The 57,671-nt window shown below is 58.9% G+C and carries 43 protein-coding genes and 1 pseudogene (1 of these 44 running past the window's edge); 31 read left to right on the plus strand and 13 right to left on the minus strand.

From position 1 onward, the window contains the following. Positions 1 to 739: 739 nt before the first annotated feature. Together ligB and RGM3321_RS04420 are read left to right on the plus strand one after the other, a co-directional pair. Positions 740 to 2,425, plus strand: coding sequence for an NAD-dependent DNA ligase LigB (ligB, locus tag RGM3321_RS04415; protein WP_244391757.1), 1,686 nt, complete (start codon positions 740 to 742; stop codon positions 2,423 to 2,425). A 40-nt stretch (positions 2,426 to 2,465) separates the two neighbouring features. Then, positions 2,466 to 2,876 (plus strand): DUF1090 domain-containing protein, encoded by a 411-nt coding sequence (locus RGM3321_RS04420; RefSeq protein WP_244391758.1) that lies wholly within the window; start codon positions 2,466 to 2,468, stop codon positions 2,874 to 2,876. Between the two features lie 47 nt (positions 2,877 to 2,923). On the opposite strand, the gene RGM3321_RS04425 is transcribed toward RGM3321_RS04420, so the two are convergent. The 3 genes from RGM3321_RS04425 to RGM3321_RS04435 form a co-directional block, all read right to left on the minus strand. Continuing rightward, positions 2,924 to 3,325, minus strand: coding sequence for an MAPEG family protein (locus tag RGM3321_RS04425; RefSeq protein ID WP_244391759.1), 402 nt, complete (start codon positions 3,323 to 3,325; stop codon positions 2,924 to 2,926). 114 nt (positions 3,326 to 3,439) lie between these two features. Then, complete coding sequence (locus RGM3321_RS04430; RefSeq protein WP_244391760.1) at positions 3,440 to 4,831, minus strand: heavy metal sensor histidine kinase; 1,392 nt, start codon at positions 4,829 to 4,831, stop codon at positions 3,440 to 3,442. Further along, entirely contained in the window at positions 4,828 to 5,502 is a 675-nt protein-coding gene (locus tag RGM3321_RS04435; protein WP_004654919.1) for a heavy metal response regulator transcription factor, read from the minus strand. Before RGM3321_RS04435 ends, RGM3321_RS04430 begins: the two co-directional genes overlap by 4 nt. Positions 5,503 to 5,769: 267 nt before the next feature. Between RGM3321_RS04435 and RGM3321_RS04440 the strand changes: the two genes are divergently transcribed. The 8 genes and pseudogenes from RGM3321_RS04440 to RGM3321_RS04475 all read left to right on the plus strand — a co-directional run bounded on the left by RGM3321_RS04440 (position 5,770) and on the right by RGM3321_RS04475 (position 19,664). Next, on the plus strand, positions 5,770 to 6,996 hold the full coding sequence (locus RGM3321_RS04440) for a TolC family protein (protein WP_244391792.1): 1,227 nt from the start codon (positions 5,770 to 5,772) through the stop codon (positions 6,994 to 6,996). 67 nt (positions 6,997 to 7,063) lie between these two features. Further along, positions 7,064 to 8,317, plus strand: coding sequence for an efflux RND transporter periplasmic adaptor subunit (locus RGM3321_RS04445; protein WP_244391761.1), 1,254 nt, complete (start codon positions 7,064 to 7,066; stop codon positions 8,315 to 8,317). A 24-nt stretch (positions 8,318 to 8,341) separates the two neighbouring features. Beyond that, entirely contained in the window at positions 8,342 to 11,497 is a 3,156-nt protein-coding gene (locus RGM3321_RS04450) for a CusA/CzcA family heavy metal efflux RND transporter (RefSeq protein ID WP_244391762.1), read from the plus strand. Positions 11,498 to 11,933: 436 nt separating this feature from the next. After that, positions 11,934 to 14,825 (plus strand): type VI secretion system Vgr family protein, encoded by a 2,892-nt coding sequence (locus tag RGM3321_RS04455; RefSeq protein WP_244391763.1) that lies wholly within the window; start codon positions 11,934 to 11,936, stop codon positions 14,823 to 14,825. Positions 14,826 to 14,978: 153 nt separating this feature from the next. Beyond that, positions 14,979 to 16,844, plus strand: a pseudogene (locus tag RGM3321_RS04460) (phospholipase D-like domain-containing protein). After that, positions 16,844 to 17,899, plus strand: a complete 1,056-nt coding sequence (locus tag RGM3321_RS04465; protein WP_244391764.1) for a DUF6396 domain-containing protein — start codon at positions 16,844 to 16,846, stop codon at positions 17,897 to 17,899. The pseudogene RGM3321_RS04460 and the gene RGM3321_RS04465 overlap by 1 nt, the downstream one beginning before the upstream one ends. Before the next feature lie 147 nt (positions 17,900 to 18,046). Beyond that, on the plus strand, positions 18,047 to 19,102 hold the full coding sequence (locus tag RGM3321_RS04470; RefSeq protein WP_244391765.1) for a DUF6396 domain-containing protein: 1,056 nt from the start codon (positions 18,047 to 18,049) through the stop codon (positions 19,100 to 19,102). Positions 19,103 to 19,334: 232 nt separating this feature from the next. Beyond that, positions 19,335 to 19,664 carry a hypothetical protein gene (locus tag RGM3321_RS04475; protein ID WP_244391766.1) on the plus strand — a complete coding sequence of 110 codons (330 nt, stop codon included), beginning with the start codon at positions 19,335 to 19,337 and terminating at the stop codon, positions 19,662 to 19,664. A 131-nt stretch (positions 19,665 to 19,795) separates the two neighbouring features. On the opposite strand, the gene RGM3321_RS04480 is transcribed toward RGM3321_RS04475, so the two are convergent. Both RGM3321_RS04480 and RGM3321_RS04485 read right to left on the minus strand, forming a co-directional pair. After that, positions 19,796 to 21,121 carry an OprD family porin gene (locus RGM3321_RS04480; RefSeq protein WP_244391767.1) on the minus strand — a complete coding sequence of 442 codons (1,326 nt, stop codon included), beginning with the start codon at positions 21,119 to 21,121 and terminating at the stop codon, positions 19,796 to 19,798. 485 nt (positions 21,122 to 21,606) lie between these two features. Next, positions 21,607 to 21,828, minus strand: a complete 222-nt coding sequence (locus RGM3321_RS04485; protein WP_003343801.1) for a hypothetical protein — start codon at positions 21,826 to 21,828, stop codon at positions 21,607 to 21,609. 218 nt (positions 21,829 to 22,046) lie between these two features. Here RGM3321_RS04485 and RGM3321_RS04490 point away from each other — a divergent pair, with 218 nt between their 5' ends. Both RGM3321_RS04490 and RGM3321_RS04495 read left to right on the plus strand, forming a co-directional pair. Next, positions 22,047 to 22,376 carry a DUF2790 domain-containing protein gene (locus RGM3321_RS04490; RefSeq protein ID WP_004663292.1) on the plus strand — a complete coding sequence of 110 codons (330 nt, stop codon included), beginning with the start codon at positions 22,047 to 22,049 and terminating at the stop codon, positions 22,374 to 22,376. Between the two features lie 279 nt (positions 22,377 to 22,655). Beyond that, positions 22,656 to 23,915: a sodium:proton antiporter gene (locus RGM3321_RS04495; RefSeq protein WP_005733888.1), complete on the plus strand. Its 1,260-nt coding sequence runs from the start codon at positions 22,656 to 22,658 to the stop codon at positions 23,913 to 23,915. Here RGM3321_RS04495 and RGM3321_RS04500 read toward each other — a convergent pair whose 3' ends face one another. Further along, positions 23,916 to 24,815 carry an AraC family transcriptional regulator gene (locus RGM3321_RS04500; RefSeq protein ID WP_244391768.1) on the minus strand — a complete coding sequence of 300 codons (900 nt, stop codon included), beginning with the start codon at positions 24,813 to 24,815 and terminating at the stop codon, positions 23,916 to 23,918. A gap of 281 nt (positions 24,816 to 25,096) precedes the next feature. Here RGM3321_RS04500 and RGM3321_RS04505 point away from each other — a divergent pair, with 281 nt between their 5' ends. From RGM3321_RS04505 to RGM3321_RS04515, 3 genes are all read left to right on the plus strand, one after another. After that, positions 25,097 to 26,413 carry a sugar ABC transporter substrate-binding protein gene (locus RGM3321_RS04505; RefSeq protein WP_244391769.1) on the plus strand — a complete coding sequence of 439 codons (1,317 nt, stop codon included), beginning with the start codon at positions 25,097 to 25,099 and terminating at the stop codon, positions 26,411 to 26,413. 39 nt (positions 26,414 to 26,452) lie between these two features. Beyond that, on the plus strand, positions 26,453 to 27,226 hold the full coding sequence (locus RGM3321_RS04510) for an L-iditol 2-dehydrogenase (protein WP_057420996.1): 774 nt from the start codon (positions 26,453 to 26,455) through the stop codon (positions 27,224 to 27,226). A 123-nt stretch (positions 27,227 to 27,349) separates the two neighbouring features. Continuing rightward, a complete protein-coding gene (locus tag RGM3321_RS04515; RefSeq protein ID WP_002555713.1) occupies positions 27,350 to 28,171 on the plus strand; it encodes a DeoR/GlpR family DNA-binding transcription regulator in 822 nt (273 codons plus the stop codon). Positions 28,172 to 28,282: 111 nt separating this feature from the next. Here RGM3321_RS04515 and typA read toward each other — a convergent pair whose 3' ends face one another. Then, complete coding sequence (typA, locus tag RGM3321_RS04520; protein WP_002555714.1) at positions 28,283 to 30,103, minus strand: translational GTPase TypA; 1,821 nt, start codon at positions 30,101 to 30,103, stop codon at positions 28,283 to 28,285. Between the two features lie 143 nt (positions 30,104 to 30,246). After that, the gene (gene thiI, locus RGM3321_RS04525; RefSeq protein WP_244391770.1) at positions 30,247 to 31,701 is read right to left on the minus strand and encodes a tRNA uracil 4-sulfurtransferase ThiI; all 1,455 of its coding nucleotides are present in this window, start codon (positions 31,699 to 31,701) and stop codon (positions 30,247 to 30,249) included. Between the two features lie 336 nt (positions 31,702 to 32,037). Between thiI and glnA the strand changes: the two genes are divergently transcribed. From glnA to RGM3321_RS04570, 9 genes are all read left to right on the plus strand, one after another. Continuing rightward, on the plus strand, positions 32,038 to 33,444 hold the full coding sequence (gene glnA / locus RGM3321_RS04530; RefSeq protein WP_002555716.1) for a glutamate--ammonia ligase: 1,407 nt from the start codon (positions 32,038 to 32,040) through the stop codon (positions 33,442 to 33,444). A gap of 165 nt (positions 33,445 to 33,609) precedes the next feature. Next, a complete protein-coding gene (locus RGM3321_RS04535) occupies positions 33,610 to 34,023 on the plus strand; it encodes a cupin domain-containing protein (RefSeq protein WP_244391793.1) in 414 nt (137 codons plus the stop codon). 128 nt (positions 34,024 to 34,151) lie between these two features. Further along, positions 34,152 to 34,709, plus strand: a complete 558-nt coding sequence (locus RGM3321_RS04540) for a chorismate mutase (protein ID WP_244391771.1) — start codon at positions 34,152 to 34,154, stop codon at positions 34,707 to 34,709. 78 nt (positions 34,710 to 34,787) lie between these two features. Next, the gene (locus RGM3321_RS04545; protein WP_279613904.1) at positions 34,788 to 35,324 is read left to right on the plus strand and encodes a DUF4124 domain-containing protein; all 537 of its coding nucleotides are present in this window, start codon (positions 34,788 to 34,790) and stop codon (positions 35,322 to 35,324) included. Beyond that, positions 35,321 to 35,953, plus strand: coding sequence for a DUF4124 domain-containing protein (locus RGM3321_RS04550; protein ID WP_244391773.1), 633 nt, complete (start codon positions 35,321 to 35,323; stop codon positions 35,951 to 35,953). Before RGM3321_RS04545 ends, RGM3321_RS04550 begins: the two co-directional genes overlap by 4 nt. 283 nt (positions 35,954 to 36,236) lie before the next feature. Next, the gene (gene glnL / locus RGM3321_RS04555; RefSeq protein WP_002555720.1) at positions 36,237 to 37,322 is read left to right on the plus strand and encodes a nitrogen regulation protein NR(II); all 1,086 of its coding nucleotides are present in this window, start codon (positions 36,237 to 36,239) and stop codon (positions 37,320 to 37,322) included. Beyond that, positions 37,319 to 38,755: a nitrogen regulation protein NR(I) gene (ntrC, locus tag RGM3321_RS04560; protein WP_002555721.1), complete on the plus strand. Its 1,437-nt coding sequence runs from the start codon at positions 37,319 to 37,321 to the stop codon at positions 38,753 to 38,755. The genes glnL and ntrC overlap by 4 nt, the downstream gene beginning before the upstream one ends. A gap of 114 nt (positions 38,756 to 38,869) precedes the next feature. Then, positions 38,870 to 40,669: an amidase gene (locus RGM3321_RS04565; RefSeq protein ID WP_244391774.1), complete on the plus strand. Its 1,800-nt coding sequence runs from the start codon at positions 38,870 to 38,872 to the stop codon at positions 40,667 to 40,669. Beyond that, positions 40,666 to 40,851, plus strand: coding sequence for a hypothetical protein (locus RGM3321_RS04570; RefSeq protein WP_244391775.1), 186 nt, complete (start codon positions 40,666 to 40,668; stop codon positions 40,849 to 40,851). The genes RGM3321_RS04565 and RGM3321_RS04570 overlap by 4 nt, the downstream gene beginning before the upstream one ends. On the opposite strand, the gene mgrA is transcribed toward RGM3321_RS04570, so the two are convergent. From mgrA to RGM3321_RS04590, 4 genes are all read right to left on the minus strand, one after another. Then, positions 40,817 to 41,854: an L-glyceraldehyde 3-phosphate reductase gene (gene mgrA, locus RGM3321_RS04575; protein ID WP_244391776.1), complete on the minus strand. Its 1,038-nt coding sequence runs from the start codon at positions 41,852 to 41,854 to the stop codon at positions 40,817 to 40,819. The two genes, RGM3321_RS04570 and mgrA, sit on opposite strands and share 35 nt — an antisense overlap. 82 nt (positions 41,855 to 41,936) lie before the next feature. Beyond that, complete coding sequence (locus tag RGM3321_RS04580) at positions 41,937 to 42,872, minus strand: sulfonate ABC transporter substrate-binding protein (RefSeq protein ID WP_244391777.1); 936 nt, start codon at positions 42,870 to 42,872, stop codon at positions 41,937 to 41,939. A 111-nt stretch (positions 42,873 to 42,983) separates the two neighbouring features. Beyond that, positions 42,984 to 44,309, minus strand: coding sequence for an LLM class flavin-dependent oxidoreductase (locus tag RGM3321_RS04585; protein WP_244391778.1), 1,326 nt, complete (start codon positions 44,307 to 44,309; stop codon positions 42,984 to 42,986). Between the two features lie 35 nt (positions 44,310 to 44,344). Further along, a complete protein-coding gene (locus tag RGM3321_RS04590) occupies positions 44,345 to 46,660 on the minus strand; it encodes a TonB-dependent receptor (RefSeq protein ID WP_347880963.1) in 2,316 nt (771 codons plus the stop codon). Positions 46,661 to 46,833: 173 nt separating this feature from the next. Here RGM3321_RS04590 and RGM3321_RS04595 point away from each other — a divergent pair, with 173 nt between their 5' ends. Next, positions 46,834 to 47,880 (plus strand): LacI family DNA-binding transcriptional regulator, encoded by a 1,047-nt coding sequence (locus tag RGM3321_RS04595; protein WP_244391780.1) that lies wholly within the window; start codon positions 46,834 to 46,836, stop codon positions 47,878 to 47,880. Positions 47,881 to 48,047: 167 nt separating this feature from the next. Here RGM3321_RS04595 and betT read toward each other — a convergent pair whose 3' ends face one another. Continuing rightward, the gene (gene betT, locus RGM3321_RS04600) at positions 48,048 to 50,003 is read right to left on the minus strand and encodes a choline transporter BetT (protein ID WP_244391794.1); all 1,956 of its coding nucleotides are present in this window, start codon (positions 50,001 to 50,003) and stop codon (positions 48,048 to 48,050) included. A 652-nt stretch (positions 50,004 to 50,655) separates the two neighbouring features. On the opposite strand from betT, the gene hutU reads away from it, so the two are divergent. The 6 genes from hutU to hutH (RGM3321_RS04630) form a co-directional block, all read left to right on the plus strand. Continuing rightward, on the plus strand, positions 50,656 to 52,353 hold the full coding sequence (hutU, locus tag RGM3321_RS04605) for a urocanate hydratase (protein ID WP_244391781.1): 1,698 nt from the start codon (positions 50,656 to 50,658) through the stop codon (positions 52,351 to 52,353). A 112-nt stretch (positions 52,354 to 52,465) separates the two neighbouring features. After that, on the plus strand, positions 52,466 to 53,434 hold the full coding sequence (locus RGM3321_RS04610) for an ABC transporter substrate-binding protein (protein ID WP_244391782.1): 969 nt from the start codon (positions 52,466 to 52,468) through the stop codon (positions 53,432 to 53,434). 73 nt (positions 53,435 to 53,507) lie between these two features. Continuing rightward, positions 53,508 to 54,359, plus strand: coding sequence for a proline/glycine betaine ABC transporter permease (locus tag RGM3321_RS04615; protein WP_005733871.1), 852 nt, complete (start codon positions 53,508 to 53,510; stop codon positions 54,357 to 54,359). After that, entirely contained in the window at positions 54,356 to 55,186 is an 831-nt protein-coding gene (locus RGM3321_RS04620; protein WP_244391783.1) for a glycine betaine/L-proline ABC transporter ATP-binding protein, read from the plus strand. Before RGM3321_RS04615 ends, RGM3321_RS04620 begins: the two co-directional genes overlap by 4 nt. Positions 55,187 to 55,198: 12 nt before the next feature. Next, entirely contained in the window at positions 55,199 to 56,740 is a 1,542-nt protein-coding gene (gene hutH, locus RGM3321_RS04625) for a histidine ammonia-lyase (RefSeq protein WP_244391784.1), read from the plus strand. Positions 56,741 to 56,795: 55 nt separating this feature from the next. Further along, positions 56,796 to 57,671, plus strand: partial view of a histidine ammonia-lyase gene (gene hutH, locus RGM3321_RS04630; protein ID WP_244391785.1) — the 5' portion only. 672 nt of this gene lie beyond the right edge of the window; the window shows 876 of its 1,548 coding nt (coding positions 1-876); the start codon lies at positions 56,796 to 56,798; its stop codon lies beyond the right edge, outside the window.

Raw genomic sequence — 57,671 nt, forward strand, 5'->3', positions numbered from 1 at the left:
ACCCAGCCTTTGTGGGAGCTTGCTCACGAAGGGGCCGGTGCAGGCGCGACTATCGTGCGGCGCTCTGCGTCGCATGCCTTTCTGGACGCTCCGCGTCCTCTTGACGACGCAGAGCGTCGAGAACTGCATTCCCACGCTGGAGCGTGAGGAACGATAACCTCAACTATCGTGCCCGATGCTCTGCGCTTCTGCCCGAAGGGCGTGTGAGCTTGCTCACGAAGACGCCGGTGCAGGCGCGACTATCGTGCGGCGCTCTGCGTCGCATGCCTTTCTGGACGCTCCGCGTCCTCTTGACGACGCAGAGCGTCGAGAACTGCGTTCCCACGCTGGAGCGTGAGGAACGATAAACTCAACTATCGTGCCCGATGCTCTGCGCTTCTGCCCGAAGGGCGTGGGAGCTTGCTCACGAAGGGGCCGGTGCAGGCGCGACTATCGTGCGGCGCTCTGCGTCGCATGCCTTTCTGGACGCTCCGCGTCCTCTTGACGACGCAGAGCGTCGAGAACTGCGTTCCCACGCTGGAGCGTGAGGAACGATAACCTCAACTATCGTGCCCGATGCTCTGCGCTTCTGCCCGAAGGGCGTGTGAGCTTGCTCACGAAGAGGCCGGTGCAGTCACTGATTACTCTGCGTGGACATGCCGGCCTGCGCAATGGCAAAACCCGGTAACCAAGCCCCACGCCTTCACCACACGACAACGACTAGCCTCATCGGGCCCATTCCTAAAGCAAGGATGCTTCGATGCTGCCTACCTTTCGCCTGATGACGTGCGCTCTTGTGTTTATTCTGCCCGGCCTCGGCCATGCCAGTCAATGCCCTGACTGGCCTGCAGCCAAGGCACGCAGCGAGGTCACGGCCTTGCAGCAGCAGGTTGCCGCGTGGGACGACAGCTATCATCGCCAGGGCCTCTCGCAAATCCCGGACGGGCTTTACGATCAGGCGCGGCAGAAGCTGAGCGTGTGGCGCTCGTGCTTTGCCGTGTCCACACCCGAGTCCGATCCGCTAACGACAGCAGTTGGCCCGCTGCCTCATCCCGTACCGCATACGGGCGTTAACAAGCTGGCGGACGAAGACAGAGTCAAGGCCTGGCTGAAAGGCCGCAACGACCTGTGGATTCAGCCCAAGATCGACGGCGTGGCAGTCACACTCGTTTATGAAAAAGGTCAGCTGGTGCAGGCGATCAGTCGCGGCGATGGGCGCAAGGGCCAGGACTGGACTTCGCAGGCACGACTGATAAAAGCTATTCCTCAGCGTCTACCTCAACATGACTCCCTGATCCTGCAAGGCGAGCTGTACTGGCAGCTGACCGATCATATTCAGGCACTATCCGGCAGCGTCAACGCGCGCAGCAAGGTCGCAGGGCTATTGGCGCGACAGACAATCAGCACGCAGCAGGCTGATGCCATCGGGCTATTCGTCTGGGACTGGCCGAACGGACCTGCCAACATGACTCAACGACTCGCAGGCCTGCAAGCCATGGGCTTTGAGGACAGCGAGGCGTACACGCACCCATTGGAAAATCATGTTCAGGCTGCGAAATGGCGCGAGCACTGGTACCGCAATCCTCTGCCATTCGCGACAGATGGCGTGATCATGCGCCAAGGCCAGCGCCCACCGGTGCAACGCTGGCAAGCCAGTGCGCCTTACTGGATCGCGGCCTGGAAGCACCCTTACGCACAGGCACTGGCCGAGGTACGCAAGGTCAGCTTCAATATCGGTCGCAGCGGCAGGATTACCCCTGTGCTGGAGCTGACGCCCGTACGCCTCGATGACCGTACCGTCAGCCGCATCAGCACCGGTTCACTGCAACGCTGGCAAACGCTGGATATAAGGCCTGGCGATCAAGTTGCCGTAAGCCTGGCCGGGCTGACGATTCCGAGACTCGACGGCGTGATATCCCGCGCGGCCGAGCGAGTTGAAATGATCATTCCGCAAGCCGGCGACTTTCATGAGTTGAGCTGCTGGCAAGCCACACCAGGCTGTGAAAGCCAGTTCCGCGCCAGACTGATCTGGCTCAGCGGCAAGAAAGGCCTTGCGCTGCCCGGCGTCGGTCCGGGGACCTGGGACAAACTTATTGAAAACGGCCAAATAGAGAGCCTGCTCGATTGGATGACCCTGAATCATGCTGAGCTTGCTAACATTCCCGGCTTCGCAGAGCGCAGCAGCGCTAAACTGCTCGCCAGCCTGCAAACAGCGCGTGAACGGCCGTTTCAAACGTGGCTCAAGGCCATCGGACTGCCGCCTACAGGAAGCGCAATACTTCCTGACAATTGGCAGGAACTGGCCGGGCGTAGCGTTGAGCAATGGCAAGCAGAGCCGGGCATAGGGCCTGGCCGGGCAGCGAAACTGAGGTCTTTTTTTCAGGCCCCAGAGGTGCGGGCATTGAGCCATCAATTGCAGGCTCAGGGTATTTCAGGTTTTAAGTAGCGGACGTCCATTTTTTGGTCCGTGTTCAAACGGAGTTCATATGCAGTTTTTATCACCACTGATCCTTTTCACCAGTTGCACGCTACTGGCTACAACGCTGCTGGCAGATGAGCAGGCACCCGCACCTTCCGAGTGCCAGATCAAAAGTCAGGAAATCAGCAGCAAGATTCAGGACGCCAAGACCGAAGGTAACAAGGCCGAGCAGACCGGGCTTGAAAAGGCCCTCGCCGAGGTCAATGCCAGCTGCACCGAGACCTCATTGATCAAGCAGAGAAAGCAAAAGGTGCTGGACGCCAAGCAGGAAGTCAGCCGCCGCCAGACCGACTTGAACAAGGCCATGGACAAAGGTGATCCGGAGAAGATCAACAAGCGCAAGGACAAGCTGGCGGAGTCGCGCAAAGAGTTGCAGGAAGCCCAGACCGACCTTGAGAAAGTCCAGCCTGACGATTGATCAAGGTCGCGGCGCTGCTGCTTATCGGCAGCGCCGCAACCTGGCTGTCAGGACACGGCCGGGAAAGCCGACACGCCGAACAGCGCGATGATCAGGCCCATGCCCACCAGCCAGACAAGCGAGCGCAGTGCGGCCAGATCGGCCAGGTAAAAGATGATGTACAGCAGGCGACTGGTGATAAACAGCACCGCCAGCACGTCAATGGTTACCAGCTGCGCGTTACCGGCAATGTGCGCAATGATCACCGCTGCAGCGAACGCCGGTGTCGCTTCATAGCTGTTGAGCTGGGCAGCATGCGCACGGCGCGGGAAACCCTCTAGCTTGTCGAGAAAGGCGCGCGGGTCATGATTGTGTCCGCTGCCGAATTTGCCGCTGCCGAACTTGGCGATACCGGCACACATAATCGGCAGCAGGATCGCGACCAGCACGCACCAGAAAGCAACTGTCATACGTCCATCCTTATAGGTTCAGCTTCATCTGAAGCATCCGGGCAATACCCGCTCACAAGCTATGAGCCGGGGGGCAGCGAAAGGTTCTTGAGGAACGACCAGCAACCTGACGCATTACACCAGTTTAGGAAAGATCAGGCTGAACGTCGTGAAGTGTCCGGGCTCGCTCTCGACCGTCACCTGCCCTTCATGCAGGCTCATGATGGAACGCACAATCGCCAGACCGAGCCCGGTCCCGCCCTGCTGTCGCGCGCGGCTGACATGAACCCGATAGAAGCGATCGAACAGCCGCGGCAGGTGTTCGGAATCAATACCCTCGCCCGCATTGCGCACCGCCAGTGACACTTCATCTGCATGTGTGGCAAGGGTGATGGTAATGACACTGCCGGACAGACCGTGGCGAATAGCGTTGGACAGCAGGTTCGAAATCGCTCGCTGAATCATCAGCCGGTCGCCTGTTGCCTTCGCGTTGCCCTGAACCTGCAAGGTGATGTCGCGCTCTTCCGCCGAAGCTGAAAACAGCTCGGCGACCTTGTCGGCCTCTTCGCGCAGGTCGATGACCTCAACCGGCAACGGCGCGGCAGGCTGGCTGACACTGGCCAGAAACAGCATCTGGCTGATCATGCGCGACATGCGCTCCAGCTCCTCGGTACACGATTCAAGCGCCTGCTTGTATTCTTCCGAAGGGCGCGGCCTGGACAGCGTGACCTGCGCCTTGCCCATCAGGTTGTTCATGGGCGAGCGCAACTCATGCGCGAGGTCGTCCGAGAACTGCGCCAGTTGCTGCACATCGCCGTCCAGCCGGTGCAGCATGAAATTGACCGCATGCGCCAGATCGCGCAATTCATCAGGCAGGCCCTTCACCTTCATGCGATGAGACAGATCGCGAGCCGAGATCAGCGCCGTTACTTTTCTGAAAGCACCCAACGGCCTGAGACCACGACGCACCACCCACCAGGCACCGAAGCCGACCAGCAACAAGATCACCGGCAGTATCAGGAAAGTCGACTTCAAATAAGCGTGCAACAGCGTGCTGTCGCTTTCCCGATCCATCGACAGCCTGACGAGAATGTCCTGCCCTGTCTTGAGGCGTATTTCCCTGTAACCCATCAGAATCTTGTGGCCGTGTACTGACTGCAACTCCTGAAAGCCTTGAGGTATGTGATCTGCCTCGGGGACAGGCAGGTTCCGGCCTTCCTCGTTACCGACCATCATCAATTGCTGCCGAGGGTTGCCCGCGTCGAGCACCATCAACGAGTAGCTGTCGTGTCCGATAATCTGGTCACGCAGGGTATGAGGGTATTGAACAATGTCTTCGATGCCGAGAAATCCCTCGCTCATGCTGTGTTCGATCTGCGCGAACTTCTCGTTCAGGCTGTCTTCGGCGCGCAGATCGAGCTGACGGGAAATAGCCGCATAAGCGAGCATTTCCATTACCAGCACCAGGCACGCAATCAGCGCAGTAACGGTCAGCCCCAGGCGCGTCGACAGACGCGTCGGTTTCATTCACGCACTTCCAGCACATAACCCACGCCGCGCAACGTGTGGATCAGCTTGGTCTCGAAAGGATCGTCGATCTTCGCACGCAGGCGACGGATCGACACTTCCACCACATTGGTGTCGCAATCGAAGTTCATGTCCCAGACCAGAGAAATGATCTGGGTACGCGACATGACTTCACCGCTGTGACGCATCAGCAGGTGCAGGAGCGCGAACTCCTTGGTGGTCAGGTCAATGCGCTGGCTGCCGCGAAACGCCCGGTGCCGCCCTTGATCAAGTTCCAGATCGCCAACCTGCAAAACCTTGGAGGTGGTGGTCTGCTCGCTGCGCCGCATCAACGTGCGGACCCTTGCCAATAGTTCGGGAAACTCGAACGGCTTGACCAGATAGTCATCTGCGCCCAATTCCAGGCCCTTGACCTTCTCTTCCAGGCGCCCTCGTGCGGTGACCATCATGACGCGCGTACTGACAGTCTTCCTCAGGCGACTCAATACCTCCCAGCCGTCCATTTCCGGCAGGTTCACATCCAGTATCACCACATCGTAAGCCTGATGCTGCGCGAGATAGAGGCCATCGAGCCCGGTTGCAGCGATATCGACGATATAGCCACTTTCGGTCAGCCCCTGATGCATGTACTCGGCAGTTTTCGGCTCGTCCTCTACGACAAGGATTCGCATAACCAGGCTTCCTGTTTGATGAACGGATGATGACGATGCCGTGCAGTGTACTGAAAAGAAACGCTTATCTTGCTGGATAACAAAATCGTAATTTTCCAGCAATCCCTCTGATAGCTCCGGTTACATAAAGTCCCCACAGCCAACTTCAGCGCCAAGGTGCCTGTTTGTTTTTTTGTTTTGATGGGGTGCTTCATGGACAGGGTAATTCATGCGACTGAAGAACAACGTACGTACTCGGCGTACCGGTCTGGTTACAGGGTGCCCGGCATGAAAGTCGCCGCACTTTGCCTGCTGCTGTTACCGTTTGCTGCTCCCGGCATCGCAGCAGCCCAGGGCATCAGTCTGCCTCAGGCACTGGAAGCCGCCTTTGCCCGTAACCCGGAACTGGCCGCAGCCCAGTGGGAGATCGGCGTCGCCGAGGGTGATCGCCAGCAGGCTGGACTGATTCCCAACCCGGTAGTGTCGTGGGAGGTTGAAGACACACGCCGCGAGACCAGCACCACCACCGTGATGCTCAGCCAGGCACTGGAACTGGGCGGCAAGCGCGGAGCACGCATCGAAGCCGCCAGCAAGGGCCAGGACGCCGCCCGGCTGGAGCTTGAGCGACGCGGCAACGAACTGCGGGCCGAAGTGGTTCAGGCGTTCTACGCAGCGGCGCGGGCGCAGACAGGTCTGGACCTGGCGCGCCAGTCCAGAACACTGGCCGAACGCGGCCTGCAGGTTGCCGAGGGGCGTGTTCGGGCAGGCAAGGTGTCACCGGTGGAAGCCACACGCGCCCAGGTACAACTGGCCGAAACCGACCTGCTGGTCCGGCGCGCCGAGACCCTGAAGATCAACAGCAACCGTGAACTGGCGCGCACCACAGGTTCGCCGGTCGCCTCTTTTGAGCGCCTGGAATACACCGATCTGTCGCCGGGCAAGCTGCCACCGAGCGCAAAGCTACTGAGCGCCATCAACCAGTCTGCCGAGCTACGCCTCGCTCAGGCGCAAATAGAACAGCGCGAAGCCGCGCTGGGTTCAGAACGCGCCAAGCGCATCCCGGACCTGACCGTCAGCGTCGGCAGCCAGTACAGCCGCGAAGAGCGCGAACGGGTCAACGTCGTGGGTCTGTCGATGCCGCTGCCGTTATTTGATCGAAACCAGGGCAACGTACTTGCAGCATCACGCCGGGCCGATCAGTCACGCGACCTGCGCAATGCCGTTGAACTCAAGCTGCGCACCCAGACCCAGTCAGCCCTCGATCAGTGGAGTACTGCTGCGCAGGAAGTCGAGTCCTTCAATCAGGTCATCCTGCCCGCCGCGCAGCGCGCCGTCGACACCGCAACGCGCGGTTTCGAAATGGGCAAGTTCGGTTTTCTGGAAGTGCTGGATGCGCAACGAACGCTGATTTCAGCGCGCAGCCAGTACCTGGAATCGCTGGCGACTGCCACCGAAGCCCGAGTGGCTGTCGAGCGAATTCACGGTGATCTCAACCGGTTCAGCTTCAACCCCTGACTTTCCTTTTCCGCCTGTATCGAGCGTATCGCAAGGTGCCGCAAGCACCTGATCGCCGGGAGCCTTTATGAACAACAAACGAAGCATTGCCATCACGCTGGCGGTGGTGGCCATCATTGGTCTGGGCAGTCTGACGCTGAACCCGCAGATGCTGCCATTCGCAACTGGAACAGAGCCATCAGGCGAGGAACACGACCATGACGCCGAGCCAGGTCATGCCGCCGAGAAGAGCCAAGGCAACGAGAAGAAAACACCAGGCACCGCAGCGTCAGAATCTTCCCATGAAGAGGAAGAAGGACACATCGAGCTGACTGCCGAGCAGATCAAGACTGCCGGCATCGAGCTGGCCACCGCAGAACCCCGGCAGATGAGCACGACCGTGACCTTCCCCGGTGAAATCCGCTTCGATGAAGACCGCACTGCGCATGTCGTGCCGCGGGTCAGCGGCGTGGTCGAAGCGGTGAAGGTCGATCTGGGTCAAGCCGTGAAAAAGGGCCAGGTGCTGGCAGTGATTGCCAGCCAGCAGATCTCCGATCAACGCAGCGAACTGAACGCAGCACAACGCCGCCAGGAACTGGCACGCCTGACGTTACAGCGTGAGAAGAAACTCTGGGAAGACAAGATCTCCGCCGAGCAGGACTACTTGCAAGCGCGCCAGGAATTTCAGGAGGCCGACATCAACCTGGCCAACGCCCGGCAGAAGATCAGCGCCATCGGTGCCAGCCTGAACCCATCCGCGGGCAATCGCTACGAGCTGATCGCGCCTTTTGACTCAATGGTCGTGGAGAAACACCTCGGCATCGGCGAGATGGTCAGCGAAGCGAGCAATGCCTTCACGCTGTCGGATCTGTCTCGCGTGTGGGCGACCTTCGGCGTGGCGCCAAGGGATCTGGACAAGGTGGTGGTCGGTCGTCCGGTCATCGTCAGCGCGCCCGATCTGAATGCGCGGGTCGAAGGCGAGATTGGTTACGTCGGCAGCCTGCTGGGCGAGCAGACTCGCGCTGCCGCGGTGCGCGTGACCCTTGCCAACCCGCAGGGTGCCTGGCGTCCCGGCCTGTTCGTGTCGGTGGAAGTCGCCGCCGAGCAGACCAACGTGGCGGTCAGCATTCCCGAGTCCGCGATTCAGTCGGTTGAAGACAAACCCTCGGTCTTCGTACGCAACGCTGAAGGTTTTCAACTGACACCGGTAACGCTCGGTCGCCGCGATGGCGGCTACGTGGAAATCGTCAAAGGCCTGGCTGGCGGCACACAAGTGGCCACCGCCGGCAGTTTCATCCTCAAGTCGGAGCTGGGCAAAGGCTCCGCCGAGCACGCCCATTGATCTGCGCCACACGAGTACACCTCCATGTTTGAACGGTTGATTCAATTCGCGATTGAACAGCGCATCGTCGTGATGCTTGCTGTGCTGCTCATGGCTGGGCTGGGCATCGCCAGTTACCAGAAACTGCCCATTGATGCGGTTCCCGACATCACCAACGTACAGGTGCAGATCAACACCTCTGCGCCCGGCTTCTCGCCGCTGGAAACCGAGCAGCGCATCACCTTCGCCATCGAGACCAACATGGCGGGGCTGCCCGGTTTGCAACAGACGCGCTCGCTGTCGCGCTCGGGCCTGTCGCAGGTCACGGTGATTTTCGAGGACGGCACCGACCTGTTCTTCGCCCGCCAACTGGTGAACGAGCGCCTGCAGATCGCCAAGGACCAGTTGCCGGAAGGCGTCGATACGATGATGGGGCCGATCTCCACCGGCCTTGGCGAGATCTTCCTGTGGACAGTCGAGGCTCGTGAGGGCGCGCTGAAAGAAGACGGCACGCCGTACACGCCGACCGACCTGCGGGTAATTCAGGACTGGATCATCAAGCCGCAACTGCGCAACGTGCCGGGCGTGGCCGAGATCAACACCATCGGCGGTTTCGCCAGGCAGTACCAGATCGCGCCTGATCCGAAAAAACTGGCCGCCTACAAGCTGACGCTCAACGATCTGGTGGCAGCGCTGGAGCGCAACAACGCCAACGTCGGCGCAGGCTACATAGAGCGCGGCGGCGAGCAGTTACTGATTCGCGCACCGGGTCAGCTGGGCACCGTGGACGACATCGCCAACATCGTCATTGCCAACGTGCAGGGCACGCCGATCCGGATCAGCAGCGTGGCCGAGGTCGGCATCGGCAAGGAAATGCGCTCCGGCGCAGCCACCGAAAATGGTCGTGAAGTGGTGCTCGGCACCGTGTTCATGCTGATCGGTGAAAACAGCCGGACGGTCTCGCAGGCGGTGGCCGCCAAACTCGCCGAGATCAACCGCACCCTGCCACAGGGCGTAGAAGCTGTAACGGTTTATGACCGCACCACGCTGGTGGAAAAAGCCATCGCGACGGTCAAGAAGAACCTGATCGAAGGCGCGATTCTGGTCATCGTGATTCTGTTTCTGTTCCTCGGCAACATCCGTGCTGCGCTGATCACCGCCATGGTGATTCCGCTGGCCATGCTGTTCACCTTCACCGGCATGTTCACCAACAAGGTCAGCGCCAACCTGATGAGCCTGGGTGCACTGGACTTCGGCATCATTGTCGACGGCGCGGTGGTGATCGTCGAAAACGCCATTCGCAGGCTGGCGCATGCCCAGCAGAAGCACGGCCGCATGCTGACCCGCAGCGAGCGTTTCCACGAGGTATTCGCCGCCGCCAGAGAAGCCCGTCGACCGCTGATCTTTGGTCAGCTGATCATCATGGTCGTGTACCTGCCGATCTTCGCCCTTACCGGTGTGGAAGGCAAAATGTTCCACCCGATGGCCTTCACCGTGGTCATCGCCCTGCTCGGCGCCATGATTCTTTCGGTGACCTTCGTGCCTGCCGCCATCGCCATGTTCGTCACCGGCAAGGTCAAGGAAGAAGAAGGCTTTGTGATGCGCACCGCCCGCCAGCGCTACGCGCCGATACTGAGCTGGGTACTGGGGCATCGCTCGATAGCGTTCGGCATGGCATTCGTGCTGATCGTGCTGTCCGGCTTCACCGCCAGCCGCATGGGCAGCGAGTTCATCCCGAGCCTGAGCGAAGGCGACTTCGCCTTGCAGGCGCTACGGGTTCCCGGCACCAGCCTGACCCAGTCGGTGGACATGCAGCAGCGTCTGGAAAAAGCCATCATCGAAAAAGTCCCGGAAGTGCAGCGCGTGTTCGCCCGCACCGGCACCGCAGAGATCGCCGCCGACCCGATGCCGCCCAACATCTCTGACAGTTACGTGATGCTCAAGCCGCAAAGTGAATGGCCGGACCCGGACAAGTCCCGTGAAACACTGATCGCCGACCTGCAAAAAGCCGCCGCCAGTGTGCCGGGCAGCAACTACGAACTGTCCCAGCCGATCCAGTTGCGCTTCAACGAACTGGTTTCCGGAGTGCGTAGCGATGTGGCAGTAAAGGTCTTCGGCGACGACATGAACGTGCTGAACCAGACCGCCGCAAAAATCGCCGCCACCCTGCAAAAAGTGCCCGGCGCCTCGGAAGTCAAAGTCGAGCAGACCACGGGGCTGCCAGTGCTGACCATCAACATCGACCGCGACAAGGCCGCGCGTTACGGCCTCAACGTGGCCGACGTGCAGGACGCCATCGCCATTGCGCTGGGCGGTCGTCAGGCGGGCACGCTGTATGAGGGCGACCGCCGTTTCGACATGGTGGTGCGCCTGTCCGAACAACTGCGCACCGACGTGAACGGGCTCTCCAGCCTGCTCATTCCGGTGCCTGCGAGTGCCAACAGCAACCAGCAGATCAGCTTCATCTCGCTGTCCCAGGTCGCCAGCCTCGACCTGGTGCTCGGCCCGAACCAGATCAGCCGCGAGAACGGCAAGCGTGTGGTCATCGTCAGCGCCAACGTGCGCGGCCGGGACCTCGGCTCGTTTGTCGAAGAAGCAGGCACCACTATCGATAACGGCGTGCAGATTCCAGCGGGCTACTGGACCAATTGGGGCGGGCAGTTCGAACAACTGCAATCGGCCGCCAAACGCCTGCAAATCGTCGTGCCGGTGGCATTGCTGCTGGTGTTGGCGCTGCTGTTCATGATGTTCAACAACCTCAAGGACGGCCTGCTGGTCTTCACCGGTATCCCGTTCGCCCTGACTGGCGGCGTCATGGCCCTGTGGCTGCGCGACATCCCGCTGTCGATCTCCGCAGGCGTGGGCTTCATCGCCCTGTCGGGTGTGGCGGTGCTGAACGGTCTGGTGATGATCGCCTTCATCCGCAGCCTGCGCGAACAAGGCCACTCGCTGCACGCCGCCATCAACGAAGGCGCCCTCACCCGCCTGCGCCCGGTGCTGATGACCGCACTCGTCGCCTCCCTCGGCTTCATCCCCATGGCCCTCGCCACCGGGACTGGCGCCGAAGTACAGCGACCGCTGGCGACGGTGGTGATTGGCGGGATTCTGTCGTCGACAGCGCTGACGCTGTTGGTGTTACCGGCGTTGTATCAGTGGGCGCATCGGCGGGAGGAGGAGGAGGCGGTTGAGGCGTTGAAATAGGTCTTTAAGTAAAAATTGCGCTGATCCAGCTGATCTTACCGTCAACTGGCCCAGCGCAGTCGGCACTGTCTGTAGCCAAAGTCTTACTCCATTTCCAGAAACGCAGCACACCTGCTGGCGAACAATTCAGGTAGACACCGCAGCCTTGAGCAATGATATTTCGAACCATGGAACACGTTACTAACTAGTTGCCAAATGTGTTGAAATGCAGCCTTATCACCCAGCGCAGAACGCGTTGCGCCGAAGATACTTAAGATCATGAATTTCCCGCCAGTGTGGGAACTCATTCCCCGTATCGGCCACTAACAGCGCAGTCGCTTGCGCATCGGCGGCAAACAGGATCGACGCTGAACGTTGTGTTTCTTTTCAATTCGCCACACGAAATGGCCATTTGAAAGACAGGACGTACAGTTTGCGCAAGTAAAGGAGTTACACAATGGACCTGACCTTTGGCACACCTCTCAGCCAGAGCGGACGCCTTCTGCAACTCACCACGCCGCTGGGCGAGCATCAGCTTCAGGCCCTGCGCATGCATGGGGTCGAGCGCATCGGGCGCGTGCCCCGCTACACCCTCGACGTGGTGGTGCAGGACACCGAATACGATCCTGAAAAACTCATCGGCCAACCCGTCAGCCTAGCCATCCTCTGCGATGACGGTTCTCCCGCGCAGCGCCATGGCCTTGTCGAGAGCGTGCGCTATCTGGGCAATGACGGTGGTCTGCATGACTGGCAACTGGTCTTCGCGCCCTGGTTCAGCCTGCTCGAATACCGACTCGACTGCCGCATCTGGCAGGACAAGAATCTGCCGGCGATTCTTGAAGCCGTTTTCTCGATGTACGAGCAGGCCAAGGGCAATTACCGCCTAGACCTGCGTCGTGAATACGCCCCGCTGTCCTACGTCACTCAGTTCAACGAGAGCGACGCCAACTTCGTGCAGCGTTGGTGCGAGCAGGAAGGTCTTTTCTGGTACGTCGAACACACCGCTGACAAGCACTGCATTGTCTTCACTGACACCGTCGACACCCTGCCCGCGCTGGCACCGCAGAGCATTCGCTTTCATACCCAGAACGCCACTGAAAAACAGGATGGCATTACCCAGTGGAGCAGCGGCTCGCAGTTGTTGAGCGGCAAGCTGCATTGGCGCAGTGTCGATTACCTGGCCCACGGCCAGCCACGCGAAACCGTGATGCCAGCCTTGCAGGCCGCTTCGGCGCCACAGGCGCTGGAGCGTTACGAGTATCAGGGCCAGTACGGCTGGCAGAAGCAGGACCGCGGCGAATGGCTGAGCCGCGTACAGATCGAGCAGCGTGAATCCCAGGCACGTCGCGTGCAAGGTCAAAGCGGCGTGCGGCAGATGGAAGCCGGACGCTGGTTTGAGCTGACCCAGCATCCGCTGTACGAACGCAAGGCAGCTGAAGAGCGCCAGTTTTTGCTGATCGAAGTCGAAATGTTCGCCGAGAGCAACCTGCCGCTGGCCAAGGAGAGACGCGAAGTGCCGGGGAGCCTGGCGGCGCTATTCAGATCTGTTCGTCCTGAGCCATCACCCCTTACCGGTGTGGCCGATTCACTGGGCGTGGGCAGCCACGGTTTCTTCCTCAATCGCTTCGAAGGCCAGTTGCACAGCGTGCCGTTCCGCAGCCCGTCGGAGCATTTCAAACCTAAAAGCCTCGGCCAACAGACCGCCGTGGTCGTCACGCCCAGCGGCCATGAAGTGTTTACCGACACCTTGAACCGGATTTGCGTACGCTTTCACTGGGACCGCCTGTCTCAGGATGGCGAGTTGGGCTCCTGCTGGCTGCGCATGATGCAACCGAGTAGTGGTCCGGACTGGGGCAGCGTGCATGTGCCGCGTGCCGGTGAAGAGGTGGTCATCACCTTCTTGGATAACGACATTGATCGGCCACTGGTCATGGGGCAGGTCTACGGCGGTCACAAACCCGCCTGGCACTCCAGCGGTTTGATGGCCGGCTACAAGAGCAAGGAAGTCGGCGGCGGTGGTTTCAACCACTGGGTGATGGATGACTCGACCGGCCAGGTCCGCACCCAGATCCACAGCAGCCACGGGCATACCCAGCTCAACCTCGGTTATTTGATCGACCAGCGAGGCAACAACCGTGGCGGTCTGCGCGGTACCGGGTTTGAACTGCGCACCGATGCTTACGGTGCCCTGCGCGCCCAGCAGGGTCTTTACCTCAGCACCTGGAAACGCAGCGGTGCTCAGGGTGCACAGATCGATGCCAGCGAAGCGCAGCAACAACTGAAAAACAGCGAGCAACGCGTCAAGACTCTGTCCGATACCGCCCAACAGCACAACGCCCTGCCCATGCAGGAAGGCCTGGACAGCCTGACCCAGCTCAACAGCGATGCCGACGTGACTTACGGCAGTGACGACGGCGCCCCGAGCCAAGGCCCCGGCGAGCAGCAACGCAACGGCGGCGACACCGCTTGGGCGATCCGCAGCGGTGGACGTGGCAAGACACCGGGTTACCAGCAGCCATTGCTGATCGTCTCATCCCCCGCCGACATCGCCACTGCGACCCCAAAAAGCACCCACCTGCACAGCGGCAAACACCTGACCCTGAGCACCGGCGAAGACGTCAGCATCGCCAGCGGCAAATCCCTGCTGGCCAGCGTCGCGCAAAGCATCAGCCTGTTCGCGCAGAATGCTGGAGCCAAACTGTTCGTGGCCAAAGGCAAGATCGAGTTGCAGGCGCAAAGTGATGCGATGGAGCTGACCGCGCAGCAAGGGGTCAAGATCACCTCGACCGCTGCCGGAATAGAAATCGCTGCTCAGGAAGGCATCCTGCTCACCAGCGGTGGCGGCTACATCCGCATCAAGGACGGCAATATCGAGATTCATGCGCCGGGGACGATTGATGTCAAAGGGGCGAAGAAGACGTTTAGTGGGCCAGCCCAGCTTAATCGCGACCATCCCGCCTGGCCCGAGTCCTCTGTGACCCAAGCGCTTACCTTTTATGCTGGGCAAACCAATGCCGGAAGCTCTAGTGCGTGGGCTGGTATGCCTTACACGTTGCGCGACGGGGCATCACTCGTCAAAAAAGGCGTCATGGATAAAACCGGGGCAATTGACGTTGATCATCACCCCACAACCAGCAATTACACGCTAGAACTGGCCAATGGCGTGAGTTACGACATTCCGGTCGGCGGTCAGTACCAAGGCGAGCAAAGAAATGCCGAATTCGCCAACAGCGGATTTCATCGCCATAGCAACCAAACGGGTTCAACGAACGCTCGGGCAGGAACTGAGAGCAAGTTCCGGGCCCTGTACACCTCGCTGAACAATCCAGAGTCAGAATCGGAAACGTGATGGGAACGACTAGCCCATTCGAGACCAGAGTTGCGACCGGCATGCATCCTGATGAACCTGCAGAACGGCCACGGCCTGTGCGATCAACTGTCAGCCATCCAGCTCGCGTCTCCGATCAGGCAGCGTGTCAAAAACTATAAGGACGAAACGCTCATGGAATCGCCACTTCCCCGCCTCAACAACATAACAGTGCCCATCGCACTCTCGCACACCAACAGCGCCAGGATTGTTCCGCGCTGGTTCGTCGAGGACAGCGAATTCAGCCCGATTCCGGCCACCTATAGACCGCTGGTCAACGGTTAGGAAGCGTTCAAGGCCGTCTATGAGGCCATTGCCAAGGCTGAAAAATCCGTCGAAATCATCTGCTGGGGCTTCCAGCCTTCCATGTATTTCATCCGCGACGGATCCCACCCCTGCATTGGCGAATTGCTCAGGCTCAAGGCCGCCAACGGTGTGAAGGTACGAATACTGGGCTGGGAAATGCCCTTCAACTCCGCAGGCGTAGCAGGCGAAGGCAATCTGCCGGGCAAAGGTGTAATCCGGATAAAATCCCGGGCCATGCAAAGCTCGACGCCTGATCAGTATGACTACGATCGCGACTGGTTCTCCGAATGCGCGGTGTCCGATGGCAAAGCGGCTGAGCGAGTCAAAGGCAAATCTCCAGTGTTTGTGAGTCGTGGCTTCAGCGCCAATGAACGGTTAGAGATCAAGCACTGGGTGAAGTATGAAGCGCTCGATCCCAATATCAGCGTGGGCATGCGCCTCGTCCTGAGCGCCAGCGCCTCGCACCACCAGAAAAGTGTACTGGTCGACTATGAACTGCCCAGCGCGGTCGGCTTTGTCATGGGCCACAATTCGCTGGACGAATATTGGGACACCGATCAACACTCGGCACTGAACCGTGAAGAAGGCACCAAGCCTGAGCCCTATCTAGGCTCGCGCGGCTCTACGCCACGCCAGGACATCTCGTGCATGTTGTCCGGGCCGATTCTCCACGATGTGCACCAGAACTTCGCCATCGCCTGGCGCAAGGAAACCGGCGAGGACCTGCTCGCCTGTCGCGATTGCGATCCGACCTCCAATCGTCTCCAGTTCCAGAGCGGCACGCGGTTGATGATGCAACTGTTGCGCACCCAGGCTCAGGTGGGCCAGCCCAAAACCAACCGCAAGCACAAGGATGACGTAGGCGACCATGAAAAACCTGTCTTTGACATCCAAAGCGGTTACATGGTGGCTGCCAATAACGTCACCCAGTTCGTTTACATCGAGAACCAGTACTTCCGCTGGCCGCCGCTGGCCGATCACCTCAAGACCCTGGCAGGGAAATACTTCAAAGCAGGCCGCAAGGAGCCCCTCTATCTTTTTGTCGTCACCAATGACACCAAGGACGGGGTTGGCATGGGCACAGCCAAGACCCAGGAAATGCTCGCCAGCCTGGGCCGGGCAGAGACCATTCCGGCCATCACCAAGCTGCGAATGATCAAGGAGATGAAAAGTGAAGCCCCGGTCAGACCTCGGCCGGACGGGCCAAATGACCGTGCCGGGCAGAGAAAGCTGGACGAATGGCAAGCGGACATGCACAGGAAAACCAAGGAGATTGAAACTTCCAACTTGGTAGCCAAGGAAGTGCCCGGTTTGAAAATTCATGTCTGTTCGCTGGTCGCATTCGACTCGCCGGCGGGCAAGCCCTGGATGCCGGTTTATATCCACTCCAAGCTGATGATCGTCGATGACGTCTACACCACACACGGCTCAGCCAACATCAACACTCGAAGCATGATGGTCGATAGTGAACTGAACATCTGCCATGAGCATCCGGAGTTTAGTCAGCCGTTGCGGCGGCGGTTGTGGGATTTGCATACGAAGGGGCGAGGGGTGCAGGATGATCCTAAAGAAGCTTTTGCAGCTTGGGAGGAAATCATCAAACGGAATAAAGAATCTCGAGACAACAAGCTTAAGCCTGATGCCCCTCTAGTTGAATTTCATTACTCTGAAACCTCTATGACGGACTTTGACTAATGCGCCTGACTCTTTTGCTTTCAAGCCTGCTACTGGTTGCCTGCAGCTCCAGCAACGCCATTACTTTACGGACAAAGGACACTCCCTTGAATCAGTTGAGCGAAGTCAGCACCAAACTGGCATTTACCTGCGCACACGAGAAAATCCCGGCCCCCTCGGCAGAAACAGACGTGTTGTTCCAGTACGCCCGCTGGTTGCAGAAAAACAATCAGATTCAGCAGGATGAAACGGTCGATATCGAGATCGGAAGACTGTACCGCATCGCGGCAGAAAACAACCACTACAAGGCCAACGTAAACCTGCAAAACGGCGCTATGCGTGGCCAGTTCAAGCTCACTGGAGGGGAAAGATTACGACTTAGCCAACAGCTGATAGATGCGCATGTGGCTTCGGGGTATTACATGATCGCCATCTATCTTCAAAAGGGCGCGGCGGGTCTACAACAAGACGAGGATATGTCCCTGCGCTATTTTCGCAAAGCGGCAGATGAGGGAAGTGCGCAAGCGCAAGCATACGTTGCCGAAAAACTCGCGCCCATTGATATTGCACCGGATATTGCAAGACAAATGCGTCGTTGTGCTGCAGAGCAAGGTAACGGCAAGGCAGCTGGAGCATTAGGTGTCCACCTATCAACAGCCAAGCAATATCGGGCCGCTCTGGAAGCCTTTCAACTTGGCGCAGCGGCAGGTGATGAAACCTCTGCGTCTTTTTTGAGCAAGGGCTTTCGCGGACCCCAACCCGATGATCGCTTGTATTATCTAGGCCAGCAGGAAGACTTGGAACGCGCCGAACGTTATAAGCAAATCTGGAGCCTTCTAGCAGATTGGTCCTATGCCAATCCAAGCGTCCCTGAAATCAACGAAATCGTTCCCCTGCCCCCAGCCAAACTCCCCGCATGGGATGGCAAGCTGAAATGGGTTGAAGAGCGTGAAGCCAACATACCGCCGCCCAAGCCTTCTGAAGCGCTGATTGAGCAACTGGCCAAGGCTATGGTCCTTGATCCTAAAACAGGCAAGCCGTTGCCAGGCTCTCCCGTTTACAGCAAGGAAGACTGAATATAGGGCGGTAGAGGCTTTCTGTTACGAGCCAGATTCTGCATGTGCCTAGAGTGATCTGCACATGCAAATCTCTGCCCAAACTCAAACCCGACACGCTCTCGTTGAACCTTATTATCGCGACGCTACTATGACGGACCATGACTGATGCGCCTGACTTTGTTGCTTTCAAGCCTGCTGTTGGCCGCCTACAGCTCCGGCAATGCCCTTACCTCACGGACGAAGGACGCGCCCCTAAGTCAGCTGAACGAAGTCAACGCCAAGCTGGCATTTACCTGCGTACACGAGAAAATTCCGGTCCCCTCGGCCGAGACGGATGTGCTGTTTCAGTACGCTCGCTGGCTGCAGAAAAACAATCAGATTCAGCAGGATGAAACGGTCGATATTGAGATCGGAAGACTGTATCGCATCGCGGCAGAAAACAACCACTACAAGGCCAATGTCAACCTGCAGAACGGTGCTATGCGTGGCCAGTTCAAGCTCACTGGAGGGGAAAGATTACGACTTAGCCAACAGCTGATAGATGCGCATGTGGCTTCGGGGTATTACATGATCGCCATCTATCTTCAAAAGGGCGCGGCGGGTCTGCAACAAGATGAGGATATGTCCCTGCGATACTTTCGCAAAGCGGCAGATGAGGGAAGTGCGCAAGCGCAAGCATACGTTGCCGAAAAACTCGCGCCCATTGATATTGCACCGGATATTGCAAGACAAATGCGTCGCTGTGCTGCCGAGCAAGGTAACGGCAAAGCAGCCGGAGCATTAGGTGTACATTTAAAAACAGCTAAACAATATCAGGCTGCTCTTGAAGCTTTTCAGTTAGGAGTCGCAGCAGGTGACGAGAGCTCAGCGTCTTTTTTAGAGAATGGCTTTCGCGGCCCTAAGTCAGATGATCGCTTGTATTATATAGGCCAGACAGAGGACCTTGAACGAGTGCAACGTTACAAGCAAATTGGCAAGGTATTGGGTAACTTATCCTATGCCAACCCAAGCGTCCCCGAAATCAACGAAATTGTTCCCCTGCCACCAGCCAAACTCCCCGCATGGGATGGCAAGCTGAAATGGGTTGAAGAGCGTGAAGCCAACATCCCGCCGCCCAAGCCTTCCGAAGCGCTGATCGAGCAGTTGGCCAAGGCCATGATTCTTGATCCTAAAACAGGCAAGCCGTTGCCAGGCTCTCCGGTCTACAGCAACGGATACTGATCAAAAGTCTGATGACGCCGATCCGGAAGAGATTCTGCATATGCCTATAGCGGGCGGCATATGCAAACTTTTACTCACGTCTAAAGCTGTCCAGAACGCCACTTATGCGTTTTATGTCTTAGCATGGATCGTACAGGAAGAATAACGTTCAAATCGATATCAAACTATCGCAGCCATCAAGAATATCTTGGGGTGAGCGACTATCAAACACTTTCTGCTCAAGGTAAATTCCATGATCACTTTGGTGCTTTTCCTATGTGTCTTGTCTGCAGTTTTTTATATAGGTCGTGTCATTTTTCGGATCATCAGCACCGATGAAAAAGGCCGGATTTCAAATGTGCTTACCCCAGCCACGTTGTTTAAAATGGCGTGCGCTTTTTTGGTCCTGTGTGTGGCTTCAGGCGCAGTATTTATAGGCGGCACAGCTAGCGCAATCAGCGGTTCAGGAGGAAGTGCCGAAGGTCAACAGCTTATGGATGCCATGTTGAGTCTCAGTAAGTTTTGCCTTTACGCAGCATCGGCTTTTGCATTAGCTGCATTGATGAGACTCCTTTCGAAATAGCGATGGCCAGTCAGCTTTTTGCGCTGGAAAAATCATGGGTCAGCCTATTGAGCTTTGGTGTTGATGGTTCACACAACGTGGTTAGCACTAAGAAGCGCCCCAAGGGACGCTTCCTGCCTGTTCGGAAATACTCAAAGCACACTCAACGGATACTCCACAATCACCCTCACCTCATCCAGATCTGATTCGAACGCAGTGGCCCGGGTTGTCGCCTGGCGCACACGCAGCGACAGGTCTTTAAGCGTTCCGGTCTGCACAATGTATTTCGCTTCGATATCACGCTCCCAGCGTTTTTGATCGGTCAGCGGGTTGCCTTGTGCGTCGCGGCGCATGTAGGTGCTGTTGGCGTTGGAGTAGTCGGCGTCGGTGCCTTTGCCGTAGCGGGTCATGAATGACAGGCCGGGCACGCCGAAGGTGGACATGTCGAGGTTGTAGGTGACCATCCACGAGCGCTCTTTGGGTGAGTTGAAGTCGCTGTACTGGATGGAGTTGGCAAGGTAGATGGAGTCGGACTGTCTGAGGTAGTCGAAATCGTCATCACCTTCGTTGCGTTGATGCGAGAGCGACAGGGTGTGCGCTCTGTATTGCAGGGCGACTTTTGCACTCCAGATGTCGTTGTCGAATTCGCCGAGCAGCTTTTTGCCTTCGTCGGTGGCGTTGTAATAGTTCAGGCTGCTGGTCAGCGACAGGTCGTCAGAGAGCGGCAGCACGTAGGACGCTGAAGCGTATTTCTGATCCCAGGCGTCTTTGAGTCGGCTGGTGTAGAGGCCAAGGCTCAGCCTGTCGGTGGCCTGATAGTCACCGCCGAAGTAGGCAACCCATGGAGAGTCCACGGCACCGCCGTAGAAAGTCACGAAACCGTCGCGCATGTTGCTGGAAACGGGCTGGCTCATGGAGTGCAGGCGACCGCCTTGCAGGGTCAGGCCGCTGATGCTGTTGTTGATCGCCGTGACGCCACGAAAGCTTTCCGGCAGCAGGCGTGAATCACCGAATGCAACCACCGGCGTCGACGGGAAGACATCGCCCACGTTGACGACGGTGTCGAAGGCCCTGGCCTTCAGCGAGCCGCCGACTTTGCTGTACTCGTCGCGGGCATTGCCCTGCCCATCGACCGGCAGCACATCGAATGCGCTGCGCCCGCCGTTGCGTCCATCGCCTGTGTCGAGCTTGATGCCGATCATGGCAAAGGCATCGACCCCGACGCCGAAGGTGCCTTGAGTAAAACCTGACTGGAATCGCCCGATGATGCCTTGCGCCCACGCTTCGGAGTAACCATTGCCGGTCGGGCTGGATTCGCCATTGCGGTGGTCGCGGTTCATGTAGAAGTTACGGTTGAGTACCGTCAGCGTGCTGCCTTCGATGAAGCCTTCTTTCTGTTCTTCGGCGAGTGCGGTAATCGGCGTTACACCTGCCAGTGTCGAGCACAGGGCAAGGGACAATGTTCTGAGTTGGGTCATATGTGCTCCGATGGATCGGCAGATTGTTTTAAACGTGTCGACCTGGCGCTTTTTCCTGGCTCTTTTTATAGGTACGAGAGCTGCCAGCGGGGCACCATCTTGAAGTGGCGAAGATAACGTCGAGGTGACGGCAGGATTACAAATATGAAAGGAAGTGAAGTACCGCCTGCGTTAGTTCAATACGGTGAAACAGGCATTGACCGGATACGTTTGTTTTTATTCTCGCCGAAGGCCGTAGGAGCAGAACGGGCGACGTTTCGCTGGTTAGCGAATACGGTTCATTTGCGGCGAGCATGCCGGCCTCTTCGCGAACAAGTTCGCTCCTACGCCCTTCGGGCAGATGCATGAAAAATGCTTATCGCCGACGTTTTTGCCGGGAATAAAAAAAGCGCCCCGAAGGACGCTTAAAGATTCGCCCCGACCAAAGGAGCAGGGAGCTGCTACAAAGGGCGAATAGGGGTGCAGCGGGTCGGGCAGCAAAGGCATCAGCCTTCGGACTTGGTCGACCGCTCAGCCTCGGCTTTCTCGTCAGCATTGACGTACCGCTCGGCTTTGCTGCTGTTCTGTTCCTTGAAGCGCATCTCCTGCGCCAGGCGCATCTTGTCGGCAGCGGGGCTTGCGTACTCGTTACCGTCGTCGGCAAAGGCTGCAGTGGCGGACAAGGCAGCTACGGCGAAGACCATCGATTTGACCAGTTTCATCATCATTACCTTTCTCGGTTGAATGTCGGACCTGCGCAGCGCTCGGCGCTCGTCAGGGATGAAACAAGCTTACGTCCGGATAGCTAACAGGAAGGTGAGCAGAGAATGACAATACTGTTAGAAAGCTGACATCTGCGAGATTACCGATTTGTAATGTTTCAGCCACTTTCCGGTTAGTGCGCACTTGGTAAGGTTGAACCACATTCAAACGGAGACAAAAGAAAATGCGCACCGCCAAATCGTTGTTACTTGCTCTGGTCATTCTTTCGCCACTGAGTGCTTACGCTTACACCACTGATGAAGTCAAAGCCACTACGGTGATCAAAGAACACCAGGCCAGCGTGCAGAAATACGCCGCTATCCATAACAAGCCGATGCCGGAGATCAAGGAGTACAAATACGGAATGAAGCTCGACGTCGCCAAGGTCATTCGCAAATCCCCGGATCTGCAAACCTGTAGCGTGATGCCGAAACTGATGACCTACGAGGACTCCAAAGGCAAGTTGAACACCGTGCAGTACCAGGTCCTGAGCGGGTGCAGAAACAGCCAATGATTCTGAACCTGCCAGGGAGGCCACCCACTGTTACGTCCCCCGTAAGCCCGGACCGTTATCCGGGCTGACTTTTTTGTGCCTGCAATGCCCCGCTTCTTGCGCTTTCAAGTCTGCCTCATTCACTGATTCCTGCCTTTTTTGCAACATCACCGCATCTGCGTGGTCAACGCAAACCCCACTGTGTCGTGTCGCGATGTGTCTGGACATGGATCCGGTCCATCAAACACAGGCTCGGTTACGGTGATCGAGACACTGCACTTACGGATTCTGGAATGACGGATGCTTGAACTTGCTGCTGGTTTTATCTGCCTCACTGCGCTGCTGACCTATGTGAACTATCGCTTTATCGGTCTGCCGCCCACCATCGGCGTGATGGTCACCGCGCTGATGTTCTCTTTGCTGCTGCAAGGACTGAGTTTTCTGGGCTATCCCGGTCTGGAAGATCGCGTACAACAGCTGATCGGTCAGATCGACTTCGGCGACCTGCTGATGAACTGGATGCTGTCCTTCCTGCTGTTCGCCGGGGCGCTGCACGTCAACCTTGCCGACCTGAGAAGCTATCGCTGGCCCATCGGCCTGCTGGCAACCTTCGGTGTGCTGATTGCCACCACCGTGATCGGCGCGCTGGCCTACTGGATCTTTGCCCTGTTCGGCTGGCACGTCAGCCCGCTGTACTGCCTGCTGTTTGGTGCGCTGATCTCGCCCACCGACCCGATTGCAGTACTTGGCGTGTTGCGTACCGCCAATGCCTCCAAACCGCTGAAAACCACCATCGTTGGTGAAAGCCTGTTCAACGATGGCACGGCGGTGGTAGTGTTCACCGTTCTGCTGGGTATCGCGCAGTTGGGCGAGACGCCGACGGTTGGCGAAACCGCCCTGCTGTTCGTCCACGAAGCAGTGGGCGGGGTGCTGTTCGGAGGGCTGATCGGCTATGCCGTGTACCTGATGATCAAAAGCATCGAGCAGTATCAGATCGAAGTCATGCTGACTCTCGCACTGGTGATTGGCGGCTCGGCGATGGCCTCCGAGCTGCATGTGTCAGGCCCTATCGCGATGGTAGTGGCCGGGCTGATCATCGGTAACCTGGGGCGTAATCTGGCGATGAACGACATGACCCGTCGTTACATGGACGGCTTCTGGGAGTTGCTGGATGACATGCTCAACGCGTTGCTGTTTGCGTTGATCGGCATGGAGCTGTTGCTGTTGCCGTTCTCCTGGCAGCACCTGATTGCCGCCAGCCTGTTGGCCGTAGCAATTCTGCTGTCGCGCTTTGTCACCGTGGCCCCGGCGATTCTGCTGCTGCGTCGCTGGCGCAAGGTGCCACACGGTACGATCCGCATCCTGACCTGGGGCGGCTTGCGCGGCGGTGTCTCGGTGGCACTGGCGCTGGCCTTGCCCACCGGACCGGAGCGTGACCTGCTGCTGAGCATCACCTATATCGTGGTGTTGCTGTCGATCCTCTTGCAGGGCCTGACGATCGGCAAGCTGGTGCATGCCGTCACCCGCTCGCCACAGGCGAAAGAGCCAGCAGAGCATTGATCAGAGTGATGCAGCGGCGCGCCGGTACTCACTGGGCGTCTGCTGCATCTCCACGCGGAAATGCCGGTTGAAGTTGGACAGGTTGGCGTAACCCACTTCAAAGCAGATGTCCGACACCGACATCTCGCTGTGCAGCAGCAACCGGCAAGCCCGCTGAACCCGCAGCTTACGCATCAGATCAATAAAACAATGCCCGGTGGTGCGTTTGAAAAAGCGCGAAAAGCCCGGATCACTCATGTCCAGCCGTTGCGCGATGACTGACAGACGAATATCGCTGGTCAGTTCAGTCAGCAGATAATCGAACGCCTTGTTGATCCGCTCGGAGCTGCGCGCATCGAGGGTCGGGGCATACCAGGCGCTGGCCAGCAGACGAGCCTCCTGCACAGGCGCTTTCATCAAGGTATTGACCAGTTGTAGGAACAGAATCAGCCGTTCCAGACCTTGTGCCGGGCCGATCTGCTCCAGCAGTTGCGCAGCCTGCATGGCCGTTTCGCCGGTGAACTCCAACCCACGACGTGCCTGCTCGAACAGACGCTGCAAATCGCCCAGTTCCGGCAGCGTGCCACGTAGCGCCAGCAACGCCGCGCCATCGAACTGCAACACCACGTCACGCCCGGCCAGGTGCTCGCCGGGGGCCAGATCGCCGATCCAGTCGTGGGGCAAATCGGGACCGATCAGGGCCACATGACCGGCACCGAACTCACCGATGTAATCACCGGCCACCAGCTTGCCACTGCCTTGGCGGATCAGGTGGATTTCAAATTCTGGATGGTGGTTCCAGCGGGCCAGCGAGTAGGGATAGTCGTGCTCGTACCAGCGAAAGTAGTGGTCTGGTTGCGGGAGAATAACCTCAAGCTCGGCGGGACGCTGCTCGAACAAGGCCGCTCGGCTGTCAGGCACTGGATGCCCCTTTTATCGTTATTAATGCTCTATGGACACCTAAACATACGCCCTGCCGCTCGACCAGTGCTAGCTCACAATTAATCCGCCACTGGTACTTTTTTGCTTTCAGAGCGCGGCATAGCCAGCGGTTAAAAAAGTATCAGCCGACCATTCGCCGTGCGTTTGTTCAGGCCGCAACAGGCTGCTGTAATCGAGCCGTCCACCATGGTGATTCAGCCGTGGCCAACAACAAAAACAATGACTCCCGCCAGCCAAGGCGCGGGATGGAGTGCCCTGAGATGAACATCCGCAAAGCGCTTTTCCTGTCCGCAGGCGTGTCCGCCGCCCTTTTCAACCTGACCGTCCAGGCCACCGAAACCGTGACCATCGCCACCGTCAACAACGGCGACATGATCCGCATGCAGCGCCTGTCGAAAATCTTCGAACAGCAACATCCTGATATCAAACTCAATTGGGTGGTGCTGGAAGAAAACGTCCTGCGCCAGCGCCTGACCACCGACATTGCCACTCAGGGCGGCCAGTTCGACGTGCTGACCATCGGCACCTATGAAACGCCACTGTGGGGCGCCAAGCAGTGGCTGGAGCCTATCACCGGCCTTGCGCCCGAGTATGAGCTGGAAGATATCTTTCCCTCGGTGCGGCAGGGTTTGTCGGTGAAGGACACGCTCTATGCCCTGCCCTTCTATGGCGAAAGCACGATCACCTATTACCGCTCCGACCTGTTCAAGCAGGCAGGTCTGAGCATGCCGCAGCAGCCAACCTGGACCCAACTGGGTGAGTTCGCGGCGAAGCTGCATCAGCCCGACAAAGGTATTTACGGCATGTGCCTGCGCGGCAAGGCCGGTTGGGGCGAGAACATCGCGCTGCTGAGCACCATGGCCAACGCGTTTGGCGCGCGCTGGTTCGATGAGCAATGGAAGCCCGAACTGACCAGCCCGGAATGGAGCAAGGCTGCGAATTTCTACGTCGATACGCTGAAAAAGTACGGCCCGCCGGGCGTGTCGAGCAACGGTTTCAACGAAACCCTCGCGCTGTTCAACAGCGGCAAATGCGCCTTGTGGGTCGACGCCAGCGTGGCCGGCTCCTTCACGACGGACAAGGAACAGAGCAAGGTGGTCGACAGCGTCGGCTTTGCGCCTGCGCCGGTTGAGGTGACCGACAAGGGCTCTTCGTGGCTCTACGCCTGGTCATTGGCGATACCGGCCACCTCAAAGCACAAGGACGCGGCCAAGACGTTCATCACCTGGGCGACGTCCAAAGCGTATATCCAGTTGGTCGCCGAGAAAGACGGCATCAGTAATGTACCGCCAGGCACTCGAACTTCTACCTACAGCGAGGCCTATCTCAAGGCTGCGCCGTTTGCCAGCGTCACGCTGCAGATGATGCAACACGCTGACCCCGCGCACCCCTCGGCCAAGCCTGTGCCATATGTCGGCATCCAGTACGTGACCATTCCCGAGTTCCAGGCCATCGGCACATCGGTCGGCAAGTTGTTCTCCGCTGCCGTGACCGGCCAGACCACCACTGAACAGGCGCTCAGCGCTGCACAGGCCGTCACCGAACGCGAGATGAAACGCGCCGGTTATCCGAAGTAAAGCTGCGGCCCTCAACTGTATTGGACGGATGATGAACCCATGAAACGACTTGAAGGTAAAAGCGCGCTGATCACCGGATCGGCGCGGGGCATAGGACGGGCTTTTGCCCAGGCGTATATCCATGAAGGTGCTCGTGTAGCCATTGCCGATATCAATCTGCAACGCGCACAGGCCACGGCGAACGAGCTGGGGCCGAACGCCTACGCGGTCAGCATGGACGTGACGGATCAGACGTCCATCGATCAGGCCATCGCCGCCGTGGTCGCGCAGACCGGCAAGCTGGATATCCTGATCAATAACGCCGCGCTGTTTGATCTGGCACCGATTGTCGATATCACCCGCGACAGTTACGAGCGGCTGTTTTCGATCAACGTCGCGGGCACCCTGTTCACTTTGCAGGCAGCAGCCAGGCAAATGATTGCCCAGGGGCACGGCGGCAAGATCATCAACATGGCCAGCCAGGCTGGCCGGCGTGGCGAGGCGCTGGTGGCGGTGTACTGCGCGACCAAGGCCGCGGTGATCAGCCTGACCCAATCGGCCGGACTGGACCTCATCAAGCATGGCATCAACGTCAACGCCATCGCACCTGGCGTGGTCGATGGCGAACACTGGGATGGCGTGGATGCGATGTTTGCCCGCTATGAAAACCGCCCGTTGGGCGAGAAAAAGAAGCTGGTCGGCGAGCAGGTGCCATACGGGCGCATGGGCACGGCGGACGACCTGACCGGCATGGCTATCTTTCTTGCCTCGCCGGACAGTGAATACGTGGTCGCCCAGACCTATAACGTCGATGGTGGCAACTGGATGAACTGAGGTGTGTCGGCTTCAAAGATGAGCAAGTCCGTGCAAAAAGGCCCGTCGCTGCTTCCATTGCCAGAGCGATTGGCTAAGATGCGCGGACCGCCTGTTGTCTTGGCGGCCCATCAAGGAGCACGAATGTCCACTGAAGAGGAGATCGCCATTTCCGGCGGTACACCTATGATCCCCGATCAGCGCCGGGAGCTGATGCTGCGCCAATTGCGCAAGCATCAGGTGCTCAGCGTTCATCAGTTGATGGAGATGTTCGACTGCTCGCACATGACCATCCGCCGCGATATCGCCCAGCTGGAACAGGAAGGCCGGGCCTATTCAGTCACCGGCGGCGTGCGTATCGCCAGCCAGGTGCACAGCGAGCCCAGCCACCAGTCCAAGGCGGTTATAGAGCTGCCGCACAAACAGGGCATGGCGAGGCTCGCGGCGGGTTTGCTGCATCCAGACATGACTATTTACCTGGACGCGGGCACCAGCACACTGGAAATCGTGCCGCATATCATCGCGTTGTCAGGCATGACCGTGGTGACCAATGATTTCGGCGTAGTCAACGCACTGGCCGATGCTGCGCATGTGGATGTGATTCACACCGGCGGGCTGCTCGATCACCCGAACCGCTCCAGCGTCGGCGGGCTGGCGGCAGCGACGTTGCGGCAACTGGCGACCGATGTGGCCTTCATGTCGACCAGCTCGTGGGACCTGCAACGTGGCACGACTACGCCGTCGGCGTTGAAAGTAGAGGTCAAGCAAGCTGCCATGCAGTCAGCCTCGCAAACCGTATTGGTCGCGACCAGCTCGAAATACGGCACCTTCGGCATGTACAAAGTGGCTGGGCTCGAGCAGTTCGACACCATCATCACCGATGCCGCACTGGCTGAAGCCGCAGCGGATGGTATCCGTAAGCAGCGTATCGAACTGCTGCTGGCACCGGTGGGTGGCAAGCGCTAGACACTTGATACCTGCCCTGAACTTCACCCGGCTGCGTGCCCCGATAATCCATCAGGCATAAAAAAACCCCGGTCTCTCGACCGGGGCTTTTTATTCAGCGCGGGCTAAGTATCAAGCCTTGGCTTTCTTGGCAGCGCGGGTACGCTCGCTTTCGTCCAGGATCTTCTTGCGAAGACGGATGGACTTCGGCGTTACTTCGCACAGCTCGTCGTCCTGGATGAATTCCAGAGCCTGTTCAAGGGTGAACTTGACAGGTGGAACCAGAGCGATGGTTTCGTCTTTGCCCGATGCACGCATGTTGTCGAGCTTCTTGCCTTTGGTAGGGTTCACACCCAGGTCATTGTCGCGGCTATTCAGACCAACGATCTGACCACCGTAGATTTCCTGACCGTGCTCGACGAACAGCTTGCCGCGCGCTTGCAGGGTTTCCAGCGAGTAGGTCAGAGCCTTGCCGGTTTCAACCGAAACCAGAACGCCGTTCTGACGGCCGGACATGTCGCCGGACTTCATCACGTCGTAACGGTCGAAGATCGAGGTCAGGATGCCAGCACCGGAGGTGAGGGTCAGGAACTCGTTACGGAAACCGATCAGGCCACGGGCCGGGATGTTGTACTCAAGGCGAACACGGCCCTTGCCATCCGGAACCATGTTGGTCAGGTCGCCTTTACGCAGACCCATTTGCTCCATGATCGCGCCCTGGGATTCTTCCGGCAGGTCGATGGTCACGTTTTCGTACGGTTCGTGCTTCACGTCGCCTACGCGACGGATGATCACTTCCGGACGACCAACACCCATTTCGAAGCCTTCGCGACGCATGGTTTCGATCAGTACCGAGAGGTGCAGCTCACCACGGCCGGAGACTTTGAACTTGTCGGCGGTGTCGCCTTCTTCAACGCGCAGGGCAACGTTGTACAGCAGTTCCTTGTCCAGACGTTCCTTGATGTTACGGCTGGTGACGAACTTGCCTTCCTTACCGCAGAACGGCGAATCGTTAACCTGGAAGGTCATCGAAACGGTTGGCTCGTCGACGGTCAGCGGCTTCATCGCTTCAACATTCAGCGGATCGCACAGAGTGTCGGAGATGAACAGCTGGTCGAAGCCGCTGATGCAGACGATGTCGCCGGCAGCTGCTTCTTCAACGTCCACACGGTGCAGACCGTGGTGACCCATCAGCTTCAGGATACGGCCGTTACGCTTCTTGCCTTCGGCATCGATAGCAACAACCGGGGTGTTTGGCTTGACGCGACCGCGAGCGATACGGCCAACACCGATGACGCCCAGGAAGCTGTTGTAGTCCAGAGCCGAGATCTGCATCTGGAACGGGCCGTCACGGTCAACTTTTGGCGCAGGAACGTGATCGACGATCGACTGATACAGCGGAGTCATGTCTTCAGCCATGTCGGTGTGTTCCAGACCGGCAATACCGTTCAGGGCCGAAGCGTAGACGACTTTGAAGTCCAGCTGTTCTTCGGTAGCACCGAGGTTGTCGAACAGGTCGAAGATCTGGTCCAGAACCCAGTCCGGACGCGCGCCTGGACGGTCAACCTTGTTGATGACCACGATTGGACGCAGGCCGGCTTCGAACGCCTTCTTGGTCACAAAACGGGTTTGCGGCATAGGGCCGTCCTGGGCGTCGACCAGCAGCAGTACGGAGTCGACCATCGACATCACGCGCTCTACTTCACCACCGAAGTCGGCGTGGCCCGGGGTGTCCACGATGTTGATGTGGTAGCCATTCCAGTTGATCGCGGTGTTCTTCGCGAGAATGGTAATACCGCGCTCTTTTTCCTGGTCGTTGGAGTCCATCACGCGCTCGTCGTTGAGCTCGTTGCGCTCAAGGGTGCCGGACTGGCGCAGGAGTTTGTCTACCAGGGTGGTCTTACCATGGTCAACGTGAGCAATGATGGCGATGTTGCGTAGATTTTCGATCACTTGTGTATCTCGATCAGAGGATTCGGTCTGCTGACTGTTTAAAGGCAGCGATTAACTATTTCGAGTCGGCAAAAGCCGTTACGGCATGACGACTGGTGTCGGGGGGCCGGTGACGCAAGCCACAGGCAAACAGCCCCGGGCACTTAGCTCGGTCGATAAACGCGCACATTGGCATGCCCCTCACTGAGCAAATGGTGAGCATGCAGGCGACTCATGACGCCTTTGTCGCAATACAGCAGGTACTGGCGCGTGTCATCCAGTGCCTTGAAACGGCTGTTCAATGCGTAGAACGGCAACGTCTGTATCTCCACGCCAGGCACTTGCAGCGGCTGGTCCTCTTGGGCATCCGGGTGACGGATGTCGATGATGACCTGACCGGCCAGCGCCTGGCTGACTTCTTCTATGTCGACATTGCGGCTCAGATCGTCGATAACCCGATCGATCGAAATCAGCTTCGCGCGTTCAAGCGCTTGCTCGAGAACCGCCATGTCGAACTGTTTTTCTTCGTACTCAACGCGATTTCGCTTGGCGTTGGTCTTCGGGTTGACCGAAATCACCCCGCAATACTCAGGCATGTGCCGGGCAAAATCGGCAGTGCCGATTTCAGTCGCCAGGTCCACGATGTCCTGCTTGTGGCTTGCAACCAGCGGTCGCAGGACCAGCTTGTCGGTCGCTGCGTCGATCAGCGACAGGTTCGGCAGCGTCTGGCTGGCAACCTGTGAAATCGCTTCGCCGGTTACCAGCACGTCGATTTCGAGACGATCAGCCACGGCGGATGCAGCGCGTAACATCATACGCTTCAAAACTACACCCATATGACTGTTATCGACTTTCTGCAGAATTTCTCCGAGAACTTCCTCGAATGGCACGCTGACAAACAGCACCCGCTGCGAACTGCCGTACTTCTTCCAGATGAAGTGAGCGACTTCCATCACGCCCAGTTCATGGGCACGTCCACCCAGATTGAAGAAGCAGAAGTGCGCCATAAGGCCGCGGCGCATGATCTGGTAGGCCGCAACGGTCGAATCGAACCCGCCGGACATCAATACCAGGGTCTGCTCCAGCGCGCCCAGCGGGTAGCCGCCCATGCCCTGATGCTGGTCATGAACGACAAACAACCGTTGGTCGCGAATTTCCATCCGCACGACCAGATCGGGCTTTTTCAGCTCGATTCCGGCAGCGCCGCATTGCATGCGCAACTTGCTACCGACGTATTTCTCGACATCCATCGAGCTGAAATCGTGACGACCGGCGCGTTTGCAACGCACTGAAAACATCTTGCCGGGCAGCAGGTCGGCGTAGTGCAGCTTGCACTTGGCGACGATGTCATCCATGTCGCCCAACGGGTACTCGGCCACCTGCAGAAAGTTGGCAATGCCAGGCATGCAACTCAGCCGGTCCCTGATGCCCTGCAGCACTTTGGGGTCGGTCTGGCGGGTCTCCACCTCAAGGTTGTCCCATACGCCACCCACGACAATGTCCGCGTCCAGTTCACGGAGCACGGTACGAATGTTCTTGCCCAGTTGCCGGATGAATTTCTTGCGCACCGGCGGGCTTTTAATGGTGATTTCTGGAAAAACTTTAACGATTAGTTTCATGGAAACAGCGCGTGAGGTGCCGACTGAAAAAGGGGGGCGCGGATTATAGCGGAAATTGCTCAACGTTTAACCAGTTATCGTACACTCGACCATCGACGCACCAAAAAGAGTCGACGCACCAAATTGCAGCGCCATAACGGTGCGTACTTTTCTCGGCAGACGCGTTTAAATCCCCTGAAAGCCTGCTTTTGAAGCAAAAAACCCAACACGGGGCACTGGCATGCAAATTGCTCCCTTGTGAGGCAGGTTGCCTTGGCAGAATATTCGTGCCGGCATCACCCAAATTCAAGGGACCCAGCCTAATAGAAGGCGGTTCTTAGCCACCCGGAGGACACCATGTCGAAGTCGGTTCAACTCATCAAAGATCATGACGTTAAGTGGATTGATCTGCGCTTCACGGACACTAAAGGTACGCAGCACCACGTGACCATGCCAGCTCGCGATGCGCTGGAAGATGACTTCTTCGAAGTCGGCAAGATGTTCGACGGCTCCTCCATCTCTGGCTGGAAAGGCATCGAAGCTTCCGACATGATCCTGCTGCCGGACGACGAAACCGCTGTTCTGGACCCGTTCACCGAAGAACCGACGCTGATCCTGGTGTGCGACATCATCGAACCGTCGACCATGCAAGGTTACGATCGTGACCCACGCGCCATCGCTCGTCGCGCCGAGGAATACCTGAAGTCCACCGGTATCGGTGACACCGTATTCGCAGGCCCTGAGCCAGAATTCTTCATCTTTGACGAAGTGAAATTCAAGTCCGACATCTCGGGCTCCATGTTCAAGATCTTCTCTGAACAGGGTTCGTGGATGTCCGACCAGGACGTGGAAGGCGGCAACAAAGGCCACCGCCCAGGTGTTAAAGGTGGTTACTTCCCGGTTCCGCCTTTTGACCATGACCACGAAATCCGTACCGCCATGTGCAACGCTCTGGAAGAAATGGGCCAGACCGTTGAAGTTCACCACCACGAAGTGGCGACCGCTGGCCAGAACGAAATCGGCGTGAAATTCAACACGCTGGTTAAAAAGGCTGACGAAGTTCAGACCCTGAAATACGTTGTTCACAACGTTGCTGACGCTTACGGCCGCACCGCGACCTTCATGCCAAAGCCTCTGTACGGCGACAACGGTTCAGGCATGCACGTGCACATGTCCATCGCCAAAGATGGCAAGAACACCTTCGCAGGTGAAGGCTATGCCGGCCTGTCCGACCTCGCTCTGTACTTCATCGGCGGCATCATCAAGCACGGCAAGGCGCTGAACGGCTTCACCAACCCGTCCACCAACTCGTACAAGCGTCTGGTTCCAGGCTTCGAAGCACCGGTCATGCTGGCCTACTCGGCGCGTAACCGTTCCGCTTCGATCCGTATTCCTTACGTCAACAGCCCACGCGGCCGTCGTATCGAAGCACGCTTCCCGGATCCTTCGGCCAACCCGTACCTGGCCTTCGCGGCTCTGTTGATGGCTGGCCTGGACGGCATCCAGAACAAGATCCACCCTGGCGACGCAGCTGACAAGAACCTGTATGACCTGCCGCCTGAAGAGGCCAAAGAGATCCCACAAGTTTGCGGCAGCCTGAAAGAAGCGCTGGAAGAACTGGACAAGGGCCGTGCGTTCCTGACCAAAGGCGGTGTGTTCAGCGACGACTTCATCGACGCTTACATCGCACTGAAAAGCGAAGAAGAAATCCGCGTTCGTACCTTCGTACACCCACTGGAATACGAGCTGTATTACAGCTGCTAATCCAGCCGCGCCAGCGTTGATGGCGTAACAAGAGACCTCCTTCGGGAGGTTTCTTTGTTTCTGAGGACCGATTTTTTATTTTTGTGCAATAACGGGATACCGCATCAGAAAAAAAATACCGGGCAAACTTCTGGCTCGAATTTCAGCCAGCAAGGCCATCCCGACATGCCCTACAGACTTCTGATCACAGCTGCCCTGATAGCACTGGCAGGCAGCGCCGTTGCCCAACAGGCAAGCCCCACCGTCGAATCCCGTGTTCTGCTGAAAAGCAAAACTTCCTGGGATGGCACGCCTTACATTGCCTACCCCAAAGGCCAGCCCGAGCTGACCGTTCTGAAAATCAACATTCCTGCAAACACCGCGCTGAAATGGCATAGCCATCCGATCCCCAACGCCGCCTACGTGGCCTCAGGAGAAATCACCGTCGAAAAACGGGACAGCAACAAGGAAATCCGCCTGAAAAAAGGCGACGCACTCGCAGAGATGGTTGATATCGTGCACCGCGGCAAGACGGGCGACACACCAGTCGAACTTATCGTCTTCTACGCCGCGACAGAAGCAACGCCGTTGTCGCAATAAGCTCTCACCAGCACGTACGCGGAATGCAGCCTTTGCAACGTGAAATTCTTTTCACCACCGGGCACTGGCTGCATACCCACGAATCGGGCTTAACTCTGCACCCCGCCCCGATCAATATGGAGTTGAATATGCGCCTGCTTCTGGCCACTTCCCTGCTGACCCTGACGTGCATGTCTTCCTGCTTCGCCTTCGCCGCCGAGCAGAAGCCCTCTTCTATCGAGCCGCTGTTGCAAGCCATCAGCGAGCGCCTGTCCATCGCCGATCAGGTTGCCCTGAGCAAATGGGACAGCGGCAAAGCCGTCGAGGACCCGCCGCGCGAGCTGCAAGTCATCAGCGCAGCGCAGGCCCGCGCTGCCGAGTTCAAGCTGAACCCTGACGACGTTCAACGCTTGTTCAAGGCGCAGATCGAAGCCAACAAGCAAATACAGAATGCACTGCTTGCCCAATGGCATGCAGCGGGCAAAGCCCCTGATACGACCAGGCTGAGCCTGGTGGACGATATCCGCCCGAAACTCGACCGTTTGCAAACCCAGCTGCTACAGGCATATGCCGACTTCCAGCCGCTGCGCAAAACCGAAGACTGCAGAATAAAGCTGGATATGGCGCTCAAGCGCTACCAAACCGACCCAATTCATGATCAGGCACTGGTGCTGGCCACCGCCGACCTTTGCTCGGCAAAACTCTGACACATCAGGTGGATAGCGCAGCATAGGGCGATGTGTTCTATGCTGACGGCCAATCGTGCCCCTGCTGTCGAGAGCCCCATGCGTCAAAGTCTGATTTGCCTGCTGCTGATGATCAGCCTGCCTGCGCTGGCGCAGATCTATAAGTACACCGATGCGAACGGCAACACCGCGTTCAGCAATCAGCCACCCGACGGCACGAGGACCGAGGTGGTCGAGTTGCCGCCCCTCAACAGCATCGAAACACAGGCACCCGCCAGACCGGTCGTCAACAGCCCGCCGCAATCGGCTCCGGCACAGCCACAGCCACAGCCAAAGACCGCCTACGACGTACTGGAACTGACAGACCTTCCTACCGACGAAGCGTTACGCGCCAACAACGGCACGTTTATCATCGGCGTGAAAATCCAGCCGCGTCTGCAACCGACTCACAGCCTGCAACTGCTGCTGGACGGCAACCTGTACGGGCAGCCTTCCAACCTGCCACGCTTTCAGGTGGTCAACATAGATCGCGGCGAGCACAGTTTCGCGGTAGTGGTGAAAGACGGCGAGCGGATCATTCAGCAGAGCGAGACCATTACGCTGACCATTCAGCGCGTGCACCTCGGCAAACCATGAACAGACACAGAATGCACAGCGCGCTGATCTGCTTGCTGCTGCTAATGGCGCTGCCAGCCGCTGCCGACGTCTATACCTACATCGACGCGCAAGGCAATCGGGTGTTTACCGATCAGCCGCGCAAGAACGCCACACGCGTCGATATTCCACCCAGCAACAACATGACCGGCACGCCGCCGACCCGAACATTGAAAGCACACCCTGCCAAACCCGCAGTGCAGCCGATGTTTCATTATCAACTGCTGAGAATTCTGGTGCCCGAGCCGGACGCCACGCTGGTAAATCCCAGTGGCGATCTGATCGTTACCGTCACCAGCGAACCGGTGTTACAGCCGGGTCACAGCTACCGGCTACTGCTGGATAACGTTGCCGTCGGCGAGGCCGGCCGCAGCCCAGTCTTCCCGCTGAGCAATGTGGATCGCGGCACACATCAATTGTCGGTAGAGATTTTCGACGAGCTCGGCCGTGTTCTGGAAAAAACACCGAACCAGCCGTTTCACGTACAGCGCATTTCCTTGGCGCAAAAGCGCGCGACTCATCCTTGCAAGGAGGATGATTACGGCGTGCGTCCCGAGTGCCCACTCAAGGATAAGCCCGAGCCTAAAAGCAGCATTCTGCCTTTCTTCTGATCCTCGGCAAAGCCAAAGCACCTTTTTGGTGCATCATCTACACGCCTGCGCAACAATACAGTCCAATTTGGTTCAGGAACGCTCTGCAAGTAGCGCCGTATGCGGGCACTCGCTCGAAAAACGGCCCGATTTTGCAGATAAAGCGCTTCTTTTCGGAGCCTTGGTTTGGTTTTTGCAACTTCACTGAGACAGCACCGTATTGGTGGCCTTGCTCCTGCTGGCGCAGACCAACCAGCACCAGCATTGCGCAACTGCAATGTGCCAAAAGAGGTCAACACGATTCATGACTATCAGCGACGCGCTGCACAGACTGTTACTGGATAACCTGACCACTGCCACCATTCTGCTCAACGCCGATCTGCGACTTGAGTACATGAACCCGGCAGCGGAAATGCTGCTCGCCATCAGCGGGCAGCGCAGCCATGGGCAATTCATCAGCGAGCTGTTCACCGAGTCGGCTGAGGCACTGAGTTCGCTGCGTCAGGCAGTGGAACAGGCTCATCCTTTCACCAAGCGCGAAGCGATGCTCACCGCACTGACCGGTCAGACACTGACTGTCGACTATGCCGTGACGCCGATCCTCAGCAAGGGCGATACCCTGCTGCTGCTTGAAGTGCACCCACGAGACCGATTGCTGCGCATTACCAAGGAAGAGGCCCAGCTGTCCAAGCAGGAAACCACCAAGATGCTGGTGCGTGGCCTGGCTCACGAAATAAAGAATCCGCTGGGGGGCATTCGCGGGGCCGCACAGCTGCTGGCCCGCGAGCTGCCTGAAGAAAGCCTCAAGGATTACACCAACGTCATCATCGAAGAGGCCGACCGCCTGCGTAATCTGGTCGACCGCATGCTGGGTTCCAACAAGCTGCCGTCGCTGGCGATGACCAACGTGCACGAAGTGCTTGAACGAGTGTGCAGCCTGGTCGAGGCCGAAAGTCAGGGCTGCATCACGCTGGTGCGCGACTATGACCCAAGCATTCCCGACGTCTTGATCGACCGCGAGCAAATGATCCAGGCCGTGCTCAATATCGTGCGCAACGCCATGCAGGCCATCAGCGGCCAGAACGAATTGCGCCTGGGACGGATCACCCTGCGCACCCGCGCCATGCGCCAGTTCACTATCGGCCACGTTCGCCATCGACTGGTCAGCAAGATCGAAATCATCGACAACGGCCCCGGTATTCCGGCCGAACTTCAGGAAACCATTTTTTACCCGATGGTCAGTGGCCGCCCGGATGGCACAGGGCTAGGTCTTGCCATTACCCAGAACATCATCAGCCAGCACCAGGGCCTGATCGAGTGTGACAGCCATCCCGGCCACACCACGTTCTCGATCTTCCTGCCGCTGGAACAAGGAGCAGCTTCGACATGAGCCGTAGTGAAACTGTCTGGATCGTAGACGACGATCGTTCTATCCGCTGGGTACTGGAAAAGGCCTTGCAACAGGAAGGCATGACCACACAAAGCTTCGACAGCGCCGACGGGGTGATGAGCCGTCTGGCCCGTCAGCAGCCGGACGTGATCATTTCCGACATCCGCATGCCCGGCGCCAGTGGCCTGGACCTGCTGGCGCGGATTCGCGAGCAGCATCCGCGTCTGCCGGTGATCATCATGACCGCCCATTCAGATCTGGACAGCGCAGTGGCGTCTTATCAGGGTGGCGCTTTCGAGTACCTGCCCAAGCCATTCGATGTCGATGAAGCCGTCTCGCTGGTCAAGCGCGCCAATCAGCACGCCCAGGAACAACAAGGCCTGGACGTCGCACCGACACTGACCCGCACCCCTGAAATCATTGGCGAAGCGCCAGCGATGCAGGAAGTGTTTCGCGCTATCGGGCGCCTGAGTCACTCCAACATCACCGTGTTGATCAACGGTGAGTCGGGGACCGGCAAGGAGCTGGTCGCTCATGCACTGCACCGCCACAGCCCGCGCTCGGCCTCGCCGTTCATTGCGCTGAACATGGCGGCGATTCCCAAGGACTTGATGGAGTCCGAACTGTTCGGCCACGAAAAAGGCGCGTTCACCGGCGCGGCCAACCTGCGTCGCGGACGCTTCGAACAGGCTGACGGCGGCACGCTGTTTCTCGATGAAATTGGCGATATGCCAGCCGACACCCAGACCCGTCTGCTGCGCGTGCTGGCCGATGGCGAGTTCTACCGGGTAGGCGGTCACACGCCGGTCAAGGTCGATGTGCGGATCATTGCCGCGACACACCAGAACCTGGAAACCCTGGTACAGGCCGGGAAATTCCGTGAAGACTTGTTTCACCGTCTGAACGTGATCCGTATTCACATTCCGCGCATGTCGGACCGTCGCGAAGACATCCCGACCCTGGCCAAGCACTTCCTCAGCCGCGCCGCACAGGAACTGGCAGTCGAACCCAAGCTGCTCAAGGCCGAGACCGAGGAATACCTCAAGCATCTGCCGTGGCCAGGCAACGTGCGTCAGCTGGAAAACACCTGCCGCTGGATCACGGTCATGGCCTCGGGTCGTGAAGTGCACATCAGCGACCTGCCACCGGAACTGCTGAGCCTGCCGCAGGACGCAGCCCCGGTTACCAACTGGGAACAGGCGTTACGTCAGTGGGCCGACCAGGCCTTGTCTCGCGGTCAGTCCAGCCTGCTGGACAGCGCTGTGCCGACTTTCGAGCGGATCATGATCGAAACCGCCCTCAAACACACCGCCGGCCGCCGCCGCGACGCCGCCGTGCTGCTGGGCTGGGGCCGCAACACCTTGACCCGCAAGATCAAGGAACTGGGCATGAAGGTGGATGGCGGGGATGACGACGAAGCTGACGAGGGCTGAGCTACGTCCCTGCTGCCAAAACGGGTAGCTGTCATTTCTGACAGTTCCCTGTAAAGCCTATTAATGATTAGCTTCCTCTACCCCTGCTCCAAGGGGCAGAAGGAGCTTGTCACTATGGAAAGTCAGTTACTTATTGAACCTGCCGCCACACCCCGTGAGCAAGCCAACAACGCGCGCTTGCTGGCGGCACTGCCGCGTGGTGCAAGCATTGAACGACGCGAGCGGATTGTTGACTACGACATCGTCGAACTCGCCGCGCTGCTGCGCGAGGGCAATCCTGAAAAGCTGACCTCTGAACAACTGTTCATGGCGTACTGGAGCCGCATCCTTCAGTTCAATGGTCCGGAAGAAACCTACGGCAATAACGGCAAATACAACGCTTTTGTGCGCATGGAGGATTTCTCGACACTGTTGGAGCAGGCAAGACTCGCCGATCAATGGCTGACCACTCCAGACGATGAACGCGGTCCGGCACCTCCGCTGTGCGGAATCCCCTTCGGCATAAAAGACTCCTTCGCCCTCCAGGGCCTTGAAAGCAAAAACGGCACTCAGGCTTTTTCCGGCAACCTGGCATTACGTGATGCAACATGCGTAGCCCGGCTAAGGGCTCAGGGCACAATCATTATCGGTCATACCATCTGCTCCGAACTCTCGACCCATACGGTCGGCCAGTTTGCCGGGAATGCGTGGGACCCGACACGTACGCCGGGTGGATCCAGTCAGGGCTCGGGGGTCGCTCCGGTGGCGCGTCTGTGTGCCGCAGCATTGGGCGAAGAGACGGCCGGCTCGATTATCATTCCTGCGGCTGCCAATGGTGCCAGCGCAATAAAACCATCGCTGGGGCTGGTGTCTGGCGGCGGAGTGATGCCACTGCGAAGCGGTTGGGATGTGGTCGGCCCCATGGCCCGTTCGATTCGCGATGCGTCGCTGATACTGTCCGTAATTGCCGGACCTGATGGAGAAAACGACCCGCAAAGCCTGTCGGCCCCATCGATAGGCGAGCAGCTTTGCATTACCCCTACCCCCGGCTCTGTTCCTCTGGAAGGGCTGACCATAGGCATTCCGCAGACGGACTGGATGTCTTCGCCCGGCCAGCCCCCTGCGCAGTCTTACGACGCGGACTACGGCGCTGCCTTCATCAGGTTCAAGGATCAGCTTGTAGCGCTGGGTGCCAAGGTCATCGACTTTCCTTGGCTGGATGCTGAAATCCTTGAAAACATTCCTTACTCCTCGCCAGAACCCATTCATGACGTGCTGGACAGTGATGGCAGCATTCTGATGAGCGTCAACGCTCAAGCCGTTACCAGTTACGCCAATCAACTGGAAACCCGGCACTGGTCAGCCGTGCGTGACTTTGCAGACTTGCTGGAGAATCAAGACCACAGAGACTATTTGCTACAAAGACATCCAGAGTCCTTCGATCAGATTGCCTCACTCATTCCAGTGGGGATCAGACTCGAAGCAGAGAACAAACGTCGTCAACAACAGGGGCATTTTGAAAAGGCACTGAATGACTATCAGATTGACTTCATGATGGTGCTACCGCTCGGAGCTCACATCGGCGAGCGGGCAGGCGCACTGGCGAAAACACTCCCGGTACAGCGTATGTACTTCGATATGCCCAACGCGCTGGCCTGGCCCATGCTGACACTGCCCATCGGTCATGGCGCTACAGGCATCCCAAAGCAATTACCCATTACGGCAGCGTTCTGGGGCAGGCGCTTCAGTGAACCACTGCTCGTGCAGGCCGCCATCGACTTTCAGACGCACTATCCCGAGTATCACACCAAGTCGCCGCCAGACCCGGATTTCGCCCCGCCCGCAGACTTTCGTATCTGGACGCTGGACGAAATCCCTTCGCAGTACTCAGCCGATCCATTGGTCATTGCCGAGGGCAGGAGGAAAAAATCATGAGCCCGCCCCCCTTCTTTGTTATCCAGTGGAAGCCACTGAACAACCCGGCGTTGCTGCCAGCGCAGGCGAGTGAGCCGCCTGACGCATTTTTCAACGTGCGATGGCGACCCACGCAGGGCCTGACTTATTACCCGGAAACGGCTGTGCCTACTCTGCCAGAGAAGGTTTTTCCCACAGGTTGATTCCGCCTTCCACCGCAAAGCTGTCGATCTCGGTCAGTTCTTCGGGACTGAACGCGAGGTTCTTCAGCGCGCCGACGTTCTCGACAATCTGCTCCGGACGGCTCGCACCGATCAACGCGGAGGTCACGCGCGGATCGCGCAGCGTCCAGGCCAGGGCCATTTGTGCCAGGCTCTGACCGCGACGCTGGGCGATTTCGTTGAGCGCGCGCACGTGGGCGATGTTCTGCTCGGACAGGTGCGAAGCCTGCAACGAGCCGCCGCCCGGACGATTGACCCGCGCATCCTTGGGCACGCCGTTCAGGTACTTGTCCGATAGCAGCCCTTGGGCCAGCGCGGTAAAGGCGATCACGCCCGCGCCCAGCTCTTCGGTAGCGTCGAGCAGGTCTTTCTCGACCCAGCGGTTGAGCAGGTTGTAGGCCGGCTGGTGAATCAGCAGAGGCACTTTCCACTCTTTGAGCAACGCCGCTATTTCGCGGGTCTTGGCCCCGGAATACGACGAGATACCAATGTACAACGCCTTGCCCTGCTGCACTGCCGTAGCCAGCGCGCTGGCGGTTTCTTCCAGCGGGGTGTCCGGGTCGAAGCGGTGCGAGTAAAAAATATCGACGTAATCCAGGCCCATGCGCTGCAGGCTCTGATCGAGGCTGGCGAGCACGTATTTGCGCGAACCACCGCCCTGCCCGTACGGCCCTGGCCACATATCCCAGCCAGCCTTGCTGGAGATGATCAGTTCATCGCGATAGTGCTTGAAGTCTTCGCGCAACAGGCGACCGAAGTTGACCTCAGCGCTGCCGTAGGGCGGGCCATAGTTGTTGGCCAGGTCGAAATGGTTGATGCCCAGATCGAACGCCGTGCGCAACATGGCGCGCTGAGTGTCGATCGGCGTGCTGTCACCGAAGTTGTGCCACAGGCCGAGCGAAAGCGCCGGAAGCACCAGCCCGCTGCGGCCGGTACGGCGATAAGGCATGTCGTTGTAACGATTTTCGGCAGCGATGTAAGTCATTGATTCCTCTCTTGTCTGGGGGATATTCGAGGCGTCTTGCGGTGCGTTGGGGAGCCAGAAGCGTCTGCTCGCGACGCGAGAATCATGGCTTTTGCCAGACCACCTGCTGGATATCGACCCGCTTGGGTATCAGGTGGTTGTCGTAAAACAGATCGGCGGTCGCCTGCTGCGCACGCACGATCTCGTCTGTGATCGCCAGGCTGGGTGATTCAGGTCGATGATCAAGATACTGAGTGATGACCGCTTCGGACAAGCCCATGCTGCGCGCCAGGATCTGAATGCTTTCGTTGCGTTGCGAGCGAGTCAGTCCATCGGCGACGGTCAGTTCGTCGAGAACCTGCTGCACGAGCGCCGCGTTTTCGTCAGCAAACGCCCGCCGTGCGGTATAGAACGGACCGGACAATCCAAGCCCCTCGCCGTTGGCCAGCAGGCGACTGTGGCCTTCGTTCAGGGCGATGGAGTAGTACGGGTCCCAGATTGCCCAGGCATCGACACTACCGTTTTCAAAGGCGGCGCGGGCATCGGCGGGGGTCAGGTAGATTGGCTGAATATCCTTGAAGGTCAGGCCGGCTTTGTTGAGCAAACGCAGCACCACGTTGTGCGAGCTGGAGCCTTTCTGCAGCGCGACCTTGCGGCCTTTCAATTCCGCGACGCTGTGCACCGGGCTTTCGTTGCGCACCAACAGGGTTTCCGCCTGCGGCTTGGCCGGCTCGGTACCGATGTAGACCAGATCGGCACCTGCAACCTGGGCGAAGATCGGCGGGATGTCTCCGGTGGAGGCGATGTCCAGGCTGCCAATGTTCAGCGCCTCCAGCATCTGCGGCCCGGCCGGAAACTCGATCCATTTGATTTTTTTCTCGGGAAACCGCTTTTCCAGCAGGCCGTTTTCCTTGGCCAGCACCAGCGTGATCGAGCCCTTCTGATAGCCGATGCGAAGAGTGTCGGGCTCGTCGGCAGAAGCTGTACCGAACAGACCGCTGAAGGCCAGAATGGCGGCGATAAACGTGAATGGTTTCATGGGTGATCCTTTCTCGGTCGACTCTCGTGCCAATGCTCCGCGTTGGCATGCATCCCGTGACGCTGCGCGTCACCTCTCTGCAGCCAGGTTCGGTATCTGATACGGGAATTATCAAAATCCATAAGCAGGCCGCTGCAGCCCCAGGTTCTCGCGCAACGTTGTGCCTTCATATTCAGTACGAAACAGCCCGCGCCGCTGCAGCTCCGGCACCAGCAATTGCGCGACGTCCTCCAGACCTCCCGGCAAATGCGGCACAAGCACGTTGAAGCCGTCTGCCGCGCCGTGTTCGAACCAGGTTTGCAGCTCATCAGCGATCTGCTCAGGCGTACCGATCAGGCTGTAATGCCCTCGCCCACCGGCAATCCGCCGTCCCAGTTGCGCCAGGGTCAGGTTTTCCTGATTGGCCAGTTCGGTGAGCAGTTTCTGCCGACTGCGCTGGCCGCTGTCCGTCAGCGGCAGCTCTGGCAATGGGCCGTCCAGCGGGTAGCCTGACAGGTCGAAATTGCCCAGCATACGGCCTAACAGGGCGACACCAACCTGAGGCTCGACCAACTCCTGAAACGACTCAAATTTCGCTTTTGCCAACGCCTCGGTTTCTGCCACTACGATGAACACGCCGGGCATGACTTTCAGCGAATCTGCGTCACGTCCGTATGCGCCGAGGCGGCCCTTGATGTCCGCATAAAACGCCTGGGCACTGGCCAGCGAGGTCTGTGCGGTGAACACCACTTCCGCGGTCTGCGCCGCCAGATCGCGGCCAACTTCAGAGGAGCCCGCCTGCACGACCACGGGCTGCCCTTGCGGCGAGCGCGCCACGTTCAGCGGGCCTTTGACACTAAAGTGCTCACCGTGATGATTGAGCACATGTAATTTGGCCGGGTCGTAATATTCACCGCTGGTCTTGTCGCGGGTAAACGCGTCATCTGCCCAGCTGTCCCACAGACCGGTCACCACCTGATGAAACTCCCGTGCGCGGCTGTAGCGCTCGGCATGCCCCACATGCTCGGCGCGCCCGAAGTTCTGCGCTTCGGCGGCGGCATCGGAGGTCACCAGATTCCAGCCCGCTCGTCCCCCGGACAAGTGATCCAGCGAGGCGAACTTGCGCGCCACGTGATAAGGCTCGTTGTAGGTGGTAGTCGCCGTGGCGATCAGACCAATGTGATCGGTCACCGCGCTCAACGCCGAGAGCAGGGTCAACGGCTCGAAATGATCAGAACGGGCCATGCGGCTGGCGATATCGCCGGTGGCGGCAGCCACACTGTCGGCCACGAACAACGTATCGAATTTCGCCGCTTCCGCGACCTTGGCCACGTGCCGGTAGTGCTTGAAATCCAGCCCTGCATCGGCAGGCACATCCGGGTGACGCCAGGCCGCAACGTGGTGCCCGGTGGCCATCAGAAAAGCGCCGAGTTTCATCTGTCGAGCTGTCGTGCTCATTCTTCACTCCTTACTGTGTTACCGCGGGCCACGACTCAGAAATCCTTGCGTAGCTGTACGCCGAAATAACGCTGGTCATCACGCGGTACAGACCGGTAAACATAGCTGCCACCCGTGGCCAACATCGGCGAATAGGACTTGTCTGCCAGGTTCTTGCCGAGCAGTGCCACGCGCCAGCCACTGTTGTAATCGGCCAGCGCAACGCTGGCATTCCAGATGCCGTAAGCGCCCTGTTTGGTATCCGGGTTCTGGCTAATGTCGTACTGCACTTCGCTCTGCCAGCTGTAATCGGTGCCCAGTTCGATATCCAGGCCGTTGTCCAGCGCAATGGTGTAGTCAGCGCGAACGTAGCTTTTCCAGTCCGGGCTGTACGGAAGTGTCTTGCCATCGACATTGCAGGACGCCGCCGCACCGGCCGGGCAGGCAAAGCTGTCGATGCGCGCCTTGGTGTAGGACAGCGCGCCGGAGAATTTCAGGTTACGGGTGGCCTGCAAGGCGTAATCCAGCTCGACGCCTTCAGTGCTGACGCTGCCTGCGTTGATCAGGCGCGTGACGACCTGCCCGGCAACGCTGTCGAAAAAGTTCGCCTGATAATTGTCGTAATCGCTGTGGAACACCGCCAGGTTGGTGGTCAGGCGATTGTTCCAGGTGGTGGCCTTGACGCCGACTTCCCAAGTGTTCGAGGTCTCCGGTTTCAAAGCGTCGGTGTCACGCGGCTGCATGTTGAAGAACACGTTGTAGGCCGGGCCTTTGTAGCCGCGCGAGTAGGTGATGTAGGTCATCACACTGTCGCTCAGGTCGTATTGCAGACCCAGCCGACCGGACTTGCCGTCCTCGTCCACCGAACCGGAACTGCTGGTCGCAGGCTGAATACCGCTGACGGTCGTAGCCGATGTCGATACGCGGCGATGATCGTATTCCAGATCGTCGTGGGTCCAGCGTGCCCCGGCAATCGCACGGAAGTCCGGGGTGAAGTTGAACGTGGTTTCGCCGAATACCGAGTAGCTGTCGGTGGTGGTGCTGTAATCAGCGATGCCACGGTCCTGACGGGTCGGGGTGATCAGCGTGCGCTGATAGGTCTCGTCGCTCTTGCCGTGCATGTAAAACAGACCGCCCACGTATTCGACAAACTGGCCTTTCGGCGACGCCAGACGTAGCTCTTGGGAATACTGGTTGAACTCCAGATCGCCTTTGTCTTCGGTGCCGGGGAAGGCAGCGGTGACAGTGCCGAGACGGTCGCCATCCTGATACTGGGTGTTGTCCCAGCCGCGCCAGGCGGTAATGGAAGTCAGGGTATAATCGCCCAGTTGCCAGTCGAGCTGGCCGGACAGGCCCTTGTTGACGTCCTCGACATGGCTGCGGTAATCACTGAGCACGTTGCGGTTGTCGCTATCTGCGCGTACCGGGGACAGCGCACTGGCGAACGCCGGGGTCAGCGCCTTGCTCACTACGCCATTGGGCGCATCGTCATGGGACTGCATGTAGTCCGCGGCAAGGGTGAAGGTGATGTCGTCGTTAGGCGTGAATTCCAGCTTGCCGCGTGCGCCCTTGCGGTTGTAACCGTTGACCTCCTGACCGTTGAGCTTGTTATCGACGTTGCCGTCATAGCTGCCGAACAGCGTGGTAATCGAGCCCTTGAGGGTTTGTGGAATCAGACTGCCGCCGATGCCGAAACGGGTGCGGCTTTCGTTGCCGCTGTAGTACGACTGATCGATGTAACCGTGGGTCTCTTCGGTCGGTGCCTTGGTGGTGACGTTGAGCACGCCAGCCGAGGCATTCTTGCCAAACAACGTACCTTGCGGGCCGCGCAGCACTTCGATGCGCTCAAGGTCGAGCAGGTCCAGCGTGGCCTGGCCCGGACGCGCGTACACCACGCCATCGATGACTGTCGCCACCGTGGGCTCGACACCCGGCGAGGTGGAAATGGTGCCGACACCACGAATGAACAGCGAGGTGTCCTTGTTGGACGCACCAGTGCGGAAATTCAGCGAAGGCACTTGCTGCACGATGCTGGCCACGCCGTTACGATTGTCCCGCTCCAGTTGCTCGCCCTGAATCACCGAAACTGCGACCGGTACTTTTTGCAGCGACTCTTCACGGCGCGTGGCCGTTACGGTGACGGACTCCAGCGCTACCGCTTCAGTGCTCTGCGTTGCTGCGTTATCTGCCATTGCCGGAACCCACGGCAACGCCGTAAGCCCCATCAACAGCCAGCCATAACGACGCCCCCGCGCCGCATGAGCCTGATCGATGGCTTGCGCCAGAAGCGTGTGTTTGATGCTATCCCCATGTGTTGTGTGCATCTGCGTGCCTGCTTGAAATATGCCCTGATCCGACAATGCGATACGCACTGGCGCCTGTTGATTGCTGGCTAAACCGGGGTCCGGGCATTCGCGGTGGCGAGTAGCAGACAAACCATCTTTGTTAGCGCTAACATCGCCAGTATCAGGAAACGGCGAATAGATCGTCCAATACTGAAAAATTAGTTTTATATTCTTTTTACTTTTATACGAAGTGATCGAGCATGGCCGACGAGAAACCCGCGACACGCAAACGCCGAGGCGCAGGCCGGGTGACGATCACCGCAGTGGCGCGTCAGGCCGGTGTATCAGCCATTACCGTGTCGCGCTATTTCAATCAGCCGGAGCAAGTCTCGCCCGAACTGCGTGAGCGGATTGCAGCCGTGGTCAATGCGCTGGGTTATGTGCCCAACCTGGTGGCTGGTGGCCTTGCGTCGGCGCGCAGCCGGGTGGTTGCGATGGTGATTCCCAACATCTCCGGGCCGATCTTCGCCAACACCATTCAAGGTTTCAGCGACACGCTGAGCCAGCATGGTTTCCAGTTGCTGCTGGCCTCCAGCTACTTTTCCGCTGAACAGGAAGAAAGCGCAGTGCGGGCGTTTCTGGGCTGGTCTCCGGCTGCGCTGGTGCTGACCAGTCACTTCCACAGCCCGGCTACCGAGAAAATGATCGAGCAGACCGATGTCCCGGTGATCGAAACCTGGGACCACCAGCCCGAACGCAGCCCGATCCAGATTGGCTTTTCTCACTATGACGTCGGCGTCACGGCAGCCCGCTATTTGTACGACAAGGGCTACCGCCGTATCGCGTTCGTGCAGAACAGCATCGCAGGCGACTTCAGCGCACTGGAGCGGCGTGACGGCTATATCACCACACTCGAAGGGCTCGGCATCAAACCGTGGGTCTTTGTCCCCGACGCCGGACGCGCACCGTTCGAGGCGGGCAAACAGGCCATGGAAACGTTGATGAGCCAAACACCGCGCCCCGACGCCATCTTCTTCGCCAACGACAACCTGGCAGCCGGCGCCCTGCTCGCCAGCCAGCGCGCAGGCCTGAGCATTCCGCAGGATTGCGCCGTGATGGGCTTCGGCGATTACGCCTTCGCAGAAATGATGCTACCCAGCCTGACCACCATCAAACCGCCCGCACTGGAGATCGGCGTAATGGCCGCTACGCGGGTGCTTGAAAGCCTTGGAGTGTTGCCAGCGGAGGGAGACATACAGCGGCTGAACTTACTGGGGTGCAGATTGGTGGAGCGCGAGAGTACATGAGCCCGACACAATCTCGCGCCTACGCTGGAGGGTGGAGAACGATGACTTCAGCCATCGTGCGACGCTCCGCGTCGCATGTCGTTCTGGACGCTCTGCGTCCTCTCCTGATTATGTGGCGCGGCGCAGAGCGTGAGGGGCGATAGTTGTGACCGCCCCCCACGCCCCGATCACCGCACCAGATGCAGAAACTGCATATGCCGCTCGTACTGATCGAGCACGTCGTTGATGACCTGTTCCTTGGTGTAGCCCACCAGGTCGTAGTCCTGACTGCCTTCGCTCAAGTGAACCTCGGCGCGATAGTAGCGGCGGTTGTTCAGCTGTTTGGAACCCATGCCGCCACGGGCGAACGAAGGGGTGAAGAAGCCCTTCATCTGCACTTGGTAGATAAACGGACGCTCTTCGCCATGACCGATTTCCAGGGTCACCGAGTCGTTGGACGGGTCAGGTACGTTGACCACGTTCAAACCCTTCTCGACAAACACCGCCGTCACTTCATCAATAGCCGGACGCACGGTCTGGTCGAGGAAGCGGTACACCTCGTCTCGCGACGGGTAATGCACGGCCTGGCTCAGGCGCTGACGCCACCCGCCGCGCCTTGAACCGGACACTGGCGCCAACGAATACAGTTGCGCAATCTGGCGCTGGGATTCCATGACGAACGCTTTGTGCAGGCCCCACATCATCAGTAGCAGGATCAGCGAGAACGGCAGCGACGTCAGCACCACCGCCGATTTCAGCGCATCGATACTGCCCGAGAACAGCAGGCCGCTGGTGATCAGTGCAGTCGCCACACCCCAGAACACCCGTAGCCATTTCGGACCGTCTTCGTCAGGATTGCCGCCTTTGGCGGAGAGCGTCGACAGCACCACCGTGCCCGAATCGGCCGACGTCACGAAGAACACAAAGCTGATAAATACCGTGACCGCAATGACGGTCTTGCTCCACGGATAGGTTTCCAGCAGCAGGTACAGGGTCATCGATGGATCATCGATGGCCGACTGGCCCAGCGCAGTCATGCCGTGGTTGAGCACCTGATCGATGGCGCTGTTGCCGAAGATCGACATCCAGGCCAAGGTGAAACCCAGCGGGATCAACAGCACGCCGAAGACGAACTCGCGGATGGTCCGGCCACGCGAAATACGCGCAATGAACAGGCCCACGAATGGCGCCCAGGCAATCCACCAGGCCCAATAGAACACGGTCCAGCCGCCCAGCCAGTCACTCGGCTCGTTATAGGCGTAGACGTCGAAGCTCTTGCTCGGCAACGCCCCCAGATAGTCACCGATGTTCTGCACCAGCGTGTTGAGCAAGTGCTGAGTCGGGCCGGCAAACAGCACGAACAGCAGCAGCGCACAGGCAAGCAGCATGTTGATGTCGGACATGACGCGCACGCCCTTGTCGACACCGGCTATCGCGACCAGAATCGCCGCGCCCATCATCAGGGTAATCAGACCGACCTGAATCCAGTGGGTATGCGCCACGCCAAACAGGTAATCCAGACCGGAATTCAGGTGCAGTACCCCGAAGCCCATATCTGCGCCCAAGCCGAAGATGGTCGCAATGATGCCGAAGCCATCGACCGCGTAACCGATAGGGCCATTGATGCGTTTGCCGATCAGCGGGTACAGCGCCGAACGCAGGGCCAGCGGCAGGTTGTGGCGATAGGCGAAGTAGGCCAGCGCCATGCCGACAAAGGCGAACACGCCCCAGCCATGCAGGCCCCAGTGCAGAAACAGCAACTGCATGCCCTGACGCGCGGCCTCAGCCGTACCGCCTTCGCCCTGCGGCGGTTGCAGCAGGTGCGTCAGTGGCTCTGAAACGCAGAAGAAGAACAGCGTGATGCTGATGCCCGCGGCGAACAACATGCCGGCCCATGACAGGTAACTGAACTCGGGTTCGTCGTGGTCGGCACCGAGCTTGATCTTGCCGAAGCCCGACAAGGCGGTGACCACCACGAAGACCAGATACAAGGTCATGACCATCATGTAGTACCAGCCGACCGTATTGGCCGCCCAGTTTTGCGCCGCCAGCAGCCATTCTCCGCTGGCTTGCGGGAAGGCAATGACAACGATGCCGAAAATCAGAATAAAGCTCGCAGCGAAGTAGAACACTGGAGCGTTCATGCGGACGGTGCCGCTTGAAGAGGTACTCGGAGAACTCATCGGTTGCGTGCCTCCGGACTGATAAAACCAACTGCAAAAAGCGGATACGGCAAGGGTAAGCCTCCTGTTGTGAGCGGGCAGCGAACCACCGGTTTAACTTGAACGAGCGTTCAATTTAAACATGAAAGTGCCCGTAAAGACTAATCGGGGGCCAGTGAATGCTCGCTCAGGCTTGGGTATGACGCATGCTTGAGCGGGATCGTTCCCATCCTCAGGCAACACAATTCAGGCCCTCCCAACGGTGATTTTGCAGGCCTCGATAAATAACCGGTGTTGACCCGGCGACCCTGCGCACATTTCCCGCACCATTCTGTTACCTGCCGCCCCAAAAGCGCGCAAATCACGCTTCAGGTAACAGGCCTGACTTCACCTCACACATTTGTTCGCCCGTTCGGAAAAGTCCGCTACCCCCTGAAAATACTGAGCCGAAGAGTCATCGAACGATCAATGAATAGCCGTCGGGTAAAGTTGGTCTTCTGATTGCATATGCTTGTATGTACAAGTAGAGACAGGCTAAACATTCTGCCTTTCTACCGGACTGAATCGGCCTGCTTCGCCAGGCACTGCTCGCCCTTCAACGGGCTGGTTCGAATTGATCGCCGAGGATTTTTTTGTGACCGAGAATAATCAAGACCTGAAGCAGGACTGGACCCGCTACCGCGAAGGCGTCGTACGGGCTGCTCGCGGCACCCAATTGACGGCCAAAAGCTGGATGACCGAAGCACCACTGCGCATGTTGATGAACAACCTCGACCCGGAAGTCGCTGAAAACCCCAACGAATTGGTGGTTTATGGTGGCATTGGCCGTGCCGCGCGCAACTGGGAGTGCTACGACAAAATCGTCGAAAGCCTCACTCAGCTCAACGATGATGAGACCCTGCTGGTGCAGTCCGGCAAGCCGGTCGGCGTGTTCAAGACCCACAGCAACGCTCCACGCGTGCTGATCGCCAACTCCAACCTGGTGCCGCACTGGGCCAGCTGGGAGCACTTCAACGAGTTGGATGCCAAGGGTCTGGCAATGTATGGCCAGATGACCGCAGGCAGCTGGATCTACATCGGTAGCCAGGGCATCGTGCAAGGCACCTACGAAACCTTCGTCGAAGCCGGACGCCAGCACTATGACGGCAATCTCAAGGGCCGCTGGGTGCTGACCGCAGGACTGGGCGGCATGGGTGGCGCGCAACCGCTAGCCGCCACACTGGCCGGGGCCTGTTCGCTGAACATCGAATGTCAGCAGAGCCGTATCGATTTCCGCATCAAGACCCGCTACGTCGACGAGCAGGCGGCTGATCTGGATGACGCTCTGGCACGCATCGCCAAATACACCGCCGAAGGCAAAGCCATCTCCATCGCCCTGTGCGGCAACGCAGCAGAAATTCTGCCGGAAATGGTCCGTCGCGGCGTGCGCCCAGACATGGTCACCGACCAGACCAGCGCCCACGATCCGCTCAATGGCTACCTGCCCAAAGGCTGGACCTGGGATGAGTACCGCGCCCGCTCGGTGAACGAGCCGGCCGGAGTGGTCAAGGCTGCCAAGCAGTCGATGGCCGAACACGTCGAAGCCATGCTGGCGTTCCAGCAAGCGGGTATTCCAACCTTCGACTACGGCAACAACATTCGCCAGATGGCCAAGGAAGTCGGCGTCGCCAATGCCTTCGATTTCCCCGGTTTCGTTCCGGCCTACATCCGCCCGTTGTTCTGCCGTGGCATAGGGCCATTCCGCTGGGCCGCGCTGTCGGGTGACCCACAGGACATCTACAAGACCGACGCCAAGGTCAAAGAGCTGATCCCGGACGACGATCACCTGCATAACTGGCTGGACATGGCCCGCGAGCGCATCAGCTTTCAGGGCTTGCCCGCGCGTATCTGCTGGGTCGGCCTGGGTCAGCGCGCCAAGCTGGGTTTAGCGTTCAACGAAATGGTCCGCAGCGGCGAGCTGTCGGCACCGGTGGTGATCGGTCGCGACCACCTGGACTCCGGTTCGGTCGCCAGCCCCAACCGCGAAACCGAATCCATGCGCGATGGCTCCGATGCCGTCTCCGACTGGCCGCTGCTCAATGCCCTGCTCAACACCGCCAGCGGCGCGACCTGGGTTTCGCTGCATCACGGCGGCGGCGTGGGCATGGGCTTCTCGCAGCATTCCGGGATGGTGATCGTCTGTGACGGCACCGACGAAGCCGCCGAGCGCATCGCCCGCGTCCTGCACAACGACCCGGCCACCGGAGTGATGCGCCATGCCGATGCCGGTTATGACATTGCCATCGACTGTGCCAAAGAGCAGGGCTTGAACCTGCCGATGATCGGGCGTTAAGGAGTCTGCGGTTATCAAACCGACAGACTCGGGGAACGGGCATGAACATGCCCACGGGCCGGATGCCTACTTGAAGCTGCCGCCATCCATTTCAAGCTTGGGAGCATCGATAATGAAAATGAAAAAGGCCCTGTTGGCCACCTTGGTATCCGCAGGCTTGCTCGCCAGTGCAGGCGCAAGTCAGGCTGCAGGCTGGTGCGAATCAGGCAAACCGGTGAAGTTCGCCGGTCTGAACTGGGAAAGCGCGATGCTGCTGACCGACGTCCTGCAGGTCATTCTGGACAAGGGTTACGGCTGCGCCGTGGACGCCCTGCCCGGTAACTCGATCGCCATGGAAAACGCCCTGGGCACCAACGATATCCAGATTTTCGCCGAAGAATGGGTCGGCCGCAGCGAAGTCTGGAACAAGGCCGCCGCAGCCGGAAAAGTGGTCGGTGTCGGCGCACCCATCGTTGGCGCAGTCGAAGGCTGGTACGTGCCGCGTTACGTGATCGAAGGCGATGCCAAACGCAAGCTTGAAGCCAAGGCGCCCAACCTGAAATCCATCAGCGATCTGGCCCAGTATTCGGCGGTGTTCAAGGATCAGGAAGAACCCGGCAAAGGCCGCTTCTACAACTGCCCGGCTGGCTGGACCTGCGAGCTGGAAAACAGCGAAATGCTCAAGAGCTATGGCCTGGAAAGCAAATACACCAACTTCCGCCCGGGTACTGGCCCTGCGCTGGATGCGGCTATTCTCTCCAGCTACAAACGTGGCGAACCGATCCTGACCTACTACTGGTCGCCGACCCCGCTCATGGGCCAGGTGGATCTGGTGCGTCTGGAGGAGAAAGCCGGGGTCAACAAGACCATCGATATCAAGGTCGGCGTGTCCAAAGTGTTCCACGATGAGGCCCCTGAACTGGTCGCCGTCCTGGAAAAGGTCAACCTGCCTATCGATTTGCTCAACCAGAACCTGGGGCGCATGGCCAAGGAACGCATCGAATCGCCGAAGCTGGCGAAGATTTTCCTGAAAGAGCACCCCGAAGTCTGGCACAAATGGGTCAGCGAAGACGCCGCGAAAAAGGTGGACGCTTCGCTGTAAACGAAAGGGCAGTCGGACTGACAAGTCCGACTGCCCTGACGTTGACCCGACACACCTCATTTGAGAGCCGCTTATGTTTCCTGAAAGCTTCACTTTCTCGATCGCCAACTGGGTCAACGACGGGGTCGACTCGCTGGTGACTCAGTATGGCGATGTGTTCCGGCACATCTCCGACACCCTGCTATGGGCCATCGTCAACCTCGAAAGCCTGCTGCGCATGGCACCGTGGTGGCTGATGCTGATCATTGTCGGCGGCATTGCCTGGCACGCGACGCGCAAAATCGTCACCACGGTGGTGATCGTCGGCCTGCTGTTTCTGGTCGGCGCGGTCGGATTGTGGGACAAGCTGATGCAGACATTGGCGCTGATGCTGGTCGCCACGATCATTGCGGTACTGATCGGCATTCCACTGGGCATTCTCTCCGCGCGCAGCAATCGCCTGCGCTCGGTGCTGATGCCGCTGCTGGACATCATGCAGACCATGCCCAGCTTCGTTTACCTGATTCCGGTGCTTATGCTGTTCGGCCTGGGCAAGGTCCCGGCTATCTTCGCCACGGTGATCTACGCCGCACCGCCATTGATTCGTCTGACCGACCTGGGCATTCGTCAGGTTGACGGCGAAGTGATGGAAGCCATCAACGCCTTCGGTGCCAACCGCTGGCAGCAACTGTTTGGCGTGCAACTGCCGCTGGCCATGCCGAGCATCATGGCCGGGATCAACCAGACAACCATGATGGCGCTGTCGATGGTGGTCATTGCCTCGATGATCGGCGCACGCGGGCTTGGCGAAGACGTGCTGGTGGGCATTCAGACGCTTAACGTCGGTCGCGGGCTGGAAGCGGGTCTGGCCATCGTCATTCTGGCGGTCGTCATCGACCGAATCACGCAGGCCTATGGCCGCCCACGGCATGAGGCGCACAAATGAGCAGCGTGGAACCGAACAAGATCGTCGTTAAAAACGTATTCAAGATTTTTGGCAACCGCTCAAAGGAAGCACTGGCGCTGATCAAACAGAACCAGAGCAAGGATCAGGTACTGGCGCAAACTGGCTGCGTGGTCGGGGTGAACGACCTGTCGCTGTCGATCGGCAGTGGCGAAATCTTCGTCATCATGGGCCTGTCCGGTTCCGGAAAATCGACGCTGGTACGCCACTTCAACCGCCTGATCGACCCTACCAGCGGCGAGATTCTGGTCGATGGCGAAGACATCTTGCGCTACGACATGGAGGCGCTGCGCCAATTCCGTCGGCACAAGATCAGCATGGTGTTCCAGAGCTTCGGCCTGCTGCCGCACAAGACCGTGCTGGCCAACGTCGCGTACGGCCTGAAAGTGCGCGGCGAGAGCAAGGCGCTGTGCCAGGAACGCGCGCAGCACTGGGTCAAGACCGTCGGCCTGAAGGGCTACGAAAACAAATACCCGCACCAGCTTTCCGGTGGCATGCGCCAGCGCGTCGGTCTGGCACGAGCACTGGCGGCCGACACCGACATCATCCTCATGGACGAAGCCTTCAGCGCCCTCGACCCGTTGATTCGCGCCGAGATGCAGGACCAACTGCTGGAACTGCAAGCCAGCCTGCACAAGACCATCGTGTTCATTACCCACGACCTGGATGAAGCGGTACGCATCGGCAATCGCATCGCGATCCTCAAGGACGGCCGATTGATTCAGGTCGGTACACCGAAAGAAATCCTTCACTCGCCAGCCGACGATTACGTGGACCGTTTCGTTCAGCGCCGCGTGGCCACCCTTTAAGGACTGTTGCAGATGTCGCGAGCAGAACAGATCGTCATCGGTGAAGCCCCGCTGGGCTGGCAGGACGTAGTCGCCGTAGCCCGGCAAGGCGCGCAACTGGTGTTGTCGGATGCCGCCTGGGCGCGGATCGATAACGCGCAGGCCATCGTGCAGCAGATCGTCGTCAGCGGCGAACGCGCCTATGGCGTGAACACTGGGCTTGGCGCGCTGTGCAACGTTTCGCTGCAAGGCGAACAGCTCAGTCGCCTGTCGCGCAATACCCTGCTCAGCCATGCCTGCGGCGTGGGTACGCCGCTGGCCGACGAGCAAACTCGCGCAATCATCTGCGCCGCAATCCTCAATTACAGCCTGGGCAAATCCGGCATTCACCGGCAAGTGGTCGAAGCGCTGCTTGCCTTGCTCAACCGCGGTATTACGCCACACGTGCCATCGCAGGGTTCGGTGGGTTACCTGACCCACATGGCGCACGTCGGTATCGCGTTACTGGGCATCGGTCAGGTCAGCTATCGCGGGCAGATCGTCCCGGCTGAGCAGGCCTTGGACGAAGAAGGTCTGGTTCCGGTCATCCTCGGTGCCAAAGACGGCTTGTGTCTGGTCAATGGTACGCCGTGCATGACCGGCCTGAGCTGCCTGGCCATCGCCGATGCCGAGCGCCTGAGCCAATGGGCCGACGTGATCGGTGCGATGACCTTTGAAGCCCTGGGCGGTCAGCTGGACGCATTCGATGAAAGCATTCTTGCCCTCAAGCCGCATCCCGGTATGCAGCAGGTGGGCAAGAACCTGCGCAGCGTGTTGGCGGGCAGCGAAGTGCTTGCCAGCAGCCAGGGCATTCGTACTCAGGACGCGCTGAGCATCCGCTCGATTCCCCAAGTGCATGGCGCAACCCGTGACCAACTGGCTCATGCCACCCGCCAGATCGAGACCGAACTGAACTCGGTCACCGACAACCCCATGCTTCTTGGAACGCCCGAAGACTGGCGCGTGGTGTCCCAGGCCAATCCACACGGCCAGTCGGTGGCCATGGCGGCAGACCTGCTGTGCATGGCGATGGCCGAGCTGGGCTCCATCGCCGAGCGACGTCTAGACCGCCTGATCAACCCGATGGTCAGCGGCCTGCCGGCGTTTCTGGTCAGTCAGCCGGGGGTCAATTCAGGGATGATGATCGTTCAGTACGTCGCCGCCTCGCTGTGCGCGGAAAACCGCCAGATGGCGCAACCGGCGGTGGTCGACAACTACGTGACCTCCGGCCTGCAGGAAGACCATCTGAGCCTGGGCACCAGTGCCGCGCTCAAGCTGCACAAGGTGCTGGGCAACGTCACGCAGATTTTGGCCATCGAGTATTTGCTGGCGGCCCAGGCGTTCGAATTCCTCAAGGCGCAAGGGTTTGGCGTGGGTACGGCGGCTGCGTGGCGACTGCTGCGCGAACGGGTTCCGGCCTACGATGAAGACCGCTGGCTGGCCCCTGATATCGCCAGCAGCGCGGCCCTGCTCAAAGACGCAACATCGCTGGAAAGGGTTTTCCAGCACTGCCGCGATCATGCGGCAACCCTATAAAAAGCGGCTGACGGCCACACGCCGTTGCTGACATCAATCAAGGAGTAGCTGCATCGTGACCACCTTATCTGCCAAGACGCTGAACCTGATCCCCGGCCAACTGACCCTGGCGCAATTGCGCGCCATTCATCAGCAGCCGGTCAGCCTGACGCTGGACAGCAGCGCAGACCAGCAGATCGACGACAGCGTCGCCTGTGTCGAACGCATTCTGGCCGAGAACCGCACCGCCTACGGCATCAACACCGGCTTTGGCTTGCTGGCCTCGACACGAATCGCCAGCGAGGACCTGGAAAACCTGCAGCGTTCGCTGGTGCTGTCGCATGCGGCCGGTGTTGGTCAGCCGATCAGCGATGATCTGGTGCGCGTGATCATGGTGCTCAAGGTCAACAGCCTGAGCCGCGGCTTCTCGGGCATTCGGCGAGTGGTCATCGACGCCCTGATTGCGCTGATCAATGCCGAGGTCTACCCGCATATTCCGCTCAAGGGCTCGGTCGGTGCTTCCGGTGACCTGGCGCCGCTGGCGCACATGTCGCTGGTGCTGCTGGGCGAAGGCAAGGCGCGCTACAAGGGCGAATGGCTGAACGGCGTCGATGCGCTGGCGGCTGCCGGGCTGCAACCGCTGACCCTGGCGGCCAAGGAAGGATTGGCGCTGCTCAACGGCACGCAAGTGTCTAGCGCCTACGCATTGCGCGGCCTGTTCGAAGGCGAAGACCTGTTCGCTGCGGCTCTGACTTGCGGCTCTCTGACCGTTGAGGCGGTACTCGGTTCGCGCTCGCCCTTCGACGCGCGCATTCATGCCGCACGCGGGCAGCGCGGGCAGATCGACGCGGCGGCCTGCTACCGTGACCTGTTGGGCGAAAGCAGCGGCGTGTCCGAGTCGCACCGCAACTGCGACAAGGTTCAGGACCCCTACTCGTTGCGCTGCCAGCCA

This window comes from Pseudomonas sp. RGM 3321 (assembly GCF_022836805.1).
In the GTDB taxonomy this organism is placed as follows: domain Bacteria; phylum Pseudomonadota; class Gammaproteobacteria; order Pseudomonadales; family Pseudomonadaceae; genus Aquipseudomonas.

Coding starts and splice junctions, on each gene's coding strand:
- RGM3321_RS04445 (WP_244391761.1), top strand. CDS start 7,064: ATGAACAACAAACGAAGCATTGCCATCACGCTGGCGGTGGTGGCCATC.
- RGM3321_RS04580 (WP_244391777.1), bottom strand. CDS start 42,872: ATGAAACCATTCACGTTTATCGCCGCCATTCTGGCCTTCAGCGGTCTG.
- glnL (WP_002555720.1), top strand. CDS start 36,237: ATGACTATCAGCGACGCGCTGCACAGACTGTTACTGGATAACCTGACC.
- RGM3321_RS04510 (WP_057420996.1), top strand. CDS start 26,453: ATGAAACGACTTGAAGGTAAAAGCGCGCTGATCACCGGATCGGCGCGG.
- RGM3321_RS04620 (WP_244391783.1), top strand. CDS start 54,356: ATGAGCAGCGTGGAACCGAACAAGATCGTCGTTAAAAACGTATTCAAG.
- RGM3321_RS04595 (WP_244391780.1), top strand. CDS start 46,834: ATGGCCGACGAGAAACCCGCGACACGCAAACGCCGAGGCGCAGGCCGG.
- RGM3321_RS04545 (WP_279613904.1), top strand. CDS start 34,788: ATGCGTCAAAGTCTGATTTGCCTGCTGCTGATGATCAGCCTGCCTGCG.
- RGM3321_RS04480 (WP_244391767.1), bottom strand. CDS start 21,121: ATGACCCAACTCAGAACATTGTCCCTTGCCCTGTGCTCGACACTGGCA.
- RGM3321_RS04570 (WP_244391775.1), top strand. CDS start 40,666: ATGAGCCCGCCCCCCTTCTTTGTTATCCAGTGGAAGCCACTGAACAAC.
- RGM3321_RS04515 (WP_002555713.1), top strand. CDS start 27,350: ATGTCCACTGAAGAGGAGATCGCCATTTCCGGCGGTACACCTATGATC.
- RGM3321_RS04475 (WP_244391766.1), top strand. CDS start 19,335: ATGATCACTTTGGTGCTTTTCCTATGTGTCTTGTCTGCAGTTTTTTAT.
- ligB (WP_244391757.1), top strand. CDS start 740: ATGCTGCCTACCTTTCGCCTGATGACGTGCGCTCTTGTGTTTATTCTG.
- RGM3321_RS04505 (WP_244391769.1), top strand. CDS start 25,097: ATGAACATCCGCAAAGCGCTTTTCCTGTCCGCAGGCGTGTCCGCCGCC.
- RGM3321_RS04485 (WP_003343801.1), bottom strand. CDS start 21,828: ATGATGATGAAACTGGTCAAATCGATGGTCTTCGCCGTAGCTGCCTTG.
- betT (WP_244391794.1), bottom strand. CDS start 50,003: ATGAACGCTCCAGTGTTCTACTTCGCTGCGAGCTTTATTCTGATTTTC.
- RGM3321_RS04440 (WP_244391792.1), top strand. CDS start 5,770: ATGAAAGTCGCCGCACTTTGCCTGCTGCTGTTACCGTTTGCTGCTCCC.
- RGM3321_RS04425 (WP_244391759.1), bottom strand. CDS start 3,325: ATGACAGTTGCTTTCTGGTGCGTGCTGGTCGCGATCCTGCTGCCGATT.
- glnA (WP_002555716.1), top strand. CDS start 32,038: ATGTCGAAGTCGGTTCAACTCATCAAAGATCATGACGTTAAGTGGATT.
- RGM3321_RS04435 (WP_004654919.1), bottom strand. CDS start 5,502: ATGCGAATCCTTGTCGTAGAGGACGAGCCGAAAACTGCCGAGTACATG.
- RGM3321_RS04550 (WP_244391773.1), top strand. CDS start 35,321: ATGAACAGACACAGAATGCACAGCGCGCTGATCTGCTTGCTGCTGCTA.
- RGM3321_RS04490 (WP_004663292.1), top strand. CDS start 22,047: ATGCGCACCGCCAAATCGTTGTTACTTGCTCTGGTCATTCTTTCGCCA.
- RGM3321_RS04565 (WP_244391774.1), top strand. CDS start 38,870: ATGGAAAGTCAGTTACTTATTGAACCTGCCGCCACACCCCGTGAGCAA.
- mgrA (WP_244391776.1), bottom strand. CDS start 41,854: ATGACTTACATCGCTGCCGAAAATCGTTACAACGACATGCCTTATCGC.
- RGM3321_RS04430 (WP_244391760.1), bottom strand. CDS start 4,831: ATGAAACCGACGCGTCTGTCGACGCGCCTGGGGCTGACCGTTACTGCG.
- hutH (WP_244391784.1), top strand. CDS start 55,199: ATGTCGCGAGCAGAACAGATCGTCATCGGTGAAGCCCCGCTGGGCTGG.
- RGM3321_RS04465 (WP_244391764.1), top strand. CDS start 16,844: ATGCGCCTGACTCTTTTGCTTTCAAGCCTGCTACTGGTTGCCTGCAGC.
- RGM3321_RS04420 (WP_244391758.1), top strand. CDS start 2,466: ATGCAGTTTTTATCACCACTGATCCTTTTCACCAGTTGCACGCTACTG.
- RGM3321_RS04470 (WP_244391765.1), top strand. CDS start 18,047: ATGCGCCTGACTTTGTTGCTTTCAAGCCTGCTGTTGGCCGCCTACAGC.
- RGM3321_RS04535 (WP_244391793.1), top strand. CDS start 33,610: ATGCCCTACAGACTTCTGATCACAGCTGCCCTGATAGCACTGGCAGGC.
- ntrC (WP_002555721.1), top strand. CDS start 37,319: ATGAGCCGTAGTGAAACTGTCTGGATCGTAGACGACGATCGTTCTATC.
- RGM3321_RS04455 (WP_244391763.1), top strand. CDS start 11,934: ATGGACCTGACCTTTGGCACACCTCTCAGCCAGAGCGGACGCCTTCTG.
- RGM3321_RS04615 (WP_005733871.1), top strand. CDS start 53,508: ATGTTTCCTGAAAGCTTCACTTTCTCGATCGCCAACTGGGTCAACGAC.
- RGM3321_RS04610 (WP_244391782.1), top strand. CDS start 52,466: ATGAAAATGAAAAAGGCCCTGTTGGCCACCTTGGTATCCGCAGGCTTG.
- thiI (WP_244391770.1), bottom strand. CDS start 31,701: ATGAAACTAATCGTTAAAGTTTTTCCAGAAATCACCATTAAAAGCCCG.
- RGM3321_RS04585 (WP_244391778.1), bottom strand. CDS start 44,309: ATGAGCACGACAGCTCGACAGATGAAACTCGGCGCTTTTCTGATGGCC.
- RGM3321_RS04495 (WP_005733888.1), top strand. CDS start 22,656: ATGCTTGAACTTGCTGCTGGTTTTATCTGCCTCACTGCGCTGCTGACC.
- RGM3321_RS04450 (WP_244391762.1), top strand. CDS start 8,342: ATGTTTGAACGGTTGATTCAATTCGCGATTGAACAGCGCATCGTCGTG.
- RGM3321_RS04540 (WP_244391771.1), top strand. CDS start 34,152: ATGCGCCTGCTTCTGGCCACTTCCCTGCTGACCCTGACGTGCATGTCT.